Here is a 52,179-nt window from a genome sequence, read left to right on the forward strand (position 1 = left end):
GCCCAAGGGTGCGCCCCCCGCCGTATCACCGGCCGGGGGCGCCCCGGCTCGGGACGGTCGGCCGCCGAGGTCAGGGCCTTCTGCCGCCCCCGCCCGGCCGCTCGCCCGAGCGCCCCGTGGCGCGTCACCGTGACCATCCCGCGCCCCCGCGCGCACCGCGCCCCCTCCGGGGCCCGCGGCTACCCCCGTGTCGTTCTCTCCGCCGCTGGTCACTGGCTTCCTCCCCGGTTTCGGCCCGCGGCGGTTGGACCCGCGGGCTGCGGCCATGGTACGTATAACGTCGCTAGTTATACGTAAAACCGGAAGGGCTCGGTCGAAAACGACCCGGGCCGAACGAGAGGCGGATCATGGCAGGGGCGGGCGGCGGTTACGTCGAGATGCTCAGGACGCGGCATGCCGCGCGGTTGCTGACCGGCACCCTGGTGGGGCGGCTGCCCAACGCGACCGCCGCGCTGGCGATCGTCCTCTTCGTGCGCGCCGAGGGCGGCAGCTACACCCTCGCCGGAGCGCTCTCCGCCGTCTACGGCGTGGCCAACGCCTTCGGCCAGCCGCTGCTCGGCCGGGCCGTCGACCTCTTCGGCCAGCCGCGCGTCATGCTGCCCTCGGCCGTGCTGGCCGCACTCGGCATGACGCTGTTCGCGGTGGTCGGCCTGGATCCGCTGCCACTGTCCTACTTTGCCATGATCATCGCGGGTTTCTTCACGCCGCCGCTGGAGGGCGGACTGCGGGCCCTGTGGCCCTCGGTCCTCAAGAGCGAGGACGACATCCACGCCGCGTACTCCCTCGACGCGATCGCCCAGGAACTGATCTACGTCGTCGGCCCGCTGATCGTCATCCGGATCGTGGGGTACTGGTCCGAGGCCGGCGCGCTGTTCGTCCTCAGCGTGCTGGGCCTCATCGGCGCGCTCGCGGTGGTCACCTCGCCGCCGTCCCGGAAGTGGCGCAGCGAGTCCCGTGAGGCGCACTGGCTCGGCGCGCTGCGCTCGCGCGGGCTGCTGGTGCTGCTCGGCGCGTTCTTCTTCATCGGCTCGGCGCTGGGCTCGATCGCCGTGGCGGCGGTCGCCTACGGCGACGGTCACGGTGGCGACGACATCGCCAGCTACCTGCTCTCGGCCCTCGGCGTCGGCGCCCTCATCGGCGGTTCGATCTACGGCGCCCGGCAGTGGCCGGGCAGCCCGGAGCAGCGGTTGCGGGTGCTCGTCGGCGGCCTCGCCCTAGGCTACCTGCCGCTGCTGCTGATGCCCGGCGTCGTCGCCATGACGATCCTCGCCGGCGTGGCCGGCGTCTTCCTGGCCCCCTCGCTGGCCTGCGCGTTCGTGGTCGTGGACCGGCACGCGCCGCGGGGCACCGTCACGGAGGCGTTCTCCTGGCTGGTGACGTCCTTCGGTGTGGGCGCGGCCATCGGTACCGCCTTCGTGGGCCCGGCGGTCGAGCACGGCGGGGCGCGGGCCGGGTTCATGGTCGCGGTGGGCGGCGGCGTGGCCGCCCTGCTGGTCCTGGTGCTGGCGCGGCGCTCCCTGGGAGCTCCCGCGGCCCGGTCGACGGTCGTGGCCCGGTCGGAAAATGATCGGAACGGTGCTGTCGAACCCGGTTTCAGCGCAGGGCATCAGGCGTAATGTTCAGGCATGGATCGCCGCATTTTCGGGCTGGAGAACGAGTACGGCGTCACGTGCACGTTCAGGGGACAGCGCCGACTGTCACCTGACGAAGTGGCGCGCTACCTCTTCCGCCGTGTCGTTTCCTGGGGGCGCAGCAGCAATGTCTTCCTGCGCAACGGTGCTCGTCTCTACCTCGACGTGGGTTCGCACCCGGAATACGCAACTCCCGAGTGCGACAGCGTGATCGAGCTGGTCACCCACGACAAGGCGGGCGAGCGCATTCTTGAGGGCCTGCTCGTCGATGCCGAACGGCGCCTGCACGAGGAGGGGATCGCGGGCGACGTCTATCTGTTCAAGAACAACACGGACTCGGCGGGAAACTCCTACGGCTGTCACGAGAACTACCTCGTGGCCCGCCACGGCGAGTTCTCCCGGCTCGCGGACATCCTCATCCCCTTCCTCGTGACCCGGCAGCTGCTGTGCGGCGCGGGGAAGGTGCTGCAGACGCCGCGGGGCGCGGTCTACTGCGTGAGCCAGCGCGCCGAGCACATCTGGGAGGGCGTCAGTTCCGCGACGACGCGTTCGCGCCCGATCATCAACACCAGGGACGAGCCGCACGCGGACGCGGAGCGGTACCGCCGGCTGCATGTGATCGTCGGCGATTCGAACATGTCCGAGACGACCATGCTGCTGAAGGTCGGTGCCACCGACCTCGTTCTGCGCATGATCGAGGCGGGCACGGTGATGCGCGACCTGACCCTGGAGAACCCGATCCGGGCGATCCGCGAGGTCAGCCATGACATCACGGGCAGACGAAAGGTGCGCCTGGCCAGCGGCCGGGAGGCCTCCGCCCTGGAGGTCCAGCAGGAGTACTACGAGAAGGCCGTGGACTTCTGCGAGCGCCGGGGGATCCGTACGGGCACCGTGGAGCGGGTCCTGGAGCTGTGGGGCCGCACGCTGGAGGCGATCCGGGACGAGGACCTGGACCGGATCCAGACCGAGATCGACTGGGTGATGAAGTACCGGCTGATCGAGCGGTACCGCGCGAAGAACAACATCACGATGTCGCATCCCCGGGTCGCCCAGATAGATCTGGCGTATCACGACATCCACCGCCGGCGGGGGCTGTACTACCTGCTGGAGAAGCGCGGCCAGGCGGCGCGGGTGTGCAACGACCTCAAGATCTTCGAGGGCAAGTCGGTGCCCCCGCAGACCACCCGGGCCCGGCTGCGCGGCGATTTCATCCGCCGGGCACAGGAGCAGCGCCGTGACTTCACGGTCGACTGGGTGCACCTCAAGCTCAATGACCAGGCGCAGCGCACGGTGTTGTGCAAGGACCCGTTCCGGTCGGTGGACGACCGGGTGGAGAAGCTGATCGCCGGGATGTAGTGGCGGTGGTGCGGCCGCCGTACGGGCGGACGGCGGTGGGGCCGGTGAGCACGGGCTCCACCGCTGTTGCGTGCCATGGTTAGAGTGGCCCCGTCCATTGTGTCCGACCGCCGCCCGTCTCGAGGGATTTCTGTGCGCCGAATCGCAGCCCTGCTGATCGCCCCCCTTCTGCTAGTCACCGCTACGGCGTGCGGCAGCGATGACTCCGGCAAGTCCGGTGAGCCGCCCGCGGTCAGTGGTGCGGCGGACAAGAAGCCGAAGATCGAAAAGGGTGCGGGCGACCCGCCCAAGGACCTGAAGGTCAAGGTCCTCAAGGAGGGCGACGGCGCCACCCTGAAGAAGGGTGACGCCCTCACGGCCAATTACCTGGGCCAGCTGTGGGACGGCAAGGTCTTCGACAACAGCTGGGACCGCGGCCAGCCGGCCACCTTCGAGATCGGCACCGGCAAGGTCGTCAAGGGCTGGGACGAGGGTCTGGTCGGTCAGAAGCTGGGCAGCCGCGTCGAGTTGGTCATCCCGCCGGACAAGGGTTACGGCGACCAGGGTCAGGGTCAGACGATTCCGCCCAAGTCGACCCTCGTCTTCGTCGTGGACCTGAAGAGCGTCACGTCGAACAAGCCCGAGGGCAAGGTCGTCGAGCAGAAGAACGAGGCGCTGCCGAAGGTGGGCACGAACACCGACGGCAAGGCCCCCTCGGTCACCATTCCCAAGGGTGACGCTCCGGAGAAGCAGCAGTCCGAGACGATCATCGAGGGCAACGGCAAGGCCGTCGGCAAGGACGACACCGTCCAGACGCAGTTCGAGGCGTTCCTCTGGAAGGACAGCAAGCCGCTGGACAACACCTGGAGCCAGAGCGGCATCCAGTCGGTGGCGCTGAAGAGCCTGCCGGGCTGGCAGGAGGGTCTGGCCGGCAAGAAGGTCGGCAGCCGGGTGCTGATGGTCGTGCCGAAGAGCGCTCTGACGGCCGAGCAGCAGAAGCAGTTCGACTCGCCGGTGGTGTTCGTCGTCGACATCCTGGGCATCGGCTGACCGCCTGCCCCATGGACCGGGCCGATCGCTTCCGATCGCTTCCGGTGATCGCGTCGGCCGATTCCACCGTCGGACATCTGCCAGACTTGCACGGTTGTCTACAAGATTCTTTCGTAGGAGCAATTTCGTGAGCATCGACAAGCCCGAGATCGACTTCCCGGGTGGCGAGCCGCCGGCCGACCTGAAGATCCGGGACATCTGGGAGGGCGACGGCGCCGTCGCCAAGGCCGGCGACATGGTCAAGGTCCACTACGTGGGCGTGGCCTTCTCCACCGGCGAGGAGTTCGACGCGAGCTGGAACCGCGGCGCGCCGCTGCAGTTCCAGCTGGGTGTCGGCCAGGTCATCGCCGGCTGGGACCAGGGTGTCCAGGGCATGAAGGTCGGCGGCCGCCGCGAGCTGATCATCCCCGCCCACCTCGCCTACGGCGACCGTGGCGCCGGCAGCGCGATCGCCCCGGGCGAGACGCTGATCTTCGTCTGCGACCTGGTCTCCGTCTGACCCGGCCGTGCACACCGGGCCGAGGGCCCATGCCTGCGGGCATGGGCCCTCGGCTTTTGCCGGAGGAGCCCGGAGCGGTACGGTCAACGGTTGAGAGCACAAGTAGAGAGGGCGTCGATGGCGATTGCCAAGGCCGAGCGGCTGATGAACCTGGCGCTGTGCCTGCTGGGCACGCGTCGTCCGCTCAGCAAGCGGGAGTTGCGGACCTCGATCGAGGCTTATCGCGAAGCCTTCGGGCTGTCGGACGCCGCGACCGGGAGCGACGACGCCTTCAACCGGATGTTCGAGCGTGACAAGGATGATCTGCGCGAGCTCGGCCTGATCATCGAGACGGTCGAGAGCCTCGACGGCGAGACCGGCTACCTCGCCCGCCGGGACAGCAACCGCCTCCCGCCGATCACCCTCGACATCGAGGAGGCCGCCGCGCTGGGCCTGGCGGCCAAGGTGTGGCAGCAGGCCCGCCTGGCCGGCGCCGCCAGCGGCGCGCTGCAGAAGCTGCGCGCGGCCGGGATGCCGCTCGCCGAGGATCCGTACGAGATCCACAGCGCCCTCGAACCGCGCATCCCGGTCCACGAGGCGGCCTTCGAGCCGCTGATGCTCGCCGCCCGCGACCGCCGACCGGTGATCTTCGACTACCGCAAGGCCAACGCCGCCCGCCCCGAGCAGCGCCACGTCGAGCCGTGGGCCCTGGAGTGCTGGCGCGGCCACTGGTACCTGGCCGGCTGGGACCGCGACCGCGGCGCCGAGCGGGTCTTCCGGCTCTCCCGGATCACCGGCCGGGTGCGCTCGCGGGGCATCCCGTTCACCGCTCCGGTGCCGGACCACGTCACCGTCCGCGGGACGGTCGAGACCTGGGCGGGTGAGACCGCCACCGGCACCGCCCGGATCAAGGTGCGCGCCGGCCACGGTTATCCGCTGCGCGCCCGCGCCCTGTCCAGCCACGAGGCCGGGGACGGCTGGGACGAGCTGGAGATTCCCTACGGTCGCGGGCTGGACGCCTGGCTGGTGGAGTTCGGACCCGATGTGATCGTCCTGGAACCCGCCGAGCTGCGGGCCGACGTGGTCGACCGGCTGCGCGCCGTGGCCAAGGGCTGACCAGAGCAGAGCAGACGAGAGCGGAAGGGAACGGAACCGACTTCTTATGGCCGGAAACGCCATCGACCAGACGCGGCGGATGCTGTCGCTGGTCACATATCTGCGGGAGCGCCCCGGCGCCCGGGTCGCCGACGTGGCGCGCGCCTTCGGCATCACCGAGGACGAGCTGATCGGTGACCTGGACGTGCTGCCGATGTGCGGCACCAGCTTCCGCGGCGGCGATCTGCTGGACATCGACACCGACGGCGACCGCATCTGGTGGCACAACCCCGACGCCTCCGGCACCAGCACCGGCGAGCCGCTGCGGCTCGCCGCGGACGAGGCCACCGCGCTGCTGGTGGCCGCCCGCGCCGTCGCCACCCTCCCGGGGCTGCGGGAGAGCGACCGGCAGGCCCTGGTGCGCGCCACCGCCAAGATCGAGGCCGCGGCCGGCGAGGCCGCGGGCGCCAGCTCCCGGCTGTCGGTCACCTTCGAGTCCGAGGGCGGTGTCTTCGCCGACGTCGACCGGGCCATCGCCGAGCGCCGCCGGGTGTGGCTGCGCTACTACTCTCCCGCGCGCGACGAGCTCACCGAGCGCGAGGTCGACCCGATCCGGCTGTTCGCCGTCGGCCACACCTACGTCGAGGCGTGGTGCCGCCTGTCCGAGGCGCGGCGCACCTTCCGCCTGGACCGGGTGGCCGAGATCCGGCTGCTGGACGAACCGTCCGACCCGCCGCCGGTGGAGCTGCGCGACCTCTCCGAGGGACTGGTGCAGCCGGCCGCCGAGGACCCGGAGGTCGTCGTCGAGGTCGGGCCCGGCGGCCGCTGGGTCGCCGAGTACTACCCGCACGACGAGGCCGAGGAGCTGCCCGAGGGCGGCCTGCGGATCACCCTGCGCACGCCCGAGCCGGCCTCCCTGCGCCGGCTGGCGCTGCGCCTGGGCCGCGACGGGCGGATCGTCACCCCGCCGGAGCTGGCGGACAGCGCCCGGGACGCGGCGCGTGAGGCGCTCGCGGCGTACGGCGAGTGAGGGGGCCGGGGATGGACACGCGCAGGAGCGCCGCCGCGACCTTCAAGGCCGCCTGTCCCGACTGCCGGGGGCATTTCGAGCTGGCCGCCGCCGCCCTGCGGCTGGCGATCGGGGCCAGCCACCGCACCACGTTCTACTCCTTCACCTGCCCCGACTGCGGCGCGGCCGTCCGCAAGCCGGCGGGGGAGCGGATCGTGGAGCTGCTGACGGGCGGCGGGGTGAGCACGTTGCGGCTGCACTCCTCGGTGTGATCCGCATCCGCACGGCGTGATCCCGTCATGTGATCCGTGCGACGCCGGGACGGGGTGATCCGTACGAAGCGCCGCGTACGGTGCGATCCGTACGACCCCGTTCCGACCGTCGGAATCCGGCCATCTCCCCCGCCCCGATAGGCTCGCCCCATGTTCTGGCCCATGCTCGCCGTCGCCCTCGCCTTCTGTGGCATCGCCGTGCTCGGCGTGCTCGCCGCCCGGGTCCTGGTGGAGGTGCGGAGACTGGCCGGACAGGTGTCCGAGAGCTCGCGGCGGATCACCCGCGCGGCCGAGGATCTCGAACGGGCGGCCACTCCGCTCGCCGCGCACGCCGCGCACACTTCGCGCCAGGACTGACGACCGGGGCGGGCCGCCCCGGTCCCGGCCTTCCCTGGGGTCCCGGGCCTGGCGGTACGCTGTTTTGGGCCGACCCTGCTGACGAGGCGGAGGGTCGCAGCCGGGCGTACGCACAGGGATTGCCCAGCGTTTACCCCTGCGCGTTACGATCGCTGCCGTACGACTGATGGACAAATGTCCGATCAGGCTGGCAGCCCCACCCCCATGCCGCTTCGGTGAGAAGGTAAACGCATATGTTCGGAAGGCTCGGCGCCCCCGAGATCATTCTTATTCTCGTCGTCATCGTCCTGCTGTTCGGTGCGAAGAAGCTTCCGGACATGGCGCGATCCCTCGGCAAGTCCGCCCGCATTCTCAAGAGCGAGGCGAAGGCCATGAAGTCCGAGGGCCAGGACAACGCCTCCGCCCCGGCCGACCCGCCCGCCTCCCAGACCCCTCGTACGATCAAGGCCGCTCCCGGTGACGTCACCGGTGCCCGTCCGGTGACCGAGCCGGGCGACCGCACGACGCAGCACTGACGCGGCGCGGCCTGCGCGCCGCGCGGCACAGCACCGACGCAGTACCGACCGAGGGACGATTGGGACGGGCCGCTTCCGGCGTCCGTCTGCCGCACGAGATAGGGACGTGGGTTGCTCAAGTCTGCCCGCAAGAAGGAGAAGGACCCCGAGGGGCGGATGCCGCTCGCGGAGCACCTGCGTGAACTGCGCAACCGCCTGGCGAAGGCCGTCCTGGCCATCGTCGTGGTGGCCGTCGTCGCCGCGTTCTACAACAAGCAGATCATGGACTTCCTGTCCGCCCCCGTGCCCAAGTGCCCCGGCCGGGACCTGAGCCAGAGCCGCGGCGGCAACTGCGCGGTCCTGGTCTTCAACAGCCTGGCGTCGCCGTTCACCACCACGGTGAAGGTGTCCCTGCTGGCCGGCGTCACCGTCTCCGCGCCGATCTGGCTCTACCAGCTGTGGGCCTTCCTCGCGCCCGGTCTGCACAAGAGCGAGAAGAAGTACACGGTCGCCTTCGTGGCCACGGCCGCGCCCCTGTTCGTCGCCGGCGCCTACCTGGCCTACGCGATCATGCCCACGAGCATGCGGGTGCTGCTGAGCATCACCCCGGACTCCGCGGCCAACACCCTCAACCTCGACGACATCCTCGACTTCACGGTCCGGATGATCCTCGTCTTCGGCCTGGCCTTCGAGCTGCCGCTGATACTGGTCATGATGAACATCGCCGGCATGGTCACCGGGCGGACGATGGCCAAGTGGTGGCGCGGTGTCGTCATGGGCGTCTTCGTCTTCGGCGCGGTCGCGACGCCGAGCACCGACCCCCTGGGCATGTGCGTCCTCGCCGTGCCGATCATCGTCCTGTACTTCGGCGCCGTCGGGTTCTCGATGCTCAACGACAAGCGCCGCGAGCGGCGCAACCCCGACCGCCTGCTGGACGACGACGAGGCCGCACCGCTGGACCTCTCCCCGGAACCGGTCGGCGACTCCGAGGCGCTGCCGGCTCTCAAGGACCGGCCCGCCGCCCGCAGCGGCTACGACGACGTCACCTGACGCGTCCGGAACCTCTCTCCGCCGTGGGGCGGCCGCTGTCGCAGCGGCCGCCCCACGGCGTTCGCCGACCCGCTAATGTCCGGCGGGTGACCAGCGAAATCACCCTCTTCGTCAACCCGACGGCAGGCCGCGGACGAGGCGCGGGCGCGGCCCAGCCCGCGGCCCGGGTGCTGCGCGACGCCGGCTTCTCCGTCCGCACCGTCCTGGGCGAGAACGCGGTGGACGCGCTGCGCCGGGCCCGGGAGGCCGTGGCCGCGGGCACGGGCGCGCTGATAGCCGTCGGCGGCGACGGCATGACCTCGCTCGCCCTTCAAGCGGTCGCCGGGACCACGACCCCGCTCGGCGTGGTGGCCGTCGGCACCGGCAACGACTTCGCCCGCGCCGCCGGCCTGCCGGTGCGCGACCCCATGGCGGCCGGCCGGGTCGTCGCCGAGGCGCTCAAGGGCGACGGCGGCCGGGCCGTGGACCTCGGCAGGGCCGGCGACACCTGGTTCGGCACGGTCCTGGCCTCCGGCTTCGACTCGCGGGTCAACGACCGCGGCAACCGGATGCGGTTCCCCACCGGGCGGCTGCGGTACGACGTGGCGATGATCGCCGAGCTGGCCGCCCTGCGCCCCGTCGCCTACCGCATCGCCCTCGACGACGGGCCCGAGCTGGAGGTCGAGGCCACGTTGGTGGCGGTCGGCAACGGCGGCTCGTACGGCGGCGGCATGCGCATCTGCGCCGGCGCGCGCCTGGACGACGGGATGTTCGACGTCACCGTCGTCGGCCCGTGCAGCCGCACCACGCTCCTGAGGGTCTTCCCGAAGGTCTACCGCGGCACCCACCTGGGACATCCGAAGGTCACCGTCCACCGGGCGGCCGCCGTGCGGCTCGCGGCGGCCGGGGTGACCGGCTACGCGGACGGCGAGCCGCTCGGCCCGCTGCCGCTCACCGCCGTCACGGTGCCGGGCGCCGTGCGGCTCCTGGGAGCTCGATAAAGATCGGGTGCGGTGCCGGGGGTCCCCGGTAGGCTCGTACACAAGATGACCGACGACATGTCCCCTGCTGAGCGCTACGCCCTGTCGAGGGTGCGCGCCGCCGAGCAGGCCACCGCACTCGCGCCCTTCCGCGAGATGTACGAATTCGAGCTCGACCCCTTCCAGATAGAGGCGTGCAAGGCCCTGGAGGCGGGGAAGGGCGTGCTGGTCGCGGCACCGACCGGATCCGGCAAGACCATCGTGGGCGAGTTCGCCGTCCACCTGGCCCTCACCCAGGGCCGCAAGTGCTTCTACACCACCCCCATCAAGGCGCTGTCGAACCAGAAGTACTCCGACCTCGTCAAGCGCTACGGCGCCGCCAAGGTCGGCCTGCTGACCGGCGACAACAGCGTCAACGCCGACGCCCCGGTGCTGGTGATGACCACCGAGGTGCTGCGCAACATGCTCTACGCGGGCTCGCCCGCGCTCATCGGCCTCGGCTACGTGGTCATGGACGAGGTGCACTACCTCTCCGACCGCTTCCGCGGCGCCGTCTGGGAGGAGGTCATCATCCACCTCCCGGAGTCGGTGACCCTGGTCTCCCTGTCCGCCACCGTCTCCAACGCCGAGGAGTTCGGCGACTGGCTGGACACCGTGCGCGGCGACACCGAGGTGATCGTCTCCGAGCACCGGCCCGTGCCGCTGTGGCAGCACGTGCTGGCCGGCCGGCGGATGTACGACCTCTTCGAGGAGAAGAACAGCCGCGAGGCCACCCCGGGCGCCCGCCGCAAGGAGGTCAACCCCGACCTCGTACGGCTGGCCCGGATGGAGAACAGCCGCCCCTTCGGCGGCCGCGACAAGCGGCGCGGCAATCTCCGCGAGGCCGACCGCGAGCGCGAGCGGCGCCAGCGCAGCCGGATCTGGACGCCCAGCCGGGTCGAGGTCATCGAGCGGCTCGACGCCGAGGGCCTGCTGCCCGCGATCACCTTCATCTTCAGCCGCGCGGGCTGCGAGGCCGCCGTGCAGCAGTGCATGTACGCGGGGCTGCGGCTCAACGACACCGAGGCGCGGGCCCGGGTCCGGGAGATCGTCGAGGAGCGCACCGCCTCCATCCCCGACGAGGACCTGCACGTCCTGGGCTACTTCGAGTGGCTGGAGGGCCTGGAGCGCGGCATCGCCGCCCACCACGCCGGCATGCTGCCGACCTTTAAGGAGGTCGTGGAGGAGCTGTTCGTCAAGGGCCTGGTCAAGGCCGTCTTCGCCACCGAGACCCTGGCCCTGGGCATCAACATGCCGGCCCGCTCGGTGGTCCTGGAGAAGCTCGTCAAGTGGAACGGCGAGCAGCACGCGGACATCACCCCCGGCGAGTACACCCAGCTCACCGGCCGCGCCGGCCGGCGCGGCATCGACGTCGAGGGGCACGCGGTCGTGCTGTGGCAGCGCGCCATGGACCCGACCGCGCTCGCCGGCCTGGCCGGCACCCGCACGTACCCGCTGCGCTCCAGCTTCAAGCCGTCGTACAACATGGCGGTCAACCTCGTCTCGCAGTTCGGGCGGCACCGCTCGCGGGAGCTGCTGGAGACGTCCTTCGCGCAGTTCCAGGCGGACAAGTCCGTCGTCGGGATCTCCCGGCAGGTGCAGAAGAACGAGGAGGGCCTGGCGGGCTACCGCGAGGCCGTCGAGTGCCACCTGGGCGACTTCGAGGAGTACGCGCGGCTGCGCCGCGAGCTGAAGGACCGGGAGACCGAGCTGGCCAAGCAGGGCGCCACCCAGCGCCGGGCGGCGGCCGCGGCGGCGCTGGAGAGGCTCAAGCCCGGCGACGTCATCCACGTGCCGACGGGCAAGTTCGCGGGCCTGGCGCTGGTGCTGGACCCCGGGCTGCCCGCGGGCCGTACGGACCGCCACCGCGGCTTCGACGCCCAGGACGGCCCGCGCCCGCTCGTCCTGACCGCCGAGCGGCAGGTCAAGCGGCTGGCGCCGATCGACTTCCCGGTGCCGGTCGAGGCGCTGGAGCGGATGCGCATCCCGAAGTCCTTCAACGCCCGCTCCCCGCAGTCGCGGCGCGACCTGGCCTCCGCGCTGCGCACCAAGGCCGGGCACATCGAGCCCGACCGGCACCGCAAGCAGCGCGCGGCGGCCACCGACGACACCGAGATCACCCGGCTGCGCGCCGCGATCCGGGCGCATCCGTGCCACGGCTGCGACGAGCGCGAGGACCACGCCCGGTGGGCCGAGCGCTACCACCGCCTGCTGCGCGACACCCGCCAGCTGGAGCGGCGCATCGAGGGCCGTACGAACACCATCGCCCGCACCTTCGACCGGATCTGCGCGCTCCTGACCGACCTGGGCTATCTGCGGTCGGACGAGGTGACCGAGGACGGCCGGCGGCTGGCGCGGCTCTACGGCGAGCTGGACCTGCTGGCGTCCGAATGCCTGCGCGACGGTGTCTGGGACGACCTCCAGCCCGCCGAGCTGGCGGCGTGCGCCTCGGCGCTGGTGTACGAGGCGAGGGCGGCCGACGACGCGGCGCCGCCGAGGCTGCCGACGGGCCCGGCCCAGGAGGCGCTCGGCGAGATGGTTCGCATCTGGGGCCGGCTGGACGCCCTGGAGGAGCAGCACCGGATCAACCAGGCGGAGGGCGTCGGCCAGCGCGAGCCGGACCTGGGCTTCGCGTGGGCGGCGTACCGCTGGGCGTCGGGGCACGGCCTGGACGAGGTGCTCCGCGAGATCGAGATGCCGGCGGGCGACTTCGTGCGCTGGTGCAAGCAGCTGATCGACGTCCTCGGGCAGGTCGCGGCGGCGGCGCCGCAGAGCAGCCCCGTGGCGCGCAACGCCCGCAAGGCGGTCGACGGGCTGCTGCGCGGTGTGGTGGCGTACTCGTCGGTGAGCTGACACCGCTCGCACCCCTGCGCCGCGTGGCCGGTCCCGGCCACGCGGCGCGGTGCTACCAGGAGCGGTCGTCGTCCTCCGTGGCGGGGGCGTCGGCCGCCGCGCGGGCGCGACGGCGTACGAGGGCGTAGATGCCCAGCGCGGTGAGGGAGGCGGCGGCGACGGCGGAGCCCGCGCCCACGGCGATCAGCGTCCCGGTGCCCGGGCCGCCGTCCTCCTCGTCCTCGCCGGCCAGGGCGGCCTCGCTGGTCTTGTCGGCGACCTCGTCGTAGCTCCGGGGGCCTGCGCAGAAGTCGCGGTTGCCGGGGTCCATCTCCGGCACCACCGTCAGCTCCGCGGTGTCCAGGGCCTTGCCCTCGCCGTGGTCCTTGAGCGCCACGGGGTAGTGGCCGGGGGTGATGTCACAGAGGACCATGCCGGCGGCCTGGGCGTAGTGGAGGCCGTTCTTGCCTTCCCGGAAACGTTTCGCCTTGATGGTGACCTTCTTGACGAAGGCCGGCGATTCGAGGGTGACGTAGCCGTTGTTGTCGTCGAGGGTGCCCTCGTCGATCGTCACGGTGTACGTGACCTCGCGGCCCCGCTGCGTCGGCGCGCCGCCGGTGACCGACCAGGAGGGGTCCGCCCAGGCGTCGGCCGTGGCCGTGAGGACGAGCGCGGCGGCGGCCGCGCCCGTCAGGGCTGTGCGGGCACGGGATATGGGGCCACGGGTCATGGGGCGAGGATAGCGACGCCCGCCCCGGCGGCCCGCGCCCGCGTCGACTCCCGGGCGCCTGGGCCGGGCTGTGAGCGTTTGTCCCGGGTGCTCGTCCCGGCCCCGGGTCACGCGGCGGGAGCGTCCGCCCGCGGGCTCTCCTGCTCCGCCTCGACCTGCTGGTTCCACGCCGGCTTCGACGCCTGCCAGCCGTCCTCGTCGTGGCCCCGGCGCCAGTACCCGGAGATCGACAGCCGCTCGCGCGGGATCTCGCGGTCCACGCGCAGATGGCGGCGCAGCTCCTTCACGAAGCCCGCCTCGCCGTGCACGAACGCCTGGACGTCACCGGCCGGGAAGTCGAGCGCGCACACGGCCTTGACCAGCGCCTCGCCCACCGGGGTGCCCGCGCGGTGCAGCCAGGTGACCTCGACGCCCTCGGGCAGGTCGAGGCGCTGCTCCTCCGCGGCGTCCGCGACCTCGACGAAGGCGTGCACGACCGCGCCCGCCGGCATCCGCTCCAGGCCTGCGGCGATCGCCGGCAGCGCGCTCTCGTCGCCCGCCAGCAGGTGCCAGTCGGCGGCGGGGTCGGGGGAGTAGGCGCCGCCGGGGCCCAGGAAGAACACCTCGGTGCCCGGCTCTACGGCCGCGGCCCAGGGGCCGGCCAGGCCCTCGTCGCCGTGGACGACGAAGTCGATGGCCAGCTCGCGCGCCGCCCGGTCGAAGGAGCGCACGGTGTACGTGCGCTTCCGCGGCCACTGGTCGCGCGGCATCTCGCGCTGGATGACCTCCATGTCGAAGGGCTCGGGATAGGCGACGCCGTCGACGGGGAAGAGCAGCTTCACATAGTGATCGCTGTGCTCACCTGCCCCGAACTCCGCGAGCCCCTCGCCGCCCAGGACGACCCGCACCATGTGCGGCGTCAGCCGCTCCGTGCGCAGCACCCGCGCGCGGTTGAGCTGAGGCTTCTTCCGGACGGGACGGTCTGCCATGGCTGTCTCCCCTGACATGCTGACGACGCTGAAACAAGCATTACCTAAGTTAGGTAGACCTAACTTAACAGCTCAGCCGGCCAGAACGGTGAGCAATCGCTGCAGAGATCCGCCCAGTCCCCACCGGGCGGCCAGCTCCTCCAGCGTCATCGGGTCGCGCGGCTCCTTCGGCAGGGCCGTGTCGAACGGCGCCAGCGGCACGTCGGAGGCCACCCGCACCACCTTCGGCGCCACCGCCAGGTACGGGCCCGCCTCCTGCAGGCGCCTGCGCTGCGCCGGCGTCAGCCCCGACGCCGGGTCGGCGGCCGCCGCCATGATCCCGGCCAGGTCGCCATGGGCGGCCAGCAGCTTGGCGGCCGTCTTCTCGCCGACACCGGGCACCCCCGGCAGCCCGTCGCTGGGGTCGCCGCGCAGCAGCGCCAGATCGGCGTAGCCGGCGCCGTCCACGCCGTACTTCTCCCGCAGCAGCGCCTCGTCGACGACCTGGAGGGTGCCGACGCCCTTGAGCGGATACAGCACCCGCACCCCGCGCCGGTCGTCCACGAGCTGATAGAGGTCGCGGTCGCCGGTGACGATGTCCACCGGGCCGTCCGCCCGCCCGGCCAGCGTGCCGATCACGTCATCCGCCTCGTACCCCACGGCGCCGACGCGGGCGATGCCGACCGCGTCGAGCACGGCCTCGATCACCGGCACCTGCGGCGAGAGGGTGTCGGGGGTCTCCTCCTCGTCCGGGCCGCCCGCGACCTCCTCGGCCACCCGGTGCGCCTTGTAGGAAGGGATCAGCTCGACCCGCCACTGGGGCCGCCAGTCGAAGTCCATGCAGGCCACGAGGTCGTCCGGGTGGTGGTCCTGGACCAGCCGGGCGATGAAGTCGAGCAGGCCGCGCACCGCGTTCACGGGCGTGCCGTCCGGGGCCCGTACGGAGTCCGGCACGCCGAAATACGCGCGGAAGTACAAGGAGGCGGTGTCGAGGAGCATCAGGCGTCGCGTCACGTCCCCGATCATGCCGCATCCCACTGACAGGCCCGCGCGGACATGTGAAGTGGATCACTGTTCCGTTTGCCTCGGATAAAGAGGGGCAGGCGCGGCACCGGAGCGGACCTCGCCACCACGCACCGCGTCGCGGCGGGCACGGGGACCGGAACCGCACCGCTCCACGTCCCGGCCCGAAGGGGGATGCCGGGACGTCGCTGAGTTCGACCCGAGAGGTTTATGTGTCCAGGCTCCAGGCCGAGCACCTGTACAAGGTGTTCGGCACCCGACCCGAGGCCGCCGTCCAACGACTAGAGGGCGGCGCGGGCCGCGACGAGCTGCGCGCGGACGGCACCACCGCGGCGGTCATCGACGCCTCCTTCGAGGTCGAGGCCGGCCAGATCTTCGTGGTGATGGGTCTGTCCGGATCCGGCAAGTCCACCCTGCTGCGCATGCTCAACGGGCTGCTGGACCCCACCGCCGGACGCGTCCTCTACGACGGCCAGGACCTCACCGCCCTCTCACCGCGCGAGCTGCGCGACGTGCGCTCGCGCGGTATCAGCATGGTCTTCCAGCACTTCGCGCTCTTCCCGCACCGCAGCGTCCTGGAGAACGCCGGCTACGGCCTCGAAGTGCAGGGCGTCCCCCGCGCGGAGCGCGAGCAGCGGGCCGCCGAGGCCCTGGAGCTGGCCGGCCTCAAGGGGTGGGAGACCTCCTGGCCGGACGAGCTGTCCGGCGGCATGCAGCAGCGCGTCGGGCTCGCCCGCGCGCTCGCCACCGACGCCGACCTGCTGCTGATGGACGAGTCCTTCAGCGCGCTCGACCCGCTGATCCGCCGCGACATGCAGGACCAGCTGCTCGACCTCCAGACGCGCCTGAAGAAGACCATCGTCTTCATCACCCACGACCTCAACGAGGCCATGCGCCTCGGCGACCGCATCGCCGTCATGCGCGACGGCCGCATCGTCCAGAACGGCACCGCCGAGGACATCCTCCTGCGGCCCGCCAACGACTACGTCGCCTCCTTCATCCAGGACGTGGACCGCTCCCGGGTCCTCACCGCCGGATCGATCATGGACGCGCCGGCCGCCGGCGACAGCGCCCGGGAGGTCCTCGCGGCCTCGCCCGGCACCGTCACCGCCGCGACGCCCGTCGCCGAGCTGTTCCCCCTCTTCGCCCGCGGCGGCAGCCCCGTCGCCGTCGTCGACGACCGCGGCGCACTCGCCGGCGTCGTCACCCGTGACCGGCTGCTGGCGGCCTTGGCCGACGAACCCGCGGCCGCTCCGGCCGACGAGCCCAAGGAAGCGGTGACCGCCGGTGCCTAGGATCCACTTCGGCCAGTGGGTCGAGTCCGCCGTCAGCTGGCTCCAGACCCATCTGAACTGGCTGTTCGACGCCATCAGCACCGTGCTCACCGGTGCGTACGACGGGGTGAACGCCGTCCTCGGCGCCTCCCACCCGCTGCTGATGGCCGGCATTCTCGCCGTCGTGGCCTGGTACCTGCGCGGCCTCCTCGCCGCCGTCGCCGCCTTCGCCGGCCTGGCGCTCATCGACTCCTTCGAGATGTGGGACGAGGCGATGGCGACGCTCTCCCTCGTCCTCGTCGCGAGCGTGATCACACTCCTGATGGCCGTGCCGCTGGGCATCTGGGCGTCGCGCAGCCGCGCCGTCAGCGGCGCGCTGCGTCCCGTCCTGGACGTCATGCAGACGATGCCCGCCTTCGTCTACCTGATCCCCGGCGTGATGTTCTTCTCCATCGGCCCCATGCCGGGCCTGATCGCCACCGTCGTCTTCTCCATGCCGCCGGGCGTGCGCATGACCGAGCTCGGCATCCGCCAGGTCGACGGCGAACTCGTCGAGGCGGCACGGGCCTTCGGCACCACCCCGCGCGACACCCTCACCCGCGTCCAGCTGCCGCTGGCACTGCCCACGATCATGGCGGGCGTCAACCAGGTCATCATGCTGGCCCTGTCCATGGTCGTCATCGCCGGCATGGCGGGCGCGGGCGGCCTCGGCGAGGCCGTGTACGCGGCCGTCACCCAGGTCGACATCGGCGGCGGCGTCGAGAGCGGCCTGGCCGTCGTCATCCTCGCCATCTACGTGGACCGGATGACCGGCGCCCTCAACCAGCGGGTCTCCCCGCTCGGCCGGCGCGCCCTGGCCAAGGCCGCCGCGACCGCGCGCGGCGCCGCGTACGCGACCGTGCTGCGCTACCGCCCCGGCACCGCCGTCGCCACGGTCGGTGTCGTCGTCCTCGCGCTCGTCGCCGGCGGAATGAACATGGCCGGCGGCGGCAAGGAGACCGTTGCCGCGGGCGCCGACATCGGCCACGGCAAGCGGATCAAGCTCGGCTACTTCCCCTGGGACGAGGCCGTCGCCACCACCTACCTCTGGCAGAACGTCCTGGAGGACCGCGGCTACAAGCCCGATGTCAAGCAGCTCGACCCCGGGCCGCTCTACACCTCCCTCGCCCAAGGGCAGATGGACGTGCAGTTCGACTCCTGGCTGCCCACCACCCACAAGCGCTACTGGGAGCTCTACCGCGACCGGCTCACCGACCTGGGCACCTGGTACGGGCCGACCTCGCTGGAGCTGACCGTGCCCTCCTACATGAAGGACGTCAACTCGATCGACGATCTCAAAGGCAAGGGCGGGCAGTTCGGCGGAAAGGTCGTCGGCATCGAGTCGAGCGCCGGCAACATGGGCATGCTCAACAGCAAGGTGCTCAAGGAGTACGGGCTGGACGGCGAGTACAAGGTCGTCTCCTCCACCACCTCGACGATGCTCGCCGAGCTGGACCGCGCGTACAACAAGAAGCAGCCCATCGTCGTCCCCCTGTGGTCCCCGCACTGGGCGTACGCCAAGTACGACCTGAAGAAGCTCAAGGACCCCAAGGGCGTCTGGGGCTCCGGTGAGCAGATCCACACCATCGGCAAGAAGGACTTCGCCGAGGACTTCCCCAAGGTCGCCGACTGGATGAGGAAGTTCACGATGTCCGAGAAGGAGCTCGCCTCCCTGGAGGCCGAGCTCCAGAACGGCGGCAAGGGCAAGGAGAAGGAGTCCGCCCGCCGCTGGCTGGACGCCCACCCGGACATGCTCGACAGGCTCGCACCCGCGGGCGCCTGAGCGGCACCACGTAAAGGGCCCCGCGCACCCGTCGGTGCGCGGGGCCCGTCGCCGTTACGAGCCCTCGCCGCCGGTCCTCCTCGGTCACGGGCCGCAGCTCCGGTACGGCCCGGCACCCGGGCGTACGGTGTGATCATGCCCATTCGCCGTGCCGTACGCCGCGTGGTGTCCCTCGTCCCCTCGCTCACCGAGGCGGTGGCCGGGACCGCCCCCGAACTGCTGGTGGGCGCCACCGACTGGTGCGACCACCCCGCCGGACTGGACGTCGTCCGCGTCGGCGGCACCAAGAACCCCGACCCGGCCCGGATCACGGCCCTCGCGCCCGATCTCGTCCTCGCCAACGAGGAGGAGAACCGCGCCCCCGACCTGGCCGCGCTGCGCGCCGCCGGGCTGAACGTCCTGGTGACCGAAGTGCGCACCCTCCCGCAGGCGTTCGGCGAACTGGAGAGGGTCCTGGTCGACGGCTGCGGGCTGCCCCGGCCCGGCTGGCTGGTGGACGCGGAGGACGCCTGGCGGGACGTCCGCGCCGACGCCCCCGGGGTCCGCGCCGTCGTGCCCGTCTGGCGGCGGCCGTGGATGGTCCTCGGCCGGGACACCTTCGCCGGCGACGTGCTCGCCCGCCTCGGAGTGGCCAACGTCCACGCCGGCCACTCCGAGCGCTACCCGCGCGTCCCCATCGGCGAGTTGAACGCGTGCGGCGCCGAGCTGGTCGTCCTGCCCGACGAGCCGTACCGCTTCACCGCCGACGACGGCCCGGAGGCGTTCCCCGGGCTGCCCTGCGCACTCGTCGACGGCCGCCACCTCACGTGGTACGGACCGTCGCTGACGGAAGCACCTGCCGTACTGGGCGCGGCCCTTCGAGCAGCCGGCCACTGACCAGCCCGCGCAGCGTACGGGCACCGGCGACCGCCCAGGCCGCCACGAGCAGCGCGTACAGGCCCACCGCGAGCCAGGTGAGGGCGTGCAGACCGGTGTGGCGCGCCAGCCCGGCGGCGCCCGTGACGCACGTACCGACGGGGAAGGTGAAGGCCCACCAGGTCATGGTGAAGCCCATGCCGCGCCGGAACGCGCGGACGGCCATCGCCGCGGCGATCGCCAGCCACAGCAGCGCGAACCCCATCACCGGAGCGCCGTACAGCACCGCGAAGGCCGCCATTCCCCGCGCGTACGGTGCCACGTCGGCGAGGTTGTTCACGGCGGTCGTCGACTGGCCCAGCGGACCCAGGACCAGGAAGAGCGCCGGGGTCAGCGCGAGCGGCAGCGGGCCGTGGTGGACGAGCCGGGAGAAGACCGCCGGCAGGATCAGCAGGGTCGCCAGCAGGCTCATCCCGAACAGCGCGTAACAGCCCAGCACCATCGCCTCCCGCCACTGCCCCGCGGGCAGATGCGGTACGAGCGCGGGGCCCAGCGCGGCGGACACCATCGGCGCGACCACGGGCAGCAGCCACACGGGGGAGGCGCTGCCGGCGTCGATCCTGTGCCGGGTGACCATCAGGTACGGCACGGCCGTCGCCGCCGCCAGACCCAGCGCCGTACCGGCCACCCACAGCACCGCGTCGGCCGCGACGGCCGCTCGCACGCCGACGACCCCCGACCCGACGGACAGGGTCGCGCCGCCGACCGCGAGCAGGGCCATCGCCAGGCAGCCGTAGAACGGCGCGACGGCCGGGTCGGCCAGGTGCCGGCGGGCCTGGTCGGGGTGGCGCGCCCAGTGCGTGGCGCGTGCCACGAGCAGCACGAGCAGGGCGACGGCGGCCAGCGCCCACACGGCCTCGTACGCGGCGCCCCTTCCCGGCAGGGCGGCGGAACCGGCGGTGGCGACGATGGCGGTGCCCATGACGGTGGCGTACCAGTTGGGGCCGAGGTGGCGGACGGTGCGGGTGTTCATGGTTTTACGGTCGCCCGTAAGGCGCTCCCTCAGTAGGGGCCATGGGTCTATGCGGGCATAAGCTGGGTTTATGCCTGATTCCCTCGCGTACCGAGTGCCCGACCTGGGAGCGCTGGAACTGCTGCTCGCCGTGGCACGGCTGGGCAGCATCGGGCGCGCCGCGCGGGAGACGGGCGTCACGCAGCCCGCCGCCAGCAGCCGCATCCGCGGCATGGAACGCATGCTGGGCGTCGCCCTGGTCGAACGCTCCCCGCGCGGCTCCCGGCTCACCGACGCGGGCGTCCTCGTCACGGACTGGGCCCGCCGCGTCGTGGAGGCCGCCGAGGCCCTCGACGCGGGCGCGCAGGCGCTGCGCGCCCGCCGCGACTCGCGACTGCGGGTCGCCGCCAGCATGACCATCGCGGAGTACCTGCTCCCCAACTGGCTCATCGCCCTGCGGGCCGTGCGCCCGGACACGGCCGTCTCCCTGATCGCCGGCAACTCCGCGGCGGTGGCGGACCGGCTTTCCGCGGGCGAGGCGGACCTGGGCTTCGTCGAGGGCCTGGAGGTGCCGGCCGGCCTGGACGGCGTGGTCATCGGCCACGACCGCCTGGTCGTCGTCACCTCTCCCTCACACCCCTGGGCCCGCCGCCGCTCCCCGCTCGACCCCGCGGAGCTGGCGGCGACCCCACTGATCCTGCGGGAACGAGGATCGGGCACCCGGCAGGTCCTGGACGCGGCGCTGGCCGCGCATGGCGGTCTCGCGGATCCTCTCCTCGAACTCGCCTCGACGACGGCGGCGAAGGCGGCGGCCGTCAGCGGCGCGGGACCGTCTGTCCTGAGCGAACTGGCCATCGGCGACGAGCTCGCGGCTCACCGGTTGGTGTCGATCCCGGTCGAGGTGCGGTTGGAGCGGGCGCTCCGGGCGGTGTGGCCTCGCGGCCAGCGGCCCTCCGGGCCGGCACGTGAGCTTTTGTCTCTGACGCGGGGGTGATGGCTTACGCGGGGTAGTTCGGGGTTCGCATCGTTGCCGTGTGCGTTTTCCGCTGCGCGGAGCCGTTGCCGCTGCGCGGGGCTTGTTGGCGGTCGGTGCCGGGGCTGCGGGGGCCTGTTGTCGAGGCTGCTTCGCTTTACGCCCCGACAACAGGCCCCCGCAGCCCCGTCCCCTCCTGCCGGTGGGTGGAAGAAAAAACCGGTAGTGACCCGGTACCCGACAGCTCACCGCAACGGTCGAGGGTTGTTTCTTTTCCCACCCACCACGGGAGGGGGCGGGCCGGAGCGGGCCTGTTGTCAGGGCGTAAAGCGAAGCAGCCCTGACAACAGGCCCGCGGAGGCCCGACCCCGCACCATTGCAAGCCCCGCGCAGCGGACACCGCCCCGCGCAGCGGGAAACGGCGCCGCACGGGGCCACCGTGCGAACCCCAGAACCGCCGTCACTCCCGAGCCGCAGCGACCAACCCCTCAACCACCCGCAAATCCCCCCGCACCTCCGGATGCCACTGCACCCCCACCGCGAAGAGCGGGCCCTCCCCCTCGAGGGCCTCCACCGTGCCGTCGGGCGCGTAGGCGGAAGCCCGCAGTCCCGAGCCCAGGCGGGCCACCGCCTGGTGGTGGTGGGTGGCGACGGCCACCGACTCCGGCAGGAGCCGGCCCAGCCGGCTGTCCGGCAACGGTTTGACCTCGTGGTCGGAGAACACGCCCGGCACCGGGTTGTGGTCCTCGTGGCCCACGACATCCGGCAGGTGCTGGCACAGCGTCCCGCCCGCGTGGACGTTCATCAGCTGCATGCCCCGGCAGATGCCGAGGACCGGGATTCCCTGGTCGAGTGCCGCGGTGAGCAGGGCCAGTTCCCAGCGGTCCCGTTCCGGGACGGGGGCACCCGCACGGGGATGCGGCGTCTCTCCGTAGAGCGCGGGGTCGAGGTCCTCGCCGCCGGCGAGGATCAGGCCGTCCAAGCGGCGGACGACCGCCGCGGCCCGCGCCGGGTCGTCCGGGGGGAGAAGGACGGCAAGCCCACCCGCGCCTTGGACGTAGGCGGGGTACGCGGCCGGGAGCAGCGCCGCCGGGAGGTTCCAGGCGGCGCCCCAGCGGGCCTGGGTCAGGTACGTCGAGACGCCGATCAGCGGCTGCATGTGGCGCGGTTCCCTTCGTCGGGTCGTCGTGCGCGAGGGCGCATCATTCGCGGGTGAGTTCCGCCTCCGCCGCGGCGAGGGCCGCGAACTCCTCCTCCGGCGCGCTCGCGACCAGCCGGTGCCGGCTGTAGCAGGCGAAGTACAGCGCGGCGACGACGTAGACGCCGAGGGCGACCAGCGCCGCGGTGACGTCGACGAGGAAGGTCGCGACCAGTGCCGAGCAGGCCAGGACGAAGGCGACGACGGAGGTCGCCACGCCGCCGGGCGTGCGGTAGGGGCGGGGGAGGTCCGGTTCGCGGCGGCGCAGCACGATGTGGGAGAGCGACATCAGCGCGTACGAGATGGTGGCGCCGAACACCGCGACGTTGAGCATCAGCGCACCGTCTCCGGTCGTCGCGGCGAGGGTGAAGCCGAGGGCGCCGGGCACGAGAAGGCCGAGGTAGGGGGCCTTGCGGCGGCTAGTGAGGGAGAGGAAGCGGGGGAGGTAGCCGGCCCGGGAGAGGGCGAAGAGCTGCCGGGAGCCGGCGTAGATGAGGGAGAAGAAGGAGGCCACCAGACCCGCGAGCCCGGCGTAGTTGACGATCCGGCCGAGCGTGGTGGGCCGGCCGTCGTTCTGGAGGGCGGCGACCAGGGGGTTGCCGGCGTCCTTCATGGCGTCGGCGCCGCCCGCGCCGGTGGCGGCGAGGAAGGTCAGCAGGGCGAGGAGGAGCAGGATGCCCATGGAGGTGGCCATGGCCTTCGGCAGGGAGCGCGCCGGGTCCTTGGTCTCCTCGGCGGCGAGCGGTACGCCCTCGACGCCGAGGAAGAACCACATGCCGAAGGGGAACGAGGCCCAGATGCCCAGCAGTCCGAACGGCAGCCAGGAGGAGGCGCCGAACGCGTCGTGGTCGACCGCGATGTCGTTCAGCCGTCCCGCGTCGAAGTCGGTGAACGCGCCGGCCGCGAAGATCAGCAGCGCGGCGACGGCGATGCCGGTCACGATGAAGCTGAACCGCAGCGCCTCGCCGACGCCCCACAGGTGGATGCCGATGAAGACGACGAAGCAGGCCAGGTACACGGGCCAGGAGGAGGTGAGGCCGAACAGGTGCAGCGATTCGACGTAGTCGCCGATGAACAGGGAGATCGCCGCGGGCGCGAGCACGTACTCGATGAGGATCGCGGTGCCGGTGAGGAAGCCGCCCCAGGGGCCGAGCGCGCGGCGGGCGAAGCCGTAGCCGCCGCCGGCGGTGGGGAGCACGGCGGCCATCTCGGCGAGCGCGAAGACCATGCAGGTGTACATCAGCCCCATGAGGACGGCGGCGACGGCGAGTCCGCCGAAGCCGCCCTGCGCCAGGCCGAAGTTCCAGCCGGAGAAGTCGCCGGAGACGACGTAGGCCACACCCAGGCCGGTGAGCAGCAGCGGGCCCGCGCTGCCCCGCCGCAGGGTGCGCTTGTCCAGATAGTCGTCGGTGCGGTCGGCAGGAGGGCCGCCGGCGGAGCCGGGTGGTGCCGTGGGGGTCTCCGTACGATCGGCCATGAACCGCTCCTGCCTTCGGGGGGAGTAAAGGTTGTGCCGCATACCTTTGCCATGCCGAGGTGGCCAGGGCAACCCTCTTGCGTAAAAGACTGGTTACTTACGAGAGGAACCCCCGCAGCAGCGCGGCCGTGCCGCAGCAGTGTTCACGCATGACCTCGCGCGCGCCGTCCGCGTCGCCGGCCAGGATCGCCGCGACCAGCGCGGTGTGCTGTGCCTGGGAGTGTTCGAGGTTGCGCACCAGCAGCGGGATGCGGTCGAGCAGGTCGTTGACCGTCGCCCGCACGGCCGCGTACTGCGCGGCGAGCGTGGGGGAGCCCGACAGCTCGGCCAGCGTCAGGTGGAACAGCGTGTCCGCGCGCCGGTAGTCGTTCAGCGGCGCGTCGTGCGTGGCGGCCAGCGCCGCCCGCAGCCGCGCGGCCGGCTCCTCGGCCAGGCCGTGGGCCGCGCACAGCCCGGCCGCGCCCGTCTCCAGCACCTCCCGGAAGCGCAGCACGTCCTCGACGTCGACATCGGCCAGCCGCTGCCGCAGCCCGGCCGTGTCCGGGGCGGCCGCCGCCGTACGGGCCCGGACGAACGTCCCCCCGTACCGGCCGCGCCGGCTCTCCACCAGCCCCTGGTCCTGGAGCACCTTCAGCACCTCGCGCAGCGTCACCCGGCTGATCTGCATCCGCTCGGCCAACTCGCGCTCGGCGGGCAGGCGTTCTCCGTCCGGAACCAGCCCGAGCCGGACGATCTGGAGTATTTGCTCCAGGGCTTCCTCGAAGCCGTTGCGCGTCCGGACCGGCCGCAGCACCGGTGTGAGCCGGTCCGTCGGACTCCCGTCCATGACACCCCTTCCCAATCAATGGTCTACCGGCCTACCTTATGACCTCCGGTTGCGCAGACAGGAGGCTTTCCCGTGGCAGACCGCACGCCCCCGCTTTCCGTCGACGAGTTGCGTGCACTCGTCGACGCCGGGGAGATCGACACCGTCGTCCTCGCCTTCACCGACATGCAGGGAAGGCTCCAGGGCAAGCGGTTCGCCGCCCGGTACTTCCTCGACCAGGTGCTCGCCCACGGCACCGAGGGCTGCAACTACCTCCTCGCCGTGGACGTCGACCTCAACACCGTCGACGGCTACGCCATGTCCTCCTGGGAACGCGGCTACGGCGACTTCGCCCTGCACGGCGACGCCGCCACCCTCCGCCGCACCCCCTGGAACCCCGGCACCGCGCTCATCACCGCCGACCTCGCCTGGCACGACGGCTCACCGGTCGTGGCCTCCCCGCGCCAGATCCTGCGCGGCCAGCTCGACCGCCTCGCCGAACGCGGCTGGAGCGCGTACGCGGGCACCGAGCTGGAGTTCATCGTCTTCAAGGACACCTACGAGGAGGCGTGGGGCCGCGCCTACCGCGGCATGACCCCCGCCAACCAGTACAACGCCGACTACTCCGTCCTCGCCACCGGCCGCGTCGAGCCGCTCCTGCGCCGCATCCGCAACGAGATGGGCGCCGCCGGCATGACCGTGGAGTCGGCCAAGGGCGAGTGCAACCTCGGCCAGCACGAGATCGTCTTCGTCTACGACGAGGCCCTCGCCACCTGCGACCAGCACTCCGTCTACAAGACCGGGGCCAAGGAGATCGCCGCCCAGGAGGGCATGGCGCTCACCTTCATGGCGAAGTACGACGAGCGCGAGGGCAATTCCTGCCACATCCACCTCTCGCTGCGCGACGAGGCCGGGGCGCCCGTGCTGGCCGACGACTCCGGCCCGTACGGCATGTCGAAGACCATGCGGCACTTCCTGGCCGGGCAGCTCGCCGCGCTGCGCGACTTCACCCTGCTGTACGCGCCGAACATCAACTCCTACAAGCGGTTCCGCCCCGGCTCCTTCGCCCCGACCGCCGTCGCCTGGGGCCCCGACAACCGCACCTGCGCCCTGCGCGTCGTCGGCCACGGCCCCTCCCACCGCTTCGAGAACCGGCTCCCCGGCGGCGACGTGAACCCCTACCTCGCCGTCGCCGGCATGGTCGCCGCCGGACTGTACGGCGTCGAGAACGAACTGGAGCTGCCCGAGGCGTGCACCGGCAACGCCTACAGCGGTGACGCCGCGCACGTCCCCACCACGCTGCGCGAGGCCGCCGACCTGTGGGGGGCCAGCCCCATAGCGCGTGCCGCCTTCGGCGACGAGGTGGTCGAGCACTACCTCCACATGGCACGCGTCGAACAGCAGGCGTACGACACCGCAGTCACGGACTGGGAGCGGTTCCGCTCCTTCGAGCGCATGTAAGGACCGCGAACAGTGCACGAGATCATCAACCCGGCGACCGAAGAGGTCATCGCCACCGTCCCCGCCAGCACACCCGGGGACGTCGACGCCGCCGTCGCGAGGGCCCGCACCGCCCAGGCCGCGTGGGCCGCGCTGGCCCCCGGCGACCGGGCCCGGCAGCTCAGGCGCTTCGCCGCCGCCGTCGACACGCACCTGGAAGAGATCGCCCAGCTGGAGGTCCGCGAGGCCGGCCACCCCGTCGGCAACGCCCGCTGGGAGGTGGGCAACGCCCGCGACCTGCTCGACTACGCCGCCGGCGGCATCGAGCGGCTCACCGGCGCGCAGATCCCCGTCGCCGGCGGCATCAACGTCACCTTCCACGAGCCGCTCGGCGTCGTCGCCGTCATCGCCCCCTGGAACTTCCCGCTGCCCATCGCCGCCTGGGGCCTCGCCCCCGCCCTGGCCGCCGGCAACGCCGTCCTCCTCAAGCCCGCCGAGACCACCCCGCTCACCGCGCTGCGCCTGGCCGAGGTCGCCCTGGAGGCCGGGCTGCCCGAGGGGCTCTTCCAGGTCCTGCCCGGTGACGGGCCCGTCGCCGGCAACGCCCTCGTCGAGCACCCCGGCGTCGCCAAGGTCGTCTTCACCGGCTCCACCGGCGTCGGCAAGCAGATCATGGCCAAGTGCGCCGCGGGCGTGAAGCGGGTGACCCTCGAACTCGGAGGCAAGAGCCCCAACATCGTCTTCGCCGACGCCGACATCGAGCGCGCCGCCGCGGCCGCCCCCGGCTCCTTCCTCGACAACACCGGACAGGACTGCTGCGCCCGCAGCCGCATCCTGGTCCAGCGGAGCGTCTACGACCGCTTCATGGAGCTCCTGGAACCGGCGGTGAAGTCCTTCACCGCCGGCGACCCCACCGATCCGGCCACCTCCATGGGCCCCCTGATCTCCGCCGCGCACCGGGAACGCGTACGGGCGTACGTACCCGAGTCCGCCCCCGCGGCCATCCGCGGCGAGGTCCCGGCCGGCAAGGGCTTCTGGTATCCGGCGACCGTCCTCGAAGGGAACCCGGACGACCGCGTCGCCGTCGAGGAGGTCTTCGGCCCCGTCGCCGTGGTCATCCCCTTCGAGGACGAGGCGGACGCGGTACGCCTCGCCAACGCCACCGACTACGGCCTCTCCGGCTCCCTCTGGACCCGCGACGTCGGCCGCGCCCTGCGCGTGTCCCGCGCCGTCGACGCGGGCAACCTCTCCGTCAACTCCCACAGCAGCGTGCGCTACTGGACGCCCTTCGGCGGCTTCAAGCAGTCCGGCATCGGCCGGGAGCTGGGCCCCGACGCGCTCGCCGCCTTCACCGAGACCAAGAACGTGTTCATCAGCACCGAGGAGACCAAGTGACCGACCAGACCCCCGTCTGCCGCCGCCTCGTCGGCCGTACCGCCGTCATCACCGGTGCCGGCAGCGGCATCGGCCTGGCCACCGCCCGGCGCCTCGCCTCCGAGGGCGCCCACGTCGTCTGCGCGGACATCTCCGAGAGCGCCGGCAAGGCCGCCGCCGAAGAGGTCGGCGGGCTGTTCGTCAAGGTCGACGTCACCGACCCGGAAGAGGTCGAGGCACTCTTCAAGACCGCCTACGACACCTACGGCTCCGTCGACATCGCCTTCAACAACGCCGGCATCTCCCCGCCGGACGACGACTCCATCCTCACCACCGGACTCGACGCCTGGAAGCGCGTCCAGGAGGTCAACCTCACCTCCGTCTACCTCTGCTGCAAGGCGGCGCTGCCGTACATGCGCGAGCAGCGCCGGGGCTCCATCATCAACACCGCCTCCTTCGTCGCCGTGATGGGCGCCGCCACCTCCCAGATCAGCTACACCGCCTCCAAGGGCGGCGTGCTCGCGATGTCCCGCGAACTCGGCGTGCAGTTCGCCCGCGAGGGCATCCGCGTCAACGCCCTGTGCCCGGGGCCGGTGAACACCCCCCTGCTGAAGGAACTGTTCGCCAAGGACCCGGAGCGGGCCGAGCGCCGCCTCGTGCACGTGCCCGTCGGCCGGTTCGCCGAACCCGAGGAGATCGCCGCCGCCGTCGCCTTCCTCGCCAGCGACGACTCCTCCTTCGTCAACGCCGCCGAATTCCTGGTGGACGGCGGCATCGCGGGCGCCTACGTGACCCCGCTGTAAGGTCCATGATCAGTGCCGGGACCGGGCGGCCATGCCGGTGGTCCGGTCCCGGCGTGTGTCCTGCCACACCCGTACGTACCAGAAGAGATCCCATGCGCAAGAAGCCCGCCATCGTCGTCGGCCTCCTGGCCGCCGCGGCCCTCGCCACCTCGGTGCCCGCCACCGCGGCCCCCGCCCACACGGACCGCGACCGGTGCCCACAGCTCGACAAGAGCCTGAAGTGGTCCGGCGACAACCGCGCCAAGCTCCAGAAGATGATCGACGAGCGCGGCACCTGCTCCGGCAAGGGCGGCCCGCGCCCGGTCGCCGCCTTCGACTGGGACAACACCGTCGTCAAGAACGACATCACCGACGCCACCCTCGCCTGGGCCCTGCACCACGACAAGATCCTGCGGCCCAAGAGCTGGACCGCCACCAGCACATGGCTCACGCCCGCCGCCGACAAGGCCCTCACCAAGGCGTGCGGCACGTCCGTGCCCGTCGGCAAGCCGCTGCGCACGTCGAAGAACACCGCCTGCGCCGACGAGATCTTCGAGATCCGCGAGAAGTCGCAGACCATGAGCGGCGAGGCCGCCTTCGCCGGCGACTGGAACCACCGCCGCACGGTCCCCGCGTACGCCTGGATACCGCAGCTCTTCGCCGGCCACACCCCGGCCACCCTGACCTCCTTCGCCAAGAAGGCGCGCGCCGAGCAGCTCGCCGCGCCCGTCGGCACCAAGCAGAAGGTCGGCACGCACACCATCGCCGGCTACGTCCGCTACTACGACCAGCAGAAGGACCTCATCCGCACGCTCAAGAAGGCCGGCTTCGACGTCTACATCGTCTCCGCCTCCTCCGAGCCCATCGCGGAGGCGTGGTCCGGCGGCGTCGGCCTCGACCGCGAGCACACCATCGGCATCCGCAGCATCACCGAGCACGGCCGCCTCACCACCGCCATCAAGGGCTGCGGTGACGTCACCACCACGGGCGGCGAGGCCCTGCCGTACATGGACGGCAAGCGCTGCATGATCAACCAGGAGATCTTCGGGATCAAGGGCGCCAAGGCGTGGCAGCAGCAGGACTTCTCGCACCGCATCGCCCTGGGCGCGGGTGACGCCGACACCGACGTGACGTTCGTGAACGACGCGACCGGCGCGCACGTGGCCATCAACCGCAACAAGGCCGAGCTGATGTGCCGCGCCTACGACGACGCGGACGGCCGCTGGGTGGCCAACCCGATGTTCATCGACCCGATGCCGCGCAAGTCCGGTACGTACCCCTGCTCGACCACCGGCGCCACGAACGCCGACGGCACGCACGCCCCGGTCCGGCGCGCCGACGGCTCGGTCATCCCCGACCAGGCCGACCTGGCCGCCTGAGACCCGGCCCCCGTGGCGGGCGGCCGGGTGGTTCAGACGAAGGCGCGGCCCTCACCCCGATAGGTGGGGACCGTCGCCACCACCCGGTCGCCGTCCACCAGCCGCAGCGCGTCGAAGCGCTCGCACAGCTCGCCCGCCTTCGCATGCCGGAACCACACCTTGTCGCCCACCAGCAGGTCGTCGGCGGGCTGCCCGACCAGCGGCGTCTGCACCTCGCCGGCGCCCTCCCGCGCGTCGAGGCGCAGCCCCGGCGGAAGGTAGGGCTCCGGCAGCCGGTCGCGGCCCGCCGCGCCCGACGCCGGATAGCCGCCGCCCAGCACGGTCACCACGCCGACACCCGGGCGGCGCACCACCGGCAGCGCGAACAGCGCCGCCGGGCGGCCCCGGAACGAGGTGTAGTGGTCGAACAGCCGCGGCACGAACAGCCCGGACCCGGCGGCCACTTCCGTCACCGCCTCCTCCGCCGCCGTGTGCTGCACGCTGCCCGTGCCCCCGCCGTTGACGAACTCCAGCTCCGCGACCGCCCGTACGGCCCGTACGGCCGCGGCGCGGCGCACCGCCAGATCCTTGCGCGCCGCCGTCTGCATCAGCCGTATCGCCCGCGACGCCAGCGGCCGCCCCGCGACCGCGTCACCCACGCCCGCCACGTGCGCCTCGTACGCCATGAGGCCCACCACCCGGAAGCCCGGACGGCGCTCGACCAGCCGCGCCAGCTCCGCCAGCCCCCGCGGATCGCGCACCGGGGAGCGCAGCGCACCGATCCGCACCCGCCCGCCCAGCAGCCGCAGCGAGGTGTCCATCTCCAGACAGACCCGGACCGTCTCGCGCCCCGCCCGCGCCGCCTCGATCAGCGCCAGCTGGGCGGGATCGTCCACCATCACCGTCACGGCGGCCGCGAGCTTCGGATCCGACGTCAGCTCCGCGAACCCCGCCCGGTCGGCCGACGGATACGCCAGCAGCACATCGCCGATCCCCGAACGCGCCAGCCACAGCGACTCCGCCAGCGAGAAGCTCATCACCCCCGCGAACCCGTCTCGCGCCAGCACCCGCTCCAACAGCGCCCGGCAGCGCACCGACTTGCTCGCCACCCGCACGGGCTTGCCGCGCGCCCGCCGCAGCAGGTCGTCGGCGTTCGCGTCGAACGCCCGGACATCGACCACCGCCAGGGGCGCGTCGAGGGAGGCGGTGGCCCGGTCGTAACGGGCCCGGTCGGCGGAGCGGGCGGAGGGAGCCAGCATGGCCGCAGCCTGCCAGAGGAGCCCCGGCACGGGATAGGGGTCCGGCAAGGACCGGATGGCTCGCGATCGCGTCCGCCCCGTAGAGTGTCGGCCACGCCGTGGGCCGCGCGCCGGTGGCGGGATGTCCGGATACGAACCGGCCTGCCCCGAAGGACGATCGGGCCCGGTACGGCCAGCTCGCGAGGGGGAGCGCAGGGGTTGAGCACCGAAGCGGATGCCAGACCGCCGTCGGCTCCCACGCTGCCCGCGCGCCGGCCGGCCGTCCCCCGGCAGCCGCCGATGCCCGCCACACCCCCGACGACCGCCGCCGCCCCACCGACCGTCCCGCGACGCGGCCCCGCGCGTACCGCCGCGGCCGCCGCGTGCCTCGTCCTGGGCGTCGGCCTCATCGGCGGCGCCGCGGCCGGGAGTTGGCTGGCCGGCGCACCGGACCGGTCCTCCGCCGCCCAACGCGCCTTCGCCCAGGGCCGCACCCTGTGGCGGACCGTACCCGTGGACGAGTTCTTCCCCCGCACCCTGCACCTCGCCGGCGCGGGGCCCGGCGGCGCCGACCGTGACTGGACCCGCGTCGGCGTCGCCCCCGACAGCGGCTGCGACGGGGCCTTCGACCCCCTCCTGCGCAAGGCGCTGGCCCCGGCCGGCTGCGCACGCCTGCTGCGGGCGACCTACACCGACGCCACGTCCACCACCGTCACCACGGTCGGCCTGCTCGTCACGGCCACCGACGACCAGGGCATGCGCGCCCTGCGCCGGCGCTTCTCCGCCGAACACCTCGACGAACGCACCGACCTGATGCCCCGCCCCTACGCACCGCCGGACACCGTCGCCGAACGGTTCGGCGACGCCCAGCGCGCCAGCTGGCGCATCACCGTCCTCACCGACGCGCCCGCCGTCGTCTACGCCGTGACCGGCTTCGCGGACGCCCGCACCGGCACCCCGCCCCAGCCCGCCGGCCGGGCCGTCGCCCCCGGCGCCACCACCGCCCCCGCCCAGGCCGGCCTCGGCCACGAGGCGACGGCCCTGGCCGGCCACCTGGAGCGCACCCTCCGCGAGGCACTGCGCGCGGCGACCGAGGAGAGCGCCCGATGAGGGCGGCCCGCACCGCGGCGGCGCTCACGGCCGCCCTCGCCCTCACCGCCCTGCCCGCAGGCCCCGCACGGGCGGACGGCATACGGGTGCAGGAGTGGGCCCTCGACGCCCTGCACACCGAGGACGCCTGGCGGACGACCAAGGGCGCGGGCAGCACCGTCGCCGTCCTCGACACCGGCGTCGACGACGGACACCCCGACCTCAAGGGCCAGGTCCTGCCCGGCAAGGACCTCGTCGGCTTCGGCGCCGGCCCCGGCGACCGGGCCTGGGCCCGGCACGGCACCGCCATGGCCGGCATCATCGCCGGCCGCGGGCACGGCGACGACGGCGCCGACGGTGTCGTCGGCGTCGCCCCCGAGGCACGGATCCTGCCGGTCCGGGTGATCCTGGAGGACGGCGACCCGTCCCGTCCCAAGGCCCGCGCCGCCCGTGGCTCCGCCCTCGCCGACGGCATCCGCTGGGCCGCCGACCACGGCGCCGACGTCATCAACCTCTCCCTCGGCGACGACAGCGACACCGCCCATCCCGAACCACGCGAGGACGCCGCCGTCCGCTACGCCCTCGGCAAGGGCGCCGTCGTCGTCGCCTCCGCCGGCAACGGCGGCGAGCACGGCGACCACATCTCCTACCCGGCCGCCTACCCCGGCGTCATCGCCGTCACCGCAGTCGACCGCTACGGCAGCCGCGCCGCGTTCTCCACTCGCCGCTGGTACGCGGCGGTCAGCGCTCCCGGCGTCGACGTCGTCATCGCCGACCCGGACCGCCGCTACTACGAGGGCTGGGGCACGTCGGCGGCTGCCGCCTTCGTGTCCGGGGCCGTGGCGCTCGTACACTCCGCACACCCCGGCCTGAGCCCGGCCCAGGTCCGCCGCGTCGTCGTCGACACGGCCCAGCACGTACCGCCTGGCGGCCGCTCCGACGCGGTCGGCGGCGGGGTCGTGGACCCGGCCGCCGCGATTGCGCTGGGCGCGCGCCTGTCGTCCATCGGCCCGCCCCGTGACTACCCGGACCGTTACTTCGGTCCGGGCCCCCATGTGGCGGTGTCCGCTGCGCGGGGGGCGGATACCTCGGCGGTCGCGGCGGGCTCGCTGGGGGTGGCCCTCCTGACCACGGCGGCGGCGCTTTGGCGACGGAGTCGCGGTATCGGGGGGCCCTGACCTTTGCCGTGTGCGGCGCCGTTGCCGCTGCGCGGTGCTTGTTGGCGGTCGGTGCCGGGCCTCCGGGGGCCTGTTGTTGGGGCTGCTTCGCTTTACGCCCCAACAACAGGCCCCCTCCGGCCCGTCCCCTCCTGCCGGTGGGTGGGAGGAAAAGACCGGTGGTGACCGGCACCGCGCCAGCTGACCGGAACCACCAACTGGTTTTTTCTCCACCCCCCACGGGAGGGGGCGGGCCGGAGCGGGCCCTTGTCAGGGCGTAAAGCGAAGCAGCCCTGACAAGGGCCCGCGGAGGCCCGACCCCGCACCATTGACAGCCCCGCGCAGCGGCAACGGCCCCGCGCAGCGGCAACGGCCCCGCGCAGCGGGAAACGCACCCGCACGGGCAACCGTGCGAACCCAGAACCGCCCCCGCGCAGCGGGAGACGCACCCGCACGGGGCAACGGTGCGAACTCAGAACCGCCCCCGCGCAGCGGACCCGCACGGGGCAACGGTGCGAACTCAGAACCGCCCCCGCGCAGCGGACCCGCACGGGGCAACGGTGCGAACTCAGAACCGCCCCCGCGCAGCGGACCCGCACGGGGCAACGGTGCGAACTCAGAACCGCCTCCGCGCAGCGGACCCGCACGGGGCAACCGGCGAACCCCAAAAGACCCCGCATCCCGGGCCGGTAGGCTCACCCCCGTGCTGAAGAACATTCCCGACCCCGGTTTCTCCGACGACGACGGCTCCGCCGACGTCGCCCTCGCGGAGGCGCTCGCCGCCTGGGCGGCGACCCCGGCGGACCCGGCCGTGGAGGGCCGGGTTCTCACCTGCCTGCGAGCCGCACGGCTCCTCGTGCCCGTGGTCGCCGTGCTCGGTGAGGTGGAGACCGGGCCGGACGGGCTGAAGCGGGAGAAGACCAGCGACATGGCCGTGCCGACGCTCCAGGCGCCGGACGGGCGCAAGGCGCTGCCCGCCTTCACGTCGATCGAGATGCTGGCCCGCTGGCGCGCGGACGCGCGCCCCGTGGCGGTGCCGCTGCACCAGGCGTTGCAGGCGGCCGCGCACGAGAAGGCGGACACGATCGTGCTGGATCTCGCGGGTCCGGTGACGTACCAGCTGACGGGCCCGGCGCTGCTGGCGCTGGCCGAGGGCCGGACGAGCGTCGATCCGCTGACGGATCCCTCGGTGGCCGACGCGCTGCGGAGCGTACTGGTGGCGGAGCCGGGCGTGCTGCGGGCGCATCTGGGCCCGGCGCGGGACGCGGACGGCACGCTGGCGCTGACGCTGGTCGAGGACTCGGCACACCACGAGGTGGTGCGGCGGGTCGCGCAGGCCCTGGCGGCGAATGACGTGCTGCGCGGTCGGCTCGTACAGGGACTGGACATGGCCCTGGTCCCGGCAGGGGCCGCCCTGCCGGGGGAGCCGCTCTTCCAGCGCTGAGCGCCGGTCGCAGGACCGGCCCGGTGGGGGCCGAACCCCGTCCACGAGGCGCCGGCGGCAGGACCGGCCCGGTGGGGGCCCAGCCCCATCCACGGGCGCCGGCCGCAAGACCGGCCCGGTGGGGGCTGAGCCCCACCCACGAGCGCCGGCCGCAAGGCCAACGCGCGGGGGGCCGGGGATCGTCCGACAATGCGAGGACAGTCCACGAGATCCCCGGGAGGACCCATGGACGCCGTGAAAATGGGATCTTTGCAGCTTGGATCGGTGCAGGTGAGAACCGTTGTGGCGGAGTTCGCCGGCACCGCGCTGCTGGTCTTCTTCGCCGTCGGCTCCGCGGTTCTCGCGGCCGATTACATCGGGGTCCTGGGCATCGCCCTGGCCTTCGGTTTCACTCTTCTGGCCCTGGCGTACGCGCTGGGCCCGATCTCGGGTGCTCACGTCAACCCCGCGGTGACGATGGGCTTCCTGGCGCAGGGCCGCATCACGCTGCGTACGGCGATCGAGTACTGGATCGCGCAGCTGCTGGGCGGCATCGTCGGCGCGGCGGTGCTGTTCCTGCTGGCCAAGCAGGTGCCGGGGCTCAAGACGCACGGCGCGTTCGGCAGCAACGGCTTCGGTGACCGCTCGGCGGTGCACATCAACACCGGCGGCGCGTTCCTCGCGGAGGTCGTCCTGACGTTCCTGCTGGTCTTCGTCGTGCTCGGGGTGACGCACAAGGTGGCGGTCGTCGGCTTCGACGGCCTGCCGATCGGCCTGGCGCTCGCCGTGATCCACCTGGTGGGCATTCCGCTGACCGGTACGTCCGTGAACCCGGCCCGGAGCCTGGGCCCGGCGCTCTTCGCGGGCGACGGCGCGCTGTCCCAGCTGTGGCTGTTCATCGTGGCCCCGCTGATCGGCGGGGTGCTCGCGGCCCTGGCGCACCAGTGCACGCATCCGCGGATGGGGCCGGCCAACGTGGCGGACGAGCGGTCCACCCGGCCGCGCCCGACCTCCTCGGCGCACCCGGAGACCCGGCCGCGCCCGGACGCCACGCCGCCCCCGGAGGAGCCGGGGAGTCCGTAGGCCGTGTCCGGCGGATCATGTGAGCGGGCGGCTGCGGGCCGTGTCGTGCGCACCACCGCTGCGCGGCGGTGTCCTCAAACGCCGGACGGGCTGAAAGGGGCGCCGGACCCGCCCGGAGGGCCGACCCTCAGCCGAAGACAGGCCCGGTGTACTTCTCGCCGGGCCCCTGCCCCGGCTCGTCCGGTACGACGGACGCCTCGCGGAAGGCCAGCTGGAGCGACTTCAGGCCGTCGCGCAGCGGTCCGGCGTGGAAGTTGCTGACCTCGGTGGCGCTGGCGGTGACCAGCCCGGCGAGTGCGGTGATCAGCTTGCGGGCCTCGTCGAGGTCCTTGTGCTGGTCGCCCTCCTCGGCCAGGCCGAGGTTGACCGCCGCCGAGCTCATCAGGTGCACCGCGACCGTCGTGATCACCTCGACCGCGGGTACGTCCGCGATGTCACGGGTCATGGTGTCGAAGTCCGGCGTCTCACCGGTGGGGGTCGCGTCACTCATGGCGCCCACGATACGGCCCGGAGCCGAATCGGTTCGCCACGGGTTGGCACCCTCCGTGCCGACGCTGCTAAGGTTGTCCCACGACCGGCTGGACACTCACGTGCCCGGCCCACAAGTGGAGGCTCCGAACTCCCACCTAGTCGATCCCCGATCGGCAGGTCTCCGGTCAGGCAGCGGCCATCGTTCCGTACGGACGATGGAGCTGCCCGATAGCCCCGCGGCTCACACCGTGGCGGTTCCGGTTTTCATGGAGCCCCCGCCTGTGTCCCGTCCGGGGCATTTTTTGTGCACTCGGTGCGGTTGGTACGAAACAGACGTTACGCGGCTGTCCGCCAGACAACCGTGTGGTGCAACCTAGGAGGCCCCATCAGCACCGAGCCCCGCATCAACGACCGGATTCGCGTCCCCGAGGTGCGACTCGTCGGTCCGAGCGGCGAGCAGGTGGGCATTGTGCCGCTCGCCAAGGCCCTTGAGCTCGCGCAGGAGTACGACCTCGACCTGGTCGAGGTCGCCGCTTCCGCCAGGCCGCCGGTCTGCAAGCTCATGGACTACGGCAAGTTCAAGTACGAGTCGGCCATGAAGGCCCGTGAGGCGCGCAAGAACCAGGCGCACACGGTCATCAAGGAGATGAAGCTCCGGCCGAAGATCGACCCGCACGACTATGACACCAAGAAGGGTCACGTCGTCCGGTTCCTCAAGCAGGGCGACAAGGTCAAGATCACGATCATGTTCCGTGGTCGCGAGCAGTCCCGGCCCGAGCTGGGCTTCCGGCTGCTGCAGCGACTCGCGTCCGACGTGGAGGAGCTCGGCTTCATCGAGTCGAACCCGAAGCAGGACGGCCGCAACATGATCATGGTTCTCGGCCCGCACAAGAAGAAGACCGAGGCGATGGCCGAGGCTCGCGAGCTCGCCGAAGCCCGTAAGGCGGAGCGCCGTGGCGCCGGCCACACGGACGAGGCCGAGGCTCCCGTCGAGGAAGGCACCGCCGCGGCGGAGCCGACCGGCGACGAGCCCGCCGAGGCGTGATCCCAGGGCTCGCGCCCTGGTTTACCTCCGGGGTAACCCGCCCCGAAGCAACCGAACACAGCTGACGCTCCCCTGCGCCCGTTCGCGGGCCCGGGGAGCGCCACCGACGAGGAGATACGGCGCGATGCCGAAGAACAAGACGCACTCCGGTGCCAGCAAGCGCTTCAAGATCACTGGCTCCGGCAAGGTCATGCGCGAGCGCGCCGGCAAGCGCCACCTGCTCGAGCACAAGTCGTCCAAGCTGACGCGTCGCCTCACCGGCAACGCCGAGATGGCCCCGGGCGACGCCAAGAAGATCAAGAAGCTTCTCGGCAAGTGACGCTCCGCGCCCCGTACGCACGGGGTGCGCGTCGGACCGGGACCCATTCGAATTCGGGCCGCGTGAGAACGCACCGCGGCCCCGCTACAAGGAGTTAAACAAGTGGCACGCGTCAAGCGCGCAGTCAACGCGCACAAGAAGCGTCGGGCGATCCTCGAGGCGGCCAAGGGCTACCGCGGCCAGCGGTCGCGCCTGTACCGCAAGGCCAAGGAGCAGGTCACCCACTCCCTGGTCTACAACTACAACGACCGCAAGAAGCGCAAGGGCGACTTCCGTCAGCTGTGGATCCAGCGCATCAACGCCGCTGCCCGCCAGAACGGCATGACGTACAACCGCCTCATCCAGGGTCTGAAGGCCGCCAACATCGAGGTGGACCGCAAGATCCTGGCCGAGCTCGCGGTCAACGACATGAACGCGTTCGCCGCGCTCGTCGAGGTCGCGCAGAAGGCGCTGCCGGCCGACGTGAACGCCCCGAAGGCCGCCTGACCCAGGCGCCCGAAGGCTGTGCAACGGACCCGCAGGCCCTCGCGGCCTGCGGGTCCGACGCTTTTCCGCATCACCCGCAGACGACCGACCTACGAAGTGAGCCGCCGCCCATGGGCACCCCCGAGCTGATCTCCCCGCGCTCCCCCCGCGTCATCGCCGCCCGCCGGCTGGCCAAGCGCAGTTTCCGGGTCAAGGAGCGCCGGTTCATCGCCGAGGGCCCCCAGGCCGTACGCGAGGCGATCGAGCACCGCAGCGGGGGCGAGCCCACCCTGGTCGAGCTCTTCGCCACCGCCGAGGCCGCCGAGCGCCACGCGGAGATCGTGGAGGCCGCCGACGCGGCGGGCGTGCGGGTGCACACCGCCGACGACGAGGTGGTCGCCGGTCTCTCCCAGACGGTCACGCCGCAGGGCCTGGTCGGTGTCTGCCGCTTCCTCGACTCGCCCTTCGAGGAGATCCTCGCCGCCCGCCCCAAGCTGGTCGCCGTCCTCGCGCACGTACGCGACCCCGGGAACGCCGGTACCGTCCTGCGCTGCGCGGACGCCGCCGGCGCGGACGCCGTGGTGCTGACCGACGCCTCGGTGGACCTCTACAACCCCAAGTCGGTGCGCGCCTCCGTCGGCTCCCTGTTCCACCTGCCGGTCGCCGTCGGTGTGCCCGTCGAGCAGGCGGTACGCGGCCTGCAGGGCGCCGGCGCGCGGATCCTGGCCGCCGACGGCGCGGGGGAGCGGGACCTGGACGGCGAGCTGGACCGGGGCACCATGGGCGGTCCCACCGCCTGGATCTTCGGCAACGAGGCGTGGGGGCTGCCGGAGGAGACCCGTGCCCTCGCCGACGAGGTCGTCCGGGTGCCGATCCACGGCAAGGCCGAGAGCCTGAACCTCGCGACGGCCGCCGCGGTCTGCCTCTACGCCTCCGCCCGTGCGCAGCGTGCACCCGGAGGGTGCCGCTCCGTGACCTTCAGCTAGTAGGGTTGCCCTCCGGGGGCTCGGGAGGGGGTGCGGATGATGAACGTCAGGACTTCCGGAAGCGTGGCCGACGCCTGTCCGGACGCTTCCGGTGAGAGCCGGGGCGGCCGCGGTCCCCGCGGCTCCCGCGAGGGGCCCGGAGCGGGCCCGGACGGCCTGGGGCTGGACCCCGACGACCTGCCCGACGGCCTCGTCGTGGCGGACGAGAACGGCCGCGTGACCTGCTTCAACGCCGCCGCCGCCCGCATCACGGCCGTACGGCCGCAGGAGGCCCTCGGCCGGCCCCTGGAGAGCGCCCTGCCCTTCGAGGACCTGGAGGGCCGCCGCTGGTGGCAGCTGACCGACCCCTACGGCGGCCTGGCCACCCGGGTCGGCCAGCCCGAGCGCAATCTCCTGCTGCCCGGCGGCCGCGAGGTGCTCGTCTCCGCCCGCTACGTCCGTGAGCGGCCGACCGGCCCCGTGCGGCGCCTGGTGGTGCAGCTGCGCGGCACCGAGGCGCGCCGCCGCACCGAGCGCAGTCATGCCGAGCTGATCGCCACCGTCGCCCACGAGCTGCGTTCGCCGCTGACGTCCGTCAAGGGCTTCACGGCCACCCTGCTGGCCAAGTGGGAGCGGTTCACCGACGACCAGAAGCGGCTGATGCTGGAGACCGTCGACGCCGACGCCGACCGCGTCACCCGCCTGATCGCCGAGCTCCTCGACATCTCCCGGATCGACTCCGGGCGGCTGGAGATCCGCCGCCAGCCCGTCGACGTCGTCGCCGCCGTCCACCGGCACGTCCAGGCGCACATGGCGGCCGGACAGTCCGCCGAGCGGTTCCGCGTGCGGGTCGCCGGGCCGCTGCCACAGCTGTGGGCAGACCCGGACAAGGTCGACCAGGTGCTGGGGAATCTCCTGGAAAACGCGGTGCGCCACGGCGCCGGAAAGGTCACCATAGAGGTGTCACCGGCGTTGATGAAGTCCCGGACGGAGGGTACGGCGGTCACCGTGAGCGATGAGGGGCCCGGGATCCCGGAGGAGTCGATGAGCCGCGTCTTCACCCGCTTCTGGCGGGGCAGCAAGCGCGGCGGCACCGGTCTGGGCCTGTACATCGTCAAGGGCATCGTCGAGGCGCACGGCGGGACGATCACCGTGGAACGGGCCGCCCGCGGCGGCGCCCAGTTCCGATTTACGTTGCCCGTGGGCGCACCGGCCTTTCTCTCCCAGGGTTGAGAGCGGGACCGGCAGCCCGCGGGCCCACCCCACCACACGCGCCCTTTAGACTCGACCTTTGGCACCTTTGGCACGACCTTGGCACCCATCTGATGGGCAAGCGCCGCCAGCCGAAGCCTGGGGGCACCTCCCAGCGGTAGCTGGGGGACAATCGGAAGCACGGGAAGAGATGTCCGCACCCAATAAGTCGTACGACCCTGTCGAGGTCGAGGCACTGAAACCGGAAGAGATCGAGCGCATGCGGGACGAGGCGCTCGCCGCCTTCGGCGCCGCCGGCGACCTCGACGCGCTCCACGGCGCCAAGATCGCCCACACCGGTCCCACCTCGCCGCTGTCCCTCGCCAACCGCGAGATCGGCGCCCTGCCCCCGCAGGCCAAGGCCGAGGCCGGCAAGCGCGTGGGCATGGCCCGCGGTGCCGTCAACAAGGCCCTCGCCGCCCGCCAGGCCGAGCTGGAGGCCGAGCGCGACGCCCGGGTGCTGGTCGAGGAGGCGGTGGACGTCACGCTGCCCTACGACCGCACCCCCGCCGGCGCCCGGCACCCGCTGACGACCTTCTGCGAGCGCGTCGAGGACGTCTTCGTCGCGATGGGCTACGAGGTCGCCGAGGGTCCCGAGGTCGAGGCCGAGTGGTTCAACTTCGACGCCCTGAACTTCGAGCCGGACCACCCGGCCCGTGCGATGCAGGACACGTTCTTCGTCCAGGACAAGAACGGCAAGGCCGACTCCGGTGTCGTGCTGCGCACCCACACCTCCCCGGTGCAGGTCCGCTCCATGCTCGACCGCGAGCCGCCCGTCTACGTCATCTGCCCGGGCCGCGTCTACCGCACGGACGAGCTGGACGCCACCCACACCCCGGTCTTCCACCAGGTCGAGCTGCTCGCCATCGACGAGGGCCTGACCATGGCGGACCTCAAGGGCACCCTGGACCACATGGTCCAGGCGCTCTTCGGTGCCGGCATGTCCACCCGCCTGCGGCCGAACTACTTCCCGTTCACCGAGCCGTCCGCCGAGATGGACATGCAGTGCTACGTGTGCCGCGGTGAGTCGGTCGGCAACCCCGACCGCCCCTGCCGCACGTGCTCCAGCGAGGGCTGGATCGAGCTGGGCGGCTGCGGCATGGTCAACCCCCGGGTGCTGATCGCCGCGGGCATCGACCCGGAGAAGTACAGCGGATTCGCCTTCGGGTTCGGCATCGAACGGATGCTGATGTTCCGCCACAACGTCGAAGACATGCGAGACATGGTCGAGGGTGACGTGCGTTTCACCCGGCCGTTCGGGATGGAGATCTGATGCGGGTCCCGCTTTCCTGGCTGCGGGAATACGTCGACCTGCCGGCCGGTGAGACCGGTCGCGACGTGCAGGCCAAGCTCGTCGCCGCCGGCCTCGAGGTCGAGCGTGTCGAGCAGCTCGGCACGGGCCTCAAGGGCCCCCTGGTCGTCGGCAAGGTCCTCACGATCGAGGAGCTGGAGGGGTTCAAGAAGCCCATCCGCTTCTGCACGGTCGACGTCGGCACGGCCAACGGCACCGGTGAGCCGCAGGAGATCGTCTGCGGCGCCCGCAACTTCTCCGTGGGCGACAAGGTCGTCGTGGTCCTCCCCGGCGCCGTGCTGCCCGGTGACTTCGCGATCGCCGCGCGCAAGACGTACGGCCGGACCTCCCACGGCATGATCTGCTCCGGCGACGAGCTGGGCATGGGCGACGACGGCACGCACGGCATCATCGTGCTGCCGCAGGAGTACGAGCCCGGCACCGACGCCATCGAGCTGCTGGAGCTCGTCGACGAGGTCCTCGACATCGCCGTCACCCCCGACCGGGGCTACTGCCTGTCGATGCGCGGCGTCGCCCGCGAGGCCGCCACCGCCTACGGTCTGCCGCTGCGCGACCCGGCCCTGCTGGACGTCCCCGCGCCCAACGCCTACGGCTACGTCGTCAAGGTCGCCGACCCGGCCGGCTGCTCGCGCTTCACCGCCCGTACGGTCACCGGCGTCGACCCCGTCGCGCGGTCGCCGATCTGGCTCCAGCGCCGCCTCCAGAAGGCCGGCATGCGCCCGGTCTCCCTCGCCGTCGACGTCACCAATTACGTGATGCTCGAAGTGGGCCAGCCGCTGCACGCCTACGACCGGTCCCGCATCGACGGGCCGATCGGTGTGCGCCGCGCCGAGCGCGGCGAGAAGCTCACCACCCTCGACGGTGTCAAGCGCGCGCTGCACCCCGAGGACCTGGTCATCACCGACAACCGCGGCCCCATCGGCCTCGCGGGTGTCATGGGCGGTGCCGACACCGAGATCGCCGACCACGCGGCCGGCCACGGCACCACCGAAATCGTCGTCGAGGCCGCGCACTTCGACGCCGTCGCCGTCGCCCGCACCACCCGGCGCCACAAGCTGTCCTCCGAGGCGTCCAAGCGCTTCGAGCGCGGCGTCGACCCGAACGCGGCCTCCGCGGCCGCCCAGCGGACCGTCGACCTGCTGGTGCTGCTCGGCGGCGGCACCGCCGAGGCCGGCGTCACCGAGATCGTCGCCCCCAGCGGCCCGCGCACGATCTCGATCGGCGCGGACCACCCGGACCGCGTCGCGGGCGTCGAGTACGGCCGCGAGACCGTCGTGCGCCGCCTCCAGGAGGTCGGCTGCGACGTCTACGGGCAGGACGAGCTGATCGTCACCGTGCCCAGCTGGCGCCCGGACCTCACCGACCCCAACGACCTCGCCGAAGAGGTCATCCGGCTGGAGGGCTACGAGAACCTGCCCTCCACCCTGCCGCGGCCGCCCGCCGGCCGTGGCCTGACCGAGCGCCAGCGCCTGCACCGCCGCGTCGGCCGCGCGCTCGCCGGCGCCGGTTACGTCGAGGCCCCCAGCTACCCCTTCCTCGGGGACGCCGCCGTCGACCAGCTCGGCCTGGCCGCCGACGACCCGCGCCGCACCGCGGTGCGCCTGGTCAACCCGCTCTCCGACAACGAGCCGGCGCTGCGCACCACGCTGCTGCCGGGCCTGTTCGCCGCCCTGCGCCGCAACGACGGCCGCGGTGAGCACGACCTCGCACTCTTCGAGACCGGGCTGGTCTTCCTGCCGACCGGTACCGAGACGGCCGCCGTCCGGCTGCCCGTCGACCGCCGCCCGACGGACGAGGAGATCGCCGGCCTGGACGCCGCGCTGCCCGAGCAGCCGCGCCACGCCGGTGTCGTCCTCGCCGGCGCGCGCGAGCGGGCCGGCTGGTGGGGCCAGGGCCGCCCGTCGACCTGGGCGGACGCCGTCGAGGCCGGCCGCTCGGTCGCCCGCGAGGCCGGCGTGGAGCTGATCGTCCGCCAGGACCAGCGGGCGCCGTACCACCCGGGCCGCTGCGCCGCGCTGCTCGCCGTCGTCGACGGCGAGGAGATCACCGTGGGCGGCGCCGGCGAGCTGCACCCGCGCGTCATCAAGGCGTTCGGCCTGCCGGAGCGCACCTGCGCCATGGAGATCGACCTCGACCTCCTGGAGCGGGCGGGCACCGGCGTCGTCGTGGCCCCGCACGTCTCCGCCTTCCCGGTGGCCACCCAGGACGTCGCGCTCGTCGTCGACTCCTCGGTCCCGGCGACCGACGTCGAGGCCGCGCTGCGGGCCGGCGCCGGTGAACTCCTGGAGTCGCTGCGCCTGTTCGACGTCTTCGCCGGCGAACAGCTCGGCGAGGGCAAGAAGTCGCTGGCCTACGCCCTGCGCTTCCGCGCCTCCGACCGCACTCTGACCGCGGACGAGGCCACGGCGGCCCGCGACGCCGCCGTCGCCTCGGCGGTCGAGCGCACGGGCGCGGTGCTGCGCGGGGCGTGAGCCCACCTCCGCACGGCACGCGTGAGCGGTGAACGTCGCCGACCACACGAGGGGCGCACCCGGTTCACCGGGTGCGCCCCTCGCGCGTGCCATCGTCCCTGAGTGTCCGAATATCACTCAATAGGGTGGAATTGGAGGCTCACGTCGTTACTTCGTGGTGAGCGCTCGCGAGAATCGTGCGCGTCATTGCTGCGAGGGGGGCCGACGGCATGATCCGTACCAGGGCGGTGCGCTGGCGGAAGAGGGCGGTGTTCGCCCTCCCGGGACTGTGGGTCCTGGCCGTCCTCGCGTGGGAGCTGCTGAGCCCGCGCGGCACCCAGGCCCTCCAGCTGCTCGCCGCCACACCCGCCATCGCCTGCGCGGGCACCGGCCGCCGCCAGTGCGTCGTCCTCGCCGGGGGCTGCGCGCTGGCCGCCCTCGTCCCCCTCGGCACCGCCGGGCACATCGACACCCCGGCCCGGCTGGGCACCTGCTGCGCCACCGTCGCCGTCGCCGCGGCCGCCTACGCCGTCACCCGTCGCAGGCGCCGGCTCGTGCGCGACCTGGAGCGCGCCCGCGAGATCGCCGCCACCGCGCAGCGGGTGCTGCTGCGGCCGCTGCCGCCCCGGCTCGACGGGATGACGCTCGCCGGCGGCCATCTGTCCGTCAGCGAGGGCACCCTCGTCGGCGGCGACCTCTACGAGGTGCTGGCCACCCCGCACGGCGTCCGCGTCGTCATAGGGGACGTCCGCGGCCACGGCTTCACCGCGATCGGCACCGTCGCCGCCGTCCTCGGCAGCTTCCGCGAGGCCGCGCACGACGAACCGGCGCTGCCCGGTGTGCTGCGCCGCCTGGAGCGGGCGCTGCAGCGGCACGTGGGGGAGCGCTCCTGGGCCGAGGGCCCGGCGAAGTACGGCGGCGAGCCGGAGCGTTCGGCGGGCGAGGAGTTCGTGACCATCCTGCTGCTGGAGGTGCGCCCGGACGGCGTGGTCACGGCGCTCAACTGCGGGCACCCCTGGCCGTACCGCCTCTCGGGGGCGACCGGCCGCCGCGCCCGGGCCGCCGCCGTGGGCGGCGACGACCCGCTGCCGCCGCTCGGGCTGTTCCCCCTGCCCGCCGAGCTGCCCGTCGCCCGGCTGACCAGGCTGCTGCCGGGCGACGCGCTGGTCCTGCACACCGACGGCGCGGAGGACGCCCGGGACGCGGACGGCGCGTTCTTCCCGCTGGCCAGGATCCTCGCCGAGGCCGCCCGCGCGCCCATCGTCCCCGCCGCGGTCGTCGAGCGGGTCCAGAGCGCCCTGTTGCGCCACACGGGAGGCCGGCTCTCCGACGACATCGCCCTGCTGGTGCTGCGCAACGACCGCCCCCATGCGGCGGATCGGGCGCCCCACTCCCACCTCGCGCGGTGCGGCAGAGCGCCGGGATGAGGGCGTGTCCGCCCGGCGCGGACGGAGCAGAGTGCGGCACTCCGCTCTGACGGACAGCGACGGCCGGTTCACACCCCGTGCGAAGGGATCTCCATTACGCTGACCTCACCGAGCGCATCGGAGGGCAGGATGGAGCCCAACACGCTGCTTGACGCCATCCTTGACGAGGCGGGGATATCCCACGCCGGCCTGGCCGCCCATGTCAACGCGGCGGGCCGGGCCCGGGGTCTGGCGCTGCGCTACGAACACACCGCCGTCGCCCGCTGGTTGCGCGGCCAGCGTCCGCGCGGCCAGGTGCCCGACCTGATCTGCGAGGTCCTCGGCGAGCGGCTGCACCGGGCGCTGACCCTCGACGACATCGGCCTGGGGACACCGGGCAGCCCCCGGGTGCCGGGCACCCCGCTCTCCGGCTTCGTCGAGCGCGCCACCGCCCTGTGGCGCTCGGACGAGCAGCAGCGCGAGCACGTCGTCACCGCCCCCGCCGTCACGGGGACCCCGGCCGTCATCCCGGTCTGGGAGTGGGAGAACCCGCCCGAGGACGCCGACGTCTCCCGGCGCGGCCTCACCCGGGTCTCCATGGACGACATCGCGATGCTGCGCGCCGCCCGCTCCCACTACGAGCAGATGTACCGCAAGGCCGGCGGCATCGCCACGCGCGCCCGGGTCGTGGGCTTCCTCAACGCCGAGGCCGCGCCGCTGCTGCGGGGCAGCTACACCGATGAGGCGGGCCGTCAGCTGCACCGGGCCACCGGCGGGCTGGTCGCCGTCGCCGGGATCTGCGCGTACGACTCCGACGCGCACGGCCTGGCCCAGCGGTACTTCCACCAGGCGCTGCGGCTGGCCAAGGCCAGCGGGGACCGGGGCCTCGGCGCGTATGTGATCGCCCTCCTCGTCAACCAGTCCCTGTTCATGCGGGAGTACCGCCAGGCCGTCGCCTTCGCCGAGTCCGCGCTGCGGGCCGGCGGCGAGGAGCTCACCCCGGCGCTGGCCGCCGACCTCTACGCCATGCAGGCCAAGGCGTACGCGCGGCTGGGCGACGGCGCGGGGGCGCTCGCCTGCATCCGCCGCGCCGAGACCGCCGCCGAGCGCATCCGCCGTGGTCAGGAACCCGCCGAGACCGGCTATGTGCAGCCCGGCCTGGTGAACGTACAGGTCGCCGAGGCGCTGCTCAGCCTCGGCGACCTCGGACCCGCCCGTGAGCACGCGGACCGGGCCGTCGACACCCCCGCGCACGACCGGGGCCGTGTCCACCGGCTCGCCATGCTCACGCACATCGAGCTGCGTCAAGGAGACGCGGACAAGGCGGTGGCCACCGCACGGGAGATGACCGAGCAGGCGAGAGGCATGGAATCGCAGCGCTTACGGGATCGGCTCCGTGCGGTGCGCGAGCACCTGATCGAGAGTGGGTGTGCGGCCACTGCCGAGGCCGCCGAGATGATCGACGGGGCGTTGCGCGTGCCCCTGTGAGGACAGCGCCCGGGGAGGTGGCCACCTCGGCGGAAGGTGGCAACACGTGCGTTGGAAGAATCTCGGGGAACGGACGGTGTACGCGAACCGATGGTTCCGGGTCAATCTCGCGGACGTCCGGCTCCCCGATGGCCGCCACCTCGACCACTTCCTCATCAGGCTGCGGCCCGTCGCCGTGGCCACGGTGGTCAACGAGGCCAATGAGGTCCTGCTGCTGTGGCGGCACCGCTTCATCACCGACAACTGGGGCTGGGAACTGGCCGCCGGCGTCGTCGAGGACGGTGAGGACATCGCCTTCGCGGCCGCCCGGGAGATGGAGGAGGAGACGGGCTGGCGGCCCGGGCCCCTGCGGCACCTGATGTCCGTGGAACCGTCCAACGGCCTCACGGACGCCCGGCACCACATCTACTGGTCCGAGGAGGCCGAGTACATCGGTGAACCGGAGGACGACTTCGAGTCGGAGCGCCGGGAGTGGGTGCCGCTCAAGCTGGTGCCCGACATGATCGGCCGCGGTGAGGTGCCGGCCGCCAACATGGCGGCGGCGCTGCTGCTGCTGCACCACATCCGGCTCGGCTGACCACCCGGCGCACGGTGCGGGTCAGGTCCACCCCGCGCTCATCGGCCGGCCGCCTGCCAGACGGTCAGCGCCAGGGCGGCGAGCCCGGTGAGCGCGGCAAGCGACGGCAAGGGCCATCGGCCGTGCTCCAGGACCCGTACCCGTCCCGCCAGCTCGCTGATGTCGCGCTCCGACTGGTCGCCGCGCTGGGTGAGGAGGGCGAGGTGGCCGTCGATGCGGACGACGCCGACATCGAGGCTACGACGTAGCTCCGCGAGCTCAGCCGTTCTGACGGCCTGCTCGGGATGGATGGTCACGGTCCGTACCCCTTCCGGAAGACTCTCCGTGTGTGCCCGACGAGCCGAGTCAACCGCGCGGACCGGCGGAACGGGAGCGTGTGCGGGGGGTATATGCGAGTCACCGCCGCACACCCCGTGTGAACACGGGTGTGCGGCGGTGACGTTGCGTAGCGGCCGGGGGTGCGGCTCAGTAGCTGTAGAAGCCCGAGCCCGTCTTGCGGCCGAGGCGGCCCGCGTCGACCATGCGCTGGAGCAGCGGGGGAGCGGCGTAGAGCGGCTCCTTGTACTCGTCGTACATGCTGTCGGCGACCGAGGCGACCGTGTCCAGGCCGATCAGGTCGGTGAGCTTGAGCGGGCCCATCGGGTGGGCGCAGCCGAGCTCCATGCCGTTGTCGATGTCCTCGCGGCTGGCGATGCCCGACTCGAACATCCGGATCGCGGAGAGCAGGTACGGGATGAGGAGGGCGTTCACGACGAAGCCGGAGCGGTCCTGCGCGCGGATCGCGTGCTTGCCCAGCACCTTGGCGACCAGCGCCTCGGCGCGCTTGATGGTCTCCTCGCCGGTGGTCAGGGCGGGGATCAGCTCGACGAGGTTCTGCACCGGCGCCGGGTTGAAGAAGTGGATGCCGATGACCTGGTCGGGGCGCGAGGTCGCCACGGCCAGCTTCACCAGGGGGATGGAGGAGGTGTTGGAGGCCAGAATGGCGTCCGGGCGGGTGATGACCTGGTCGAGGACCTGGAAGATCTCCGTCTTCACCTGCTCGTTCTCGACGACGGCCTCGATGACCAGGTCCCGGTCGGCGAACTCGCCCAGGTCCGTGGTGAAGCTCAGCCGCGCCAGGGTCGCGTCGCGCTCCTCCTCGGTGATCTTGCCGCGCTCGGCGGCCTTCCCGAGGGAGTTCGTCAGGCGGGTGCGGCCCAGCTCCAGGGCCTCGCCGGTGGTCTCCGCGACCTTGACGTCCAGGCCGGCGCGGGCACACACCTCCGCGATGCCCGCGCCCATCTGGCCGCAGCCCACCACTCCGACGCGTGCCACGTCTGCCACAGTGTCCGTCACATCGTGCCTTTCGCTGATCTTGGTCGACCGGCGGGTGGCCGTATCTCCACCTGGATTCCGCACCCGAGGTGCCGGTGGAGGACCCCCGGCTCCCGCCTCGATCCAGACGTTACTCCGCGACGGGCGATGCCGATGGGGCCGGGGCGGGCATGCTGTGACCGTATGGTGTGACCGATCCGACAAGGAGTGGCCCACATATGGGGCGTATCAGTCGAAGAGGGTTCACCGTGGCGGCCGCGGGAGTGATGTCCGCGATGCTCGTGACCGGCGAATCGAGCGCTCTGGAGGCCGGGAATCCGGACAGTGCTCCGAACGGCGCCCCGGGAGGCGATCCGGAGAGGTCCCGGCGGAAGCGCGAATTCCGTGGAATGTGGATCGCCACCGTCGTCAACGTCGACTGGCCGTCCAGGCCGGGCCTGACCCCCGACCGGCAGCGGGACGAGCTGATCACCCTCCTCGAAACCGCCGTGGACCGGCGGCTGAACGCCGTCATCCTCCAGCTGCGGCCCACCGCCGACGCCTTCTGGCCCTCGCCGTACGAACCGTGGTCGGAGTACCTGACGGGCACTCAAGGCCGGGACCCCGGCTGGGATCCGCTGGCGTTCGCGGTGCGCGAGGCCCACCGGCGCCGCCTGGAACTGCACGGCTGGTTCAACCCCTACCGCATCGCCAACCACACCGACCCCGGCAAACTCATCGCCACCCATCCCGCACGCATCCACCCGGAATGGGTGGTGCCCTACGGCGGCAAGCTCTACTACAACCCGGGCCTGCCCGAGGTCCGCCGCTTCGTCCAGGACGCGATGCTCGACGCCGTGACCCGCTACGACCTGGACGGCGTGCACTTCGACGACTACTTCTACCCGTACCCGGTGACCGGGCAGCGCTTCGACGACGACGCCGCGTACGCGCGCCACGGCGCCGGCTTCCCCGACCGGGCGGCGTGGCGGCGCGACAACATCGACCGCCTCGTACGGGAGATGGGGGAGCGGATCAAGCGGCGCAAGCGGCATGTGCGGTTCGGGATCAGCCCGTTCGCCGTGTGGCGCAACAAGACCACCGATCCGCTGGGCTCCGCCACCCGGGCCGGTGTCGAGACCTACGACGACCTCGGCGCCGACACCCGCAAGTGGGTGCGCGAGGAATGGATCGACTACATCGTCCCGCAGGTCTACTGGCACATCGGCTTCGCCGCCGCCGACTACGCCACGCTCGTCCCCTGGTGGGCCGAGACCGTGCGCGGCACGGACGTGCACCTCTACATCGGCGAGGCGCTCTACCGGGCGGGCGACCCGGCGCAGCCCGCACCCTGGCAGGACCCGGCCGAGCTCTCCCGGCACCTCGCCCTCGCCCGGAACCATCCCGAGGTGCTCGGCCACGTCTACTTCTCCGCGAAGCAGGTCGCCACCGACCCGATCAAGGCGATGGCGCGCGTCGTCGAGGACCACTACCCCCGCCGCGCGCGCCCGCCCCGCTGACCCGGGCGGCTGCGAGCCGTCGTCGTGCGCACCACCGCTGCGCGGTGGTGTCCTCAATCTCCCCCAGCTACCGCTGGGGGTGCCCCCAACAGGCTGATAGGGCCTGAGCTCAGCCGAATCAAGCCCCGGGCACCGCCTAGACGATGTCCTGGGACTTGCCGTGATCCACAATCGTGTCAGGGCCGGGGGACATGATCGTCTCGTGCCCGTTCTCGGCGCGGACACGGAACGGCGGGGAGCCGTCGGGGCCCAGCACTTCCACGATCTCCACGACCCGGTCGTGCTCTCCGACCACCCGGCCGTGCGTCACCAACCGGTCGCCCTTGCTCGCATGCATTGGCGGTGCCCTTCCGCTTCGAGGTCCGATTCGGGATCTGTTGCGAGAACTGTTCCGAGATCCATCGCGAGATCTGTTGCGAGATCTTTCGCGCGATCCTTTGCGTGATCCTTTGCGGCGTCCGACATGTGCGCTGGGACACTGCCAGTCTACGGTCGGAGGAAGTGGATGGCCCTTCCCCGTGGCCATTCGGGGAGAGGCGAGGTCAGCGGTGCGCCCGCTGCGTCACGCCGATGCAGACCAGCACCGCGACGGCCGCGACCGGCGCCGCGGGCGTCAGCCGTTCGCCGAGCAGCAGCACCGACCAGACGAGGGTGAGCAGCGGCTGGGCCAGCTGGAGCTGGCTGGCCCGGGCCACGCCGATCGCGCCCATGCCGCGGTACCAGACCCACATGCCCACGAACTGCGACCCCACCGCGACCCACAGCAGCCCGGCGACGGCGTGCCCGGTGAGCGCGACGGGCTCGTGGAACAGGGCGATCGCCGCGCCGGCCACCGACACCGGCAGGCACAGCACCAGCGCCCAGCCGATCACCTGCCAGCCCGGCATCTCGCGCGCCAGCCGGCCGCCCTCCGCGTAGCCCGCCGCGCACAGCAGCAGGGAGGCGAAGAGGTAGAGGTCGCTGACGGTGGGCCTGCCACCGCTCTGCTGCACGGCGAAGGCGATCACCACGGCGGCGCCGGTCAGCGCCGCCGCCCAGAAGGCGCGCGGGTGCCGGGTCCGGGTCCGCAGGGCCGAGTACGCGGCGGTGGTCAGTGGCAGCAGGCCCACCACGACGGCGGCGTGCGAGGTCGTCGACGTCCGCAGCGCGAGCGTGGTGAGCAGCGGGAAGCCGATCACCGCCCCGCCGGCCACGACCAGCAGCCCGGAGAGCTGGCGGCGGGCGGGCGGCGGCACGCGCCGCGCGAGCAGGCAGCCGCCGGCGACCAGCCCGCCCAGCACCATCCGGCACATGGTCACGGACCAGGGGCCGAGCCCCTCCAGGGCCCAGGCGGTGGCGGGGAACGTCAGGGAGAACGTGGCGACACCGAGCGCGGCGAGGAGGAGGCCGCCATTGACGCGCCGCGCGGCCGGCGAAGCGATCGAGGCCGACGGAGCCGACGGGAGCCCGTTCCGGGCGTCCGCCGGCGCGTGCACTGCTATCGTCACGGCGGGAGTAGCGCTATCTTTCACTCTCATGTATGAGCGTAACAGTGTCGCCGACCTGGCACGGATCCTGCGAGGAGAGCTCGACCGCTACTCTCCTGGTGAGAAGCTGCCGTCCAGCCGTGCCCTGGTCGACCGCTTCCGCGTCAGCCCCGTCACCGTCTCCCGGGCCTTGGGCGCCCTGGCCGCCGAGGGCCTGGTCGTCACCCGCCCCGGCGCGGGCGCCTTCCGCGCCGAGCCCCACGGCGCGCCCGCCCGCCTCGGCGACACCTCCTGGCAGCAGGTCGCCCTGAGCGTCGAGAGCGCCGGCGAGGCCGTCCCCCGGTCCGTGGACGCCTCCGGAGTGCTCGCCACCCTCGCCGAGCCGCCGCCCGGCGCCATCGAGCTCAGCGGCGGCTACCTCCACCCCACCCTCCAGCCCGAGCGCGCCCTCGCCGCCGCACTCGGCCGGGCCGGGCGGCGCCCCGGCGCG

Annotated in this window: 49 protein-coding genes; 36 read left to right on the plus strand and 13 right to left on the minus strand. The window is 72.5% G+C overall.

The genetic code is table 11. From position 1 onward, the window contains the following. Positions 1–347 precede the first annotated feature (347 nt). The 12 genes from J7E86_RS14275 (at position 348) to J7E86_RS14330 (ending at position 12,622) form a co-directional block, all read left to right on the plus strand. Positions 348–1,616: an MFS transporter gene (locus tag J7E86_RS14275; RefSeq protein ID WP_251019128.1), complete on the plus strand. Its 1,269-nt coding sequence runs from the start codon at positions 348–350 to the stop codon at positions 1,614–1,616. A 9-nt stretch (positions 1,617–1,625) separates the two neighbouring features. After that, on the plus strand, positions 1,626–2,987 hold the full coding sequence (gene pafA, locus J7E86_RS14280) for a Pup--protein ligase (RefSeq protein ID WP_215082024.1): 1,362 nt from the start codon (positions 1,626–1,628) through the stop codon (positions 2,985–2,987). Positions 2,988–3,119: 132 nt separating this feature from the next. Then, positions 3,120–4,016, plus strand: a complete 897-nt coding sequence (locus J7E86_RS14285) for an FKBP-type peptidyl-prolyl cis-trans isomerase (protein ID WP_215082025.1) — start codon at positions 3,120–3,122, stop codon at positions 4,014–4,016. Positions 4,017–4,143: 127 nt separating this feature from the next. Continuing rightward, a complete protein-coding gene (locus tag J7E86_RS14290) occupies positions 4,144–4,515 on the plus strand; it encodes an FKBP-type peptidyl-prolyl cis-trans isomerase (RefSeq protein ID WP_215082026.1) in 372 nt (123 codons plus the stop codon). Between the two features lie 117 nt (positions 4,516–4,632). Continuing rightward, entirely contained in the window at positions 4,633–5,610 is a 978-nt protein-coding gene (locus tag J7E86_RS14295; RefSeq protein WP_215082027.1) for a YafY family protein, read from the plus strand. Positions 5,611–5,656: 46 nt separating this feature from the next. Further along, entirely contained in the window at positions 5,657–6,619 is a 963-nt protein-coding gene (locus J7E86_RS14300; protein WP_215082028.1) for a YafY family protein, read from the plus strand. Between the two features lie 11 nt (positions 6,620–6,630). Continuing rightward, positions 6,631–6,870, plus strand: coding sequence for a hypothetical protein (locus tag J7E86_RS14305; RefSeq protein ID WP_215082029.1), 240 nt, complete (start codon positions 6,631–6,633; stop codon positions 6,868–6,870). Between the two features lie 150 nt (positions 6,871–7,020). Further along, complete coding sequence (locus J7E86_RS14310) at positions 7,021–7,227, plus strand: hypothetical protein (RefSeq protein ID WP_215082030.1); 207 nt, start codon at positions 7,021–7,023, stop codon at positions 7,225–7,227. A 233-nt stretch (positions 7,228–7,460) separates the two neighbouring features. Next, on the plus strand, positions 7,461–7,742 hold the full coding sequence (tatA, locus tag J7E86_RS14315; RefSeq protein WP_215082031.1) for a Sec-independent protein translocase subunit TatA: 282 nt from the start codon (positions 7,461–7,463) through the stop codon (positions 7,740–7,742). A 111-nt stretch (positions 7,743–7,853) separates the two neighbouring features. Next, a complete protein-coding gene (gene tatC / locus J7E86_RS14320; protein WP_251019131.1) occupies positions 7,854–8,771 on the plus strand; it encodes a twin-arginine translocase subunit TatC in 918 nt (305 codons plus the stop codon). A gap of 86 nt (positions 8,772–8,857) precedes the next feature. Next, positions 8,858–9,751, plus strand: coding sequence for a diacylglycerol kinase (locus J7E86_RS14325; RefSeq protein WP_215082032.1), 894 nt, complete (start codon positions 8,858–8,860; stop codon positions 9,749–9,751). A gap of 45 nt (positions 9,752–9,796) precedes the next feature. Continuing rightward, a complete protein-coding gene (locus tag J7E86_RS14330; RefSeq protein WP_215082033.1) occupies positions 9,797–12,622 on the plus strand; it encodes an RNA helicase in 2,826 nt (941 codons plus the stop codon). 52 nt (positions 12,623–12,674) lie between these two features. Here the strand turns inward: J7E86_RS14330 and J7E86_RS14335 are convergent, their stop codons facing one another. The 3 genes from J7E86_RS14335 to J7E86_RS14345 all read right to left on the minus strand — a co-directional run bounded on the left by J7E86_RS14335 (position 12,675) and on the right by J7E86_RS14345 (position 15,277). Then, positions 12,675–13,331 (minus strand): hypothetical protein, encoded by a 657-nt coding sequence (locus tag J7E86_RS14335; RefSeq protein ID WP_215082034.1) that lies wholly within the window; start codon positions 13,329–13,331, stop codon positions 12,675–12,677. A 107-nt stretch (positions 13,332–13,438) separates the two neighbouring features. Beyond that, positions 13,439–14,299 carry a siderophore-interacting protein gene (locus J7E86_RS14340; protein WP_215082035.1) on the minus strand — a complete coding sequence of 287 codons (861 nt, stop codon included), beginning with the start codon at positions 14,297–14,299 and terminating at the stop codon, positions 13,439–13,441. A gap of 72 nt (positions 14,300–14,371) precedes the next feature. Beyond that, positions 14,372–15,277 carry a 5'-3' exonuclease gene (locus J7E86_RS14345; protein WP_215082070.1) on the minus strand — a complete coding sequence of 302 codons (906 nt, stop codon included), beginning with the start codon at positions 15,275–15,277 and terminating at the stop codon, positions 14,372–14,374. A 236-nt stretch (positions 15,278–15,513) separates the two neighbouring features. Here J7E86_RS14345 and J7E86_RS14350 point away from each other — a divergent pair, with 236 nt between their 5' ends. From J7E86_RS14350 to J7E86_RS14360, 3 genes are all read left to right on the plus strand, one after another. Beyond that, a complete protein-coding gene (locus J7E86_RS14350; protein WP_215082036.1) occupies positions 15,514–16,596 on the plus strand; it encodes a glycine betaine/L-proline ABC transporter ATP-binding protein in 1,083 nt (360 codons plus the stop codon). Continuing rightward, positions 16,589–18,397 (plus strand): ABC transporter permease/substrate binding protein, encoded by a 1,809-nt coding sequence (locus J7E86_RS14355; protein WP_215082037.1) that lies wholly within the window; start codon positions 16,589–16,591, stop codon positions 18,395–18,397. Before J7E86_RS14350 ends, J7E86_RS14355 begins: the two co-directional genes overlap by 8 nt. Positions 18,398–18,532: 135 nt before the next feature. Beyond that, positions 18,533–19,273 (plus strand): helical backbone metal receptor, encoded by a 741-nt coding sequence (locus J7E86_RS14360; RefSeq protein WP_215082038.1) that lies wholly within the window; start codon positions 18,533–18,535, stop codon positions 19,271–19,273. Here J7E86_RS14360 and J7E86_RS14365 read toward each other — a convergent pair. After that, positions 19,200–20,285 carry a TDT family transporter gene (locus J7E86_RS14365; protein ID WP_215082039.1) on the minus strand — a complete coding sequence of 362 codons (1,086 nt, stop codon included), beginning with the start codon at positions 20,283–20,285 and terminating at the stop codon, positions 19,200–19,202. The genes J7E86_RS14360 and J7E86_RS14365 overlap by 74 nt on opposite strands. A 70-nt stretch (positions 20,286–20,355) precedes the next feature. On the opposite strand from J7E86_RS14365, the gene J7E86_RS14370 reads away from it, so the two are divergent. Continuing rightward, positions 20,356–21,258: a LysR family transcriptional regulator gene (locus J7E86_RS14370; protein WP_215082040.1), complete on the plus strand. Its 903-nt coding sequence runs from the start codon at positions 20,356–20,358 to the stop codon at positions 21,256–21,258. A gap of 439 nt (positions 21,259–21,697) precedes the next feature. Here J7E86_RS14370 and J7E86_RS14375 read toward each other — a convergent pair whose 3' ends face one another. From J7E86_RS14375 to J7E86_RS14385, 3 genes are all read right to left on the minus strand, one after another. Next, positions 21,698–22,396, minus strand: a complete 699-nt coding sequence (locus tag J7E86_RS14375; RefSeq protein ID WP_215082041.1) for a gamma-glutamyl-gamma-aminobutyrate hydrolase family protein — start codon at positions 22,394–22,396, stop codon at positions 21,698–21,700. Positions 22,397–22,439: 43 nt separating this feature from the next. Further along, positions 22,440–23,912: an ethanolamine permease gene (gene eat, locus J7E86_RS14380; protein WP_215082042.1), complete on the minus strand. Its 1,473-nt coding sequence runs from the start codon at positions 23,910–23,912 to the stop codon at positions 22,440–22,442. Between the two features lie 97 nt (positions 23,913–24,009). Beyond that, positions 24,010–24,738: a FadR/GntR family transcriptional regulator gene (locus J7E86_RS14385; protein WP_215082043.1), complete on the minus strand. Its 729-nt coding sequence runs from the start codon at positions 24,736–24,738 to the stop codon at positions 24,010–24,012. A gap of 72 nt (positions 24,739–24,810) precedes the next feature. Here J7E86_RS14385 and J7E86_RS14390 point away from each other — a divergent pair, with 72 nt between their 5' ends. The 4 genes from J7E86_RS14390 (at position 24,811) to J7E86_RS14405 (ending at position 29,692) form a co-directional block, all read left to right on the plus strand. After that, positions 24,811–26,178 (plus strand): glutamine synthetase family protein, encoded by a 1,368-nt coding sequence (locus tag J7E86_RS14390; RefSeq protein ID WP_215082044.1) that lies wholly within the window; start codon positions 24,811–24,813, stop codon positions 26,176–26,178. Between the two features lie 12 nt (positions 26,179–26,190). Next, a complete protein-coding gene (locus J7E86_RS14395; protein ID WP_215082045.1) occupies positions 26,191–27,552 on the plus strand; it encodes an aldehyde dehydrogenase in 1,362 nt (453 codons plus the stop codon). After that, complete coding sequence (locus tag J7E86_RS14400) at positions 27,549–28,334, plus strand: 3-oxoacyl-ACP reductase (RefSeq protein WP_215082046.1); 786 nt, start codon at positions 27,549–27,551, stop codon at positions 28,332–28,334. Before J7E86_RS14395 ends, J7E86_RS14400 begins: the two co-directional genes overlap by 4 nt. A gap of 92 nt (positions 28,335–28,426) precedes the next feature. Beyond that, entirely contained in the window at positions 28,427–29,692 is a 1,266-nt protein-coding gene (locus J7E86_RS14405) for a haloacid dehalogenase-like hydrolase (protein WP_215082047.1), read from the plus strand. 32 nt (positions 29,693–29,724) lie between these two features. On the opposite strand, the gene J7E86_RS14410 is transcribed toward J7E86_RS14405, so the two are convergent. Continuing rightward, positions 29,725–30,930, minus strand: a complete 1,206-nt coding sequence (locus J7E86_RS14410) for an alanine racemase (protein WP_215082048.1) — start codon at positions 30,928–30,930, stop codon at positions 29,725–29,727. Positions 30,931–31,209: 279 nt separating this feature from the next. Between J7E86_RS14410 and J7E86_RS14415 the strand changes: the two genes are divergently transcribed. The 4 genes from J7E86_RS14415 to J7E86_RS14430 all read left to right on the plus strand — a co-directional run bounded on the left by J7E86_RS14415 (position 31,210) and on the right by J7E86_RS14430 (position 35,661). Next, positions 31,210–32,019 carry a hypothetical protein gene (locus J7E86_RS14415; protein WP_215082071.1) on the plus strand — a complete coding sequence of 270 codons (810 nt, stop codon included), beginning with the start codon at positions 31,210–31,212 and terminating at the stop codon, positions 32,017–32,019. Beyond that, entirely contained in the window at positions 32,016–33,176 is a 1,161-nt protein-coding gene (gene mycP / locus J7E86_RS14420; protein WP_215082049.1) for a type VII secretion-associated serine protease mycosin, read from the plus strand. The genes J7E86_RS14415 and mycP overlap by 4 nt, the downstream gene beginning before the upstream one ends. A 682-nt stretch (positions 33,177–33,858) precedes the next feature. Then, a complete protein-coding gene (locus J7E86_RS14425; protein ID WP_215082050.1) occupies positions 33,859–34,599 on the plus strand; it encodes an SseB family protein in 741 nt (246 codons plus the stop codon). Between the two features lie 240 nt (positions 34,600–34,839). Beyond that, positions 34,840–35,661, plus strand: coding sequence for an MIP family channel protein (locus J7E86_RS14430; RefSeq protein ID WP_374223800.1), 822 nt, complete (start codon positions 34,840–34,842; stop codon positions 35,659–35,661). A gap of 127 nt (positions 35,662–35,788) precedes the next feature. On the opposite strand, the gene J7E86_RS14435 is transcribed toward J7E86_RS14430, so the two are convergent. Then, positions 35,789–36,151, minus strand: a complete 363-nt coding sequence (locus tag J7E86_RS14435) for a DUF1844 domain-containing protein (RefSeq protein WP_215082052.1) — start codon at positions 36,149–36,151, stop codon at positions 35,789–35,791. Between the two features lie 342 nt (positions 36,152–36,493). On the opposite strand from J7E86_RS14435, the gene infC reads away from it, so the two are divergent. From infC to J7E86_RS14485, 10 genes are all read left to right on the plus strand, one after another. Next, positions 36,494–37,177, plus strand: a complete 684-nt coding sequence (infC, locus tag J7E86_RS14440; protein WP_215082053.1) for a translation initiation factor IF-3 — start codon at positions 36,494–36,496, stop codon at positions 37,175–37,177. A gap of 124 nt (positions 37,178–37,301) precedes the next feature. Next, the gene (gene rpmI / locus J7E86_RS14445; protein ID WP_071964711.1) at positions 37,302–37,496 is read left to right on the plus strand and encodes a 50S ribosomal protein L35; all 195 of its coding nucleotides are present in this window, start codon (positions 37,302–37,304) and stop codon (positions 37,494–37,496) included. Positions 37,497–37,598: 102 nt separating this feature from the next. Beyond that, entirely contained in the window at positions 37,599–37,982 is a 384-nt protein-coding gene (gene rplT, locus J7E86_RS14450) for a 50S ribosomal protein L20 (RefSeq protein WP_215082054.1), read from the plus strand. Between the two features lie 110 nt (positions 37,983–38,092). Further along, on the plus strand, positions 38,093–38,947 hold the full coding sequence (locus J7E86_RS14455; RefSeq protein ID WP_215082055.1) for an RNA methyltransferase: 855 nt from the start codon (positions 38,093–38,095) through the stop codon (positions 38,945–38,947). Positions 38,948–38,986: 39 nt separating this feature from the next. Further along, positions 38,987–40,159, plus strand: a complete 1,173-nt coding sequence (locus J7E86_RS14460; RefSeq protein WP_215082056.1) for an ATP-binding protein — start codon at positions 38,987–38,989, stop codon at positions 40,157–40,159. A gap of 169 nt (positions 40,160–40,328) precedes the next feature. Then, entirely contained in the window at positions 40,329–41,450 is a 1,122-nt protein-coding gene (gene pheS, locus J7E86_RS14465) for a phenylalanine--tRNA ligase subunit alpha (RefSeq protein WP_215082057.1), read from the plus strand. Next, on the plus strand, positions 41,450–43,960 hold the full coding sequence (gene pheT / locus J7E86_RS14470) for a phenylalanine--tRNA ligase subunit beta (protein WP_215082058.1): 2,511 nt from the start codon (positions 41,450–41,452) through the stop codon (positions 43,958–43,960). The genes pheS and pheT overlap by 1 nt, the downstream gene beginning before the upstream one ends. Positions 43,961–44,169: 209 nt before the next feature. Further along, positions 44,170–45,366, plus strand: coding sequence for a PP2C family protein-serine/threonine phosphatase (locus tag J7E86_RS14475; protein WP_215082059.1), 1,197 nt, complete (start codon positions 44,170–44,172; stop codon positions 45,364–45,366). A 129-nt stretch (positions 45,367–45,495) separates the two neighbouring features. Next, on the plus strand, positions 45,496–46,833 hold the full coding sequence (locus J7E86_RS14480; RefSeq protein WP_215082060.1) for a lipopolysaccharide assembly protein LapB: 1,338 nt from the start codon (positions 45,496–45,498) through the stop codon (positions 46,831–46,833). Between the two features lie 46 nt (positions 46,834–46,879). Then, positions 46,880–47,410 (plus strand): NUDIX hydrolase, encoded by a 531-nt coding sequence (locus J7E86_RS14485; protein ID WP_215082061.1) that lies wholly within the window; start codon positions 46,880–46,882, stop codon positions 47,408–47,410. A 38-nt stretch (positions 47,411–47,448) separates the two neighbouring features. Here the strand turns inward: J7E86_RS14485 and J7E86_RS14490 are convergent, their stop codons facing one another. Both J7E86_RS14490 and J7E86_RS14495 read right to left on the minus strand, forming a co-directional pair. Continuing rightward, positions 47,449–47,706: a hypothetical protein gene (locus J7E86_RS14490; protein WP_215082062.1), complete on the minus strand. Its 258-nt coding sequence runs from the start codon at positions 47,704–47,706 to the stop codon at positions 47,449–47,451. A 169-nt stretch (positions 47,707–47,875) separates the two neighbouring features. Then, positions 47,876–48,733: a 3-hydroxybutyryl-CoA dehydrogenase gene (locus J7E86_RS14495; RefSeq protein WP_215082063.1), complete on the minus strand. Its 858-nt coding sequence runs from the start codon at positions 48,731–48,733 to the stop codon at positions 47,876–47,878. A 209-nt stretch (positions 48,734–48,942) separates the two neighbouring features. Between J7E86_RS14495 and J7E86_RS14500 the strand changes: the two genes are divergently transcribed. Next, positions 48,943–50,223: a glycoside hydrolase family 10 protein gene (locus tag J7E86_RS14500; RefSeq protein ID WP_215082064.1), complete on the plus strand. Its 1,281-nt coding sequence runs from the start codon at positions 48,943–48,945 to the stop codon at positions 50,221–50,223. Positions 50,224–50,359: 136 nt separating this feature from the next. Here the strand turns inward: J7E86_RS14500 and J7E86_RS14505 are convergent, their stop codons facing one another. Then, entirely contained in the window at positions 50,360–50,560 is a 201-nt protein-coding gene (locus J7E86_RS14505) for a DUF1918 domain-containing protein (RefSeq protein WP_215082065.1), read from the minus strand. Between the two features lie 205 nt (positions 50,561–50,765). After that, the gene (locus J7E86_RS14510) at positions 50,766–51,740 is read right to left on the minus strand and encodes a DMT family transporter (RefSeq protein ID WP_215082066.1); all 975 of its coding nucleotides are present in this window, start codon (positions 51,738–51,740) and stop codon (positions 50,766–50,768) included. Here J7E86_RS14510 and J7E86_RS14515 point away from each other — a divergent pair. Further along, the coding region (locus J7E86_RS14515; protein ID WP_215082067.1) for a winged helix-turn-helix domain-containing protein at positions 51,739–52,179 on the plus strand (441 nt) is incomplete at its 3' end. The two genes, J7E86_RS14510 and J7E86_RS14515, sit on opposite strands and share 2 nt — an antisense overlap.

The organism is Streptomyces sp. ISL-11, from assembly GCF_018614525.1.
Taxonomy (GTDB): domain Bacteria; phylum Actinomycetota; class Actinomycetes; order Streptomycetales; family Streptomycetaceae; genus Streptomyces.

Coding starts and splice junctions, on each gene's coding strand:
- J7E86_RS14330 (WP_215082033.1), top strand. CDS start 9,797: ATGACCGACGACATGTCCCCTGCTGAGCGCTACGCCCTGTCGAGGGTG.
- J7E86_RS14360 (WP_215082038.1), top strand. CDS start 18,533: ATGCCCATTCGCCGTGCCGTACGCCGCGTGGTGTCCCTCGTCCCCTCG.
- tatA (WP_215082031.1), top strand. CDS start 7,461: ATGTTCGGAAGGCTCGGCGCCCCCGAGATCATTCTTATTCTCGTCGTC.
- J7E86_RS14345 (WP_215082070.1), bottom strand. CDS start 15,277: ATGCTCCTCGACACCGCCTCCTTGTACTTCCGCGCGTATTTCGGCGTG.
- J7E86_RS14455 (WP_215082055.1), top strand. CDS start 38,093: ATGGGCACCCCCGAGCTGATCTCCCCGCGCTCCCCCCGCGTCATCGCC.
- J7E86_RS14365 (WP_215082039.1), bottom strand. CDS start 20,285: ATGAACACCCGCACCGTCCGCCACCTCGGCCCCAACTGGTACGCCACC.
- rpmI (WP_071964711.1), top strand. CDS start 37,302: ATGCCGAAGAACAAGACGCACTCCGGTGCCAGCAAGCGCTTCAAGATC.
- pheT (WP_215082058.1), top strand. CDS start 41,450: ATGCGGGTCCCGCTTTCCTGGCTGCGGGAATACGTCGACCTGCCGGCC.
- J7E86_RS14295 (WP_215082027.1), top strand. CDS start 4,633: ATGGCGATTGCCAAGGCCGAGCGGCTGATGAACCTGGCGCTGTGCCTG.
- J7E86_RS14385 (WP_215082043.1), bottom strand. CDS start 24,738: ATGGACGGGAGTCCGACGGACCGGCTCACACCGGTGCTGCGGCCGGTC.
- J7E86_RS14435 (WP_215082052.1), bottom strand. CDS start 36,151: ATGAGTGACGCGACCCCCACCGGTGAGACGCCGGACTTCGACACCATG.
- J7E86_RS14370 (WP_215082040.1), top strand. CDS start 20,356: ATGCCTGATTCCCTCGCGTACCGAGTGCCCGACCTGGGAGCGCTGGAA.
- J7E86_RS14300 (WP_215082028.1), top strand. CDS start 5,657: ATGGCCGGAAACGCCATCGACCAGACGCGGCGGATGCTGTCGCTGGTC.
- J7E86_RS14500 (WP_215082064.1), top strand. CDS start 48,943: ATGGGGCGTATCAGTCGAAGAGGGTTCACCGTGGCGGCCGCGGGAGTG.
- J7E86_RS14335 (WP_215082034.1), bottom strand. CDS start 13,331: ATGACCCGTGGCCCCATATCCCGTGCCCGCACAGCCCTGACGGGCGCG.
- J7E86_RS14460 (WP_215082056.1), top strand. CDS start 38,987: ATGAACGTCAGGACTTCCGGAAGCGTGGCCGACGCCTGTCCGGACGCT.
- J7E86_RS14305 (WP_215082029.1), top strand. CDS start 6,631: ATGGACACGCGCAGGAGCGCCGCCGCGACCTTCAAGGCCGCCTGTCCC.
- J7E86_RS14410 (WP_215082048.1), bottom strand. CDS start 30,930: ATGCTGGCTCCCTCCGCCCGCTCCGCCGACCGGGCCCGTTACGACCGG.
- J7E86_RS14475 (WP_215082059.1), top strand. CDS start 44,170: ATGATCCGTACCAGGGCGGTGCGCTGGCGGAAGAGGGCGGTGTTCGCC.
- J7E86_RS14415 (WP_215082071.1), top strand. CDS start 31,210: ATGCCCGCCACACCCCCGACGACCGCCGCCGCCCCACCGACCGTCCCG.
- pafA (WP_215082024.1), top strand. CDS start 1,626: ATGGATCGCCGCATTTTCGGGCTGGAGAACGAGTACGGCGTCACGTGC.
- eat (WP_215082042.1), bottom strand. CDS start 23,912: ATGGCCGATCGTACGGAGACCCCCACGGCACCACCCGGCTCCGCCGGC.
- J7E86_RS14375 (WP_215082041.1), bottom strand. CDS start 22,396: ATGCAGCCGCTGATCGGCGTCTCGACGTACCTGACCCAGGCCCGCTGG.
- J7E86_RS14275 (WP_251019128.1), top strand. CDS start 348: ATGGCAGGGGCGGGCGGCGGTTACGTCGAGATGCTCAGGACGCGGCAT.
- mycP (WP_215082049.1), top strand. CDS start 32,016: ATGAGGGCGGCCCGCACCGCGGCGGCGCTCACGGCCGCCCTCGCCCTC.
- J7E86_RS14505 (WP_215082065.1), bottom strand. CDS start 50,560: ATGCATGCGAGCAAGGGCGACCGGTTGGTGACGCACGGCCGGGTGGTC.
- J7E86_RS14405 (WP_215082047.1), top strand. CDS start 28,427: ATGCGCAAGAAGCCCGCCATCGTCGTCGGCCTCCTGGCCGCCGCGGCC.
- pheS (WP_215082057.1), top strand. CDS start 40,329: ATGTCCGCACCCAATAAGTCGTACGACCCTGTCGAGGTCGAGGCACTG.
- J7E86_RS14430 (WP_374223800.1), top strand. CDS start 34,840: ATGGGATCTTTGCAGCTTGGATCGGTGCAGGTGAGAACCGTTGTGGCG.
- J7E86_RS14510 (WP_215082066.1), bottom strand. CDS start 51,740: ATGAGAGTGAAAGATAGCGCTACTCCCGCCGTGACGATAGCAGTGCAC.
- J7E86_RS14480 (WP_215082060.1), top strand. CDS start 45,496: ATGGAGCCCAACACGCTGCTTGACGCCATCCTTGACGAGGCGGGGATA.
- J7E86_RS14310 (WP_215082030.1), top strand. CDS start 7,021: ATGTTCTGGCCCATGCTCGCCGTCGCCCTCGCCTTCTGTGGCATCGCC.
- J7E86_RS14340 (WP_215082035.1), bottom strand. CDS start 14,299: ATGGCAGACCGTCCCGTCCGGAAGAAGCCTCAGCTCAACCGCGCGCGG.